This is a genomic window from Nostoc sp. (genome assembly GCF_036917155.1).
GTDB lineage: Bacteria > Cyanobacteriota > Cyanobacteriia > Cyanobacteriales > Nostocaceae > Nostoc.
This window is the reverse complement of sequence record NZ_JBALDZ010000168.1, coordinates 1-57,632: the sequence shown is the minus strand read 5'-3', so window position 1 is coordinate 57,632 and position 57,632 is coordinate 1. Positions and strand designations below refer to the sequence as shown.

52 protein-coding genes, 1 tRNA gene and 1 pseudogene are annotated in these 57,632 nt (G+C 42.0%); 33 read left to right on the top strand and 21 right to left on the bottom strand.

Annotated features, from left to right (window positions below; genetic code table 11):
* Positions 1-15: 15 nt before the first annotated feature.
* Positions 16-276 carry a hypothetical protein gene (locus tag V7K67_RS22590; protein WP_335168503.1) on the top strand — a complete coding sequence of 87 codons (261 nt, stop codon included), beginning with the start codon at positions 16-18 and terminating at the stop codon, positions 274-276.
* On the opposite strand, the gene V7K67_RS22585 is transcribed toward V7K67_RS22590, so the two are convergent.
* Entirely contained in the window at positions 273-1,451 is a 1,179-nt protein-coding gene (locus tag V7K67_RS22585) for an extracellular solute-binding protein (RefSeq protein WP_334729722.1), read from the bottom strand. The genes V7K67_RS22590 and V7K67_RS22585 overlap by 4 nt on opposite strands.
* 334 nt (positions 1,452-1,785) lie before the next feature.
* Here V7K67_RS22585 and V7K67_RS22580 point away from each other — a divergent pair, with 334 nt between their 5' ends.
* Positions 1,786-2,157 carry a hypothetical protein gene (locus V7K67_RS22580; RefSeq protein WP_179063921.1) on the top strand — a complete coding sequence of 124 codons (372 nt, stop codon included), beginning with the start codon at positions 1,786-1,788 and terminating at the stop codon, positions 2,155-2,157.
* A gap of 676 nt (positions 2,158-2,833) precedes the next feature.
* Positions 2,834-4,933 carry a di-heme oxidoredictase family protein gene (locus V7K67_RS22575; RefSeq protein ID WP_334729723.1) on the top strand — a complete coding sequence of 700 codons (2,100 nt, stop codon included), beginning with the start codon at positions 2,834-2,836 and terminating at the stop codon, positions 4,931-4,933.
* A gap of 208 nt (positions 4,934-5,141) precedes the next feature.
* On the opposite strand, the gene V7K67_RS22570 is transcribed toward V7K67_RS22575, so the two are convergent.
* From V7K67_RS22570 to V7K67_RS22560, 3 genes are all read right to left on the bottom strand, one after another.
* Positions 5,142-5,903 carry an RNA-guided endonuclease InsQ/TnpB family protein gene (locus V7K67_RS22570; RefSeq protein WP_335168501.1) on the bottom strand — a complete coding sequence of 254 codons (762 nt, stop codon included), beginning with the start codon at positions 5,901-5,903 and terminating at the stop codon, positions 5,142-5,144.
* Between the two features lie 481 nt (positions 5,904-6,384).
* On the bottom strand, positions 6,385-6,600 hold the full coding sequence (locus V7K67_RS22565) for a DUF2839 domain-containing protein (protein ID WP_334707675.1): 216 nt from the start codon (positions 6,598-6,600) through the stop codon (positions 6,385-6,387).
* 293 nt (positions 6,601-6,893) lie between these two features.
* Positions 6,894-8,462: an ATP-dependent DNA helicase gene (locus tag V7K67_RS22560; RefSeq protein ID WP_335168499.1), complete on the bottom strand. Its 1,569-nt coding sequence runs from the start codon at positions 8,460-8,462 to the stop codon at positions 6,894-6,896.
* A gap of 139 nt (positions 8,463-8,601) precedes the next feature.
* On the opposite strand from V7K67_RS22560, the gene V7K67_RS22555 reads away from it, so the two are divergent.
* Positions 8,602-9,564 carry a M48 family metallopeptidase gene (locus V7K67_RS22555; RefSeq protein ID WP_334729725.1) on the top strand — a complete coding sequence of 321 codons (963 nt, stop codon included), beginning with the start codon at positions 8,602-8,604 and terminating at the stop codon, positions 9,562-9,564.
* A gap of 70 nt (positions 9,565-9,634) precedes the next feature.
* Here the strand turns inward: V7K67_RS22555 and V7K67_RS22550 are convergent, their stop codons facing one another.
* Complete coding sequence (locus tag V7K67_RS22550) at positions 9,635-10,528, bottom strand: CPBP family intramembrane glutamic endopeptidase (RefSeq protein WP_334729726.1); 894 nt, start codon at positions 10,526-10,528, stop codon at positions 9,635-9,637.
* A 148-nt stretch (positions 10,529-10,676) separates the two neighbouring features.
* The gene (locus tag V7K67_RS22545) at positions 10,677-11,114 is read right to left on the bottom strand and encodes an AbrB family transcriptional regulator (RefSeq protein ID WP_094350106.1); all 438 of its coding nucleotides are present in this window, start codon (positions 11,112-11,114) and stop codon (positions 10,677-10,679) included.
* 1,469 nt (positions 11,115-12,583) lie between these two features.
* Between V7K67_RS22545 and V7K67_RS22540 the strand changes: the two genes are divergently transcribed.
* On the top strand, positions 12,584-13,588 hold the full coding sequence (locus V7K67_RS22540; protein ID WP_334729745.1) for a succinate dehydrogenase/fumarate reductase iron-sulfur subunit: 1,005 nt from the start codon (positions 12,584-12,586) through the stop codon (positions 13,586-13,588).
* A 100-nt stretch (positions 13,589-13,688) separates the two neighbouring features.
* On the opposite strand, the gene V7K67_RS22535 is transcribed toward V7K67_RS22540, so the two are convergent.
* The 4 genes from V7K67_RS22535 to psbX all read right to left on the bottom strand — a co-directional run bounded on the left by V7K67_RS22535 (position 13,689) and on the right by psbX (position 16,166).
* Positions 13,689-14,213 carry a TolB family protein gene (locus V7K67_RS22535; RefSeq protein WP_334729728.1) on the bottom strand — a complete coding sequence of 175 codons (525 nt, stop codon included), beginning with the start codon at positions 14,211-14,213 and terminating at the stop codon, positions 13,689-13,691.
* Between the two features lie 60 nt (positions 14,214-14,273).
* Positions 14,274-14,834 (bottom strand): TolB family protein, encoded by a 561-nt coding sequence (locus V7K67_RS22530; RefSeq protein WP_292719123.1) that lies wholly within the window; start codon positions 14,832-14,834, stop codon positions 14,274-14,276.
* A gap of 47 nt (positions 14,835-14,881) precedes the next feature.
* Positions 14,882-15,799 carry a Ycf66 family protein gene (locus tag V7K67_RS22525; RefSeq protein WP_334729729.1) on the bottom strand — a complete coding sequence of 306 codons (918 nt, stop codon included), beginning with the start codon at positions 15,797-15,799 and terminating at the stop codon, positions 14,882-14,884.
* Between the two features lie 247 nt (positions 15,800-16,046).
* Entirely contained in the window at positions 16,047-16,166 is a 120-nt protein-coding gene (psbX, locus tag V7K67_RS22520) for a photosystem II reaction center X protein (protein ID WP_334696052.1), read from the bottom strand.
* A gap of 288 nt (positions 16,167-16,454) precedes the next feature.
* Between psbX and V7K67_RS22515 the strand changes: the two genes are divergently transcribed.
* A complete protein-coding gene (locus V7K67_RS22515) occupies positions 16,455-16,748 on the top strand; it encodes a YggT family protein (RefSeq protein WP_334729730.1) in 294 nt (97 codons plus the stop codon).
* A 140-nt stretch (positions 16,749-16,888) separates the two neighbouring features.
* Here V7K67_RS22515 and accC read toward each other — a convergent pair whose 3' ends face one another.
* A complete protein-coding gene (gene accC, locus V7K67_RS22510) occupies positions 16,889-18,232 on the bottom strand; it encodes an acetyl-CoA carboxylase biotin carboxylase subunit (protein ID WP_335168496.1) in 1,344 nt (447 codons plus the stop codon).
* A gap of 433 nt (positions 18,233-18,665) precedes the next feature.
* On the opposite strand from accC, the gene V7K67_RS22505 reads away from it, so the two are divergent.
* The 7 genes from V7K67_RS22505 (at position 18,666) to V7K67_RS34520 (ending at position 24,285) form a co-directional block, all read left to right on the top strand.
* Positions 18,666-18,746: transfer RNA gene (locus tag V7K67_RS22505), tRNA-Leu, on the top strand.
* Positions 18,747-19,098: 352 nt separating this feature from the next.
* On the top strand, positions 19,099-19,728 hold the full coding sequence (locus tag V7K67_RS22500) for a chorismate lyase (RefSeq protein WP_335168494.1): 630 nt from the start codon (positions 19,099-19,101) through the stop codon (positions 19,726-19,728).
* A 654-nt stretch (positions 19,729-20,382) separates the two neighbouring features.
* Positions 20,383-22,113 (top strand): DUF3352 domain-containing protein, encoded by a 1,731-nt coding sequence (locus V7K67_RS22495; protein ID WP_334729733.1) that lies wholly within the window; start codon positions 20,383-20,385, stop codon positions 22,111-22,113.
* A gap of 18 nt (positions 22,114-22,131) precedes the next feature.
* Positions 22,132-22,338: a hypothetical protein gene (locus V7K67_RS22490; RefSeq protein WP_335168492.1), complete on the top strand. Its 207-nt coding sequence runs from the start codon at positions 22,132-22,134 to the stop codon at positions 22,336-22,338.
* Between the two features lie 23 nt (positions 22,339-22,361).
* Positions 22,362-23,459 carry a c-type cytochrome biogenesis protein CcsB gene (ccsB, locus tag V7K67_RS22485; RefSeq protein ID WP_334729735.1) on the top strand — a complete coding sequence of 366 codons (1,098 nt, stop codon included), beginning with the start codon at positions 22,362-22,364 and terminating at the stop codon, positions 23,457-23,459.
* 196 nt (positions 23,460-23,655) lie between these two features.
* Entirely contained in the window at positions 23,656-23,964 is a 309-nt protein-coding gene (locus V7K67_RS22480) for a KGK domain-containing protein (protein ID WP_179066929.1), read from the top strand.
* A 144-nt stretch (positions 23,965-24,108) separates the two neighbouring features.
* Positions 24,109-24,285, top strand: coding sequence for a GNAT family N-acetyltransferase (locus tag V7K67_RS34520; protein ID WP_442943898.1), 177 nt, complete (start codon positions 24,109-24,111; stop codon positions 24,283-24,285).
* A gap of 62 nt (positions 24,286-24,347) precedes the next feature.
* Here V7K67_RS34520 and V7K67_RS22475 read toward each other — a convergent pair whose 3' ends face one another.
* Positions 24,348-24,650: a virulence protein gene (locus V7K67_RS22475; RefSeq protein ID WP_229496655.1), complete on the bottom strand. Its 303-nt coding sequence runs from the start codon at positions 24,648-24,650 to the stop codon at positions 24,348-24,350.
* 664 nt (positions 24,651-25,314) lie between these two features.
* Here V7K67_RS22475 and V7K67_RS22470 point away from each other — a divergent pair.
* From V7K67_RS22470 to gshB, 13 genes are all read left to right on the top strand, one after another.
* Positions 25,315-25,797, top strand: coding sequence for a hypothetical protein (locus tag V7K67_RS22470; RefSeq protein ID WP_335168489.1), 483 nt, complete (start codon positions 25,315-25,317; stop codon positions 25,795-25,797).
* Between the two features lie 285 nt (positions 25,798-26,082).
* A complete protein-coding gene (locus V7K67_RS22465; protein WP_334729737.1) occupies positions 26,083-26,337 on the top strand; it encodes a SemiSWEET transporter in 255 nt (84 codons plus the stop codon).
* Between the two features lie 21 nt (positions 26,338-26,358).
* Positions 26,359-28,014 (top strand): B12-binding domain-containing radical SAM protein, encoded by a 1,656-nt coding sequence (locus tag V7K67_RS22460; RefSeq protein WP_335168487.1) that lies wholly within the window; start codon positions 26,359-26,361, stop codon positions 28,012-28,014.
* A 481-nt stretch (positions 28,015-28,495) separates the two neighbouring features.
* Entirely contained in the window at positions 28,496-28,684 is a 189-nt protein-coding gene (locus V7K67_RS22455; protein WP_012411100.1) for a CPXCG motif-containing cysteine-rich protein, read from the top strand.
* A gap of 19 nt (positions 28,685-28,703) precedes the next feature.
* Positions 28,704-29,153 carry an SRPBCC family protein gene (locus V7K67_RS22450; protein WP_335168485.1) on the top strand — a complete coding sequence of 150 codons (450 nt, stop codon included), beginning with the start codon at positions 28,704-28,706 and terminating at the stop codon, positions 29,151-29,153.
* A gap of 677 nt (positions 29,154-29,830) precedes the next feature.
* Complete coding sequence (gene crtW / locus V7K67_RS22445) at positions 29,831-30,592, top strand: beta-carotene ketolase CrtW (protein ID WP_335168483.1); 762 nt, start codon at positions 29,831-29,833, stop codon at positions 30,590-30,592.
* Between the two features lie 98 nt (positions 30,593-30,690).
* Complete coding sequence (gene cofG, locus V7K67_RS22440; protein WP_334729741.1) at positions 30,691-31,686, top strand: 7,8-didemethyl-8-hydroxy-5-deazariboflavin synthase subunit CofG; 996 nt, start codon at positions 30,691-30,693, stop codon at positions 31,684-31,686.
* Between the two features lie 247 nt (positions 31,687-31,933).
* Complete coding sequence (locus V7K67_RS22430) at positions 31,934-32,710, top strand: tetratricopeptide repeat protein (RefSeq protein ID WP_442943896.1); 777 nt, start codon at positions 31,934-31,936, stop codon at positions 32,708-32,710.
* A 26-nt stretch (positions 32,711-32,736) separates the two neighbouring features.
* Entirely contained in the window at positions 32,737-32,991 is a 255-nt protein-coding gene (locus V7K67_RS22425; RefSeq protein WP_229452616.1) for a UPF0175 family protein, read from the top strand.
* Positions 32,984-33,490 carry a DUF3368 domain-containing protein gene (locus V7K67_RS22420; protein WP_334730188.1) on the top strand — a complete coding sequence of 169 codons (507 nt, stop codon included), beginning with the start codon at positions 32,984-32,986 and terminating at the stop codon, positions 33,488-33,490. The genes V7K67_RS22425 and V7K67_RS22420 overlap by 8 nt, the downstream gene beginning before the upstream one ends.
* Positions 33,491-33,687: 197 nt before the next feature.
* Entirely contained in the window at positions 33,688-35,433 is a 1,746-nt protein-coding gene (hflX, locus tag V7K67_RS22415) for a GTPase HflX (RefSeq protein ID WP_334709319.1), read from the top strand.
* A gap of 235 nt (positions 35,434-35,668) precedes the next feature.
* Positions 35,669-35,941 (top strand): glutaredoxin 3, encoded by a 273-nt coding sequence (gene grxC / locus V7K67_RS22410; RefSeq protein ID WP_334709302.1) that lies wholly within the window; start codon positions 35,669-35,671, stop codon positions 35,939-35,941.
* Positions 35,942-36,146: 205 nt separating this feature from the next.
* Positions 36,147-37,121 carry a glutathione synthase gene (gshB, locus tag V7K67_RS22405; protein ID WP_334730189.1) on the top strand — a complete coding sequence of 325 codons (975 nt, stop codon included), beginning with the start codon at positions 36,147-36,149 and terminating at the stop codon, positions 37,119-37,121.
* Between the two features lie 268 nt (positions 37,122-37,389).
* Here the strand turns inward: gshB and ftsZ are convergent, their stop codons facing one another.
* From ftsZ to V7K67_RS22385, 4 genes are all read right to left on the bottom strand, one after another.
* On the bottom strand, positions 37,390-38,694 hold the full coding sequence (ftsZ, locus tag V7K67_RS22400; protein WP_334730190.1) for a cell division protein FtsZ: 1,305 nt from the start codon (positions 38,692-38,694) through the stop codon (positions 37,390-37,392).
* Positions 38,695-38,754: 60 nt separating this feature from the next.
* Positions 38,755-39,042, bottom strand: a complete 288-nt coding sequence (locus tag V7K67_RS22395) for a hypothetical protein (protein WP_334709305.1) — start codon at positions 39,040-39,042, stop codon at positions 38,755-38,757.
* A 322-nt stretch (positions 39,043-39,364) separates the two neighbouring features.
* Positions 39,365-39,571, bottom strand: coding sequence for a hypothetical protein (locus tag V7K67_RS22390; RefSeq protein WP_334730191.1), 207 nt, complete (start codon positions 39,569-39,571; stop codon positions 39,365-39,367).
* A 420-nt stretch (positions 39,572-39,991) separates the two neighbouring features.
* A complete protein-coding gene (locus tag V7K67_RS22385) occupies positions 39,992-40,825 on the bottom strand; it encodes a cell division protein FtsQ/DivIB (protein WP_334730192.1) in 834 nt (277 codons plus the stop codon).
* Positions 40,826-41,502: 677 nt separating this feature from the next.
* On the opposite strand from V7K67_RS22385, the gene V7K67_RS22380 reads away from it, so the two are divergent.
* Both V7K67_RS22380 and V7K67_RS22375 read left to right on the top strand, forming a co-directional pair.
* Positions 41,503-42,834 carry a P-loop NTPase fold protein gene (locus tag V7K67_RS22380; protein WP_334730193.1) on the top strand — a complete coding sequence of 444 codons (1,332 nt, stop codon included), beginning with the start codon at positions 41,503-41,505 and terminating at the stop codon, positions 42,832-42,834.
* 128 nt (positions 42,835-42,962) lie between these two features.
* Entirely contained in the window at positions 42,963-48,014 is a 5,052-nt protein-coding gene (locus tag V7K67_RS22375; protein WP_335168479.1) for an nSTAND1 domain-containing NTPase, read from the top strand.
* Positions 48,015-48,113: 99 nt separating this feature from the next.
* Here V7K67_RS22375 and V7K67_RS22370 read toward each other — a convergent pair whose 3' ends face one another.
* On the bottom strand, positions 48,114-48,461 hold the full coding sequence (locus V7K67_RS22370; protein WP_334730195.1) for a hypothetical protein: 348 nt from the start codon (positions 48,459-48,461) through the stop codon (positions 48,114-48,116).
* Between the two features lie 759 nt (positions 48,462-49,220).
* On the opposite strand from V7K67_RS22370, the gene V7K67_RS22365 reads away from it, so the two are divergent.
* From V7K67_RS22365 to V7K67_RS22350, 4 genes are all read left to right on the top strand, one after another.
* Positions 49,221-50,057, top strand: a complete 837-nt coding sequence (locus tag V7K67_RS22365; RefSeq protein WP_335168477.1) for a photosystem II manganese-stabilizing polypeptide — start codon at positions 49,221-49,223, stop codon at positions 50,055-50,057.
* 854 nt (positions 50,058-50,911) lie between these two features.
* Positions 50,912-51,688 (top strand): RNA polymerase sigma factor SigF, encoded by a 777-nt coding sequence (locus V7K67_RS22360; RefSeq protein ID WP_179066949.1) that lies wholly within the window; start codon positions 50,912-50,914, stop codon positions 51,686-51,688.
* A gap of 164 nt (positions 51,689-51,852) precedes the next feature.
* Positions 51,853-52,695 carry a hypothetical protein gene (locus V7K67_RS22355; protein WP_334730197.1) on the top strand — a complete coding sequence of 281 codons (843 nt, stop codon included), beginning with the start codon at positions 51,853-51,855 and terminating at the stop codon, positions 52,693-52,695.
* Between the two features lie 2 nt (positions 52,696-52,697).
* The gene (locus V7K67_RS22350; protein ID WP_334730198.1) at positions 52,698-52,949 is read left to right on the top strand and encodes a hypothetical protein; all 252 of its coding nucleotides are present in this window, start codon (positions 52,698-52,700) and stop codon (positions 52,947-52,949) included.
* A gap of 344 nt (positions 52,950-53,293) precedes the next feature.
* Here V7K67_RS22350 and V7K67_RS34515 read toward each other — a convergent pair.
* The 3 genes and pseudogenes from V7K67_RS34515 to V7K67_RS22340 all read right to left on the bottom strand — a co-directional run.
* Positions 53,294-53,401, bottom strand: a pseudogene (locus V7K67_RS34515) (DUF4351 domain-containing protein); the annotation flags it as partial.
* A gap of 2 nt (positions 53,402-53,403) precedes the next feature.
* On the bottom strand, positions 53,404-54,483 hold the full coding sequence (locus V7K67_RS22345; protein ID WP_334709320.1) for a tetratricopeptide repeat protein: 1,080 nt from the start codon (positions 54,481-54,483) through the stop codon (positions 53,404-53,406).
* A gap of 64 nt (positions 54,484-54,547) precedes the next feature.
* A complete protein-coding gene (locus V7K67_RS22340) occupies positions 54,548-55,255 on the bottom strand; it encodes a 16S rRNA (uracil(1498)-N(3))-methyltransferase (protein WP_334730199.1) in 708 nt (235 codons plus the stop codon).
* Positions 55,256-55,771: 516 nt separating this feature from the next.
* On the opposite strand from V7K67_RS22340, the gene V7K67_RS22335 reads away from it, so the two are divergent.
* Positions 55,772-55,990: a DUF4327 family protein gene (locus V7K67_RS22335; protein ID WP_012407469.1), complete on the top strand. Its 219-nt coding sequence runs from the start codon at positions 55,772-55,774 to the stop codon at positions 55,988-55,990.
* Between the two features lie 87 nt (positions 55,991-56,077).
* Here the strand turns inward: V7K67_RS22335 and V7K67_RS22330 are convergent, their stop codons facing one another.
* On the bottom strand, positions 56,078-57,361 hold the full coding sequence (locus V7K67_RS22330; protein ID WP_335168474.1) for a protein kinase domain-containing protein: 1,284 nt from the start codon (positions 57,359-57,361) through the stop codon (positions 56,078-56,080).
* Positions 57,362-57,632 lie beyond the last annotated feature (271 nt).

The following is a 57,632-nucleotide window of genomic DNA, read 5'->3' as shown; positions in this document are numbered from 1 at the left end:
AATTAGACATCCTGGATGTATCCTGTACCACTGAAGACGAATCAATTTTATACACACTTTTCTCTTTCGTCAGCGGTAAACTCTCTGGGGATTCTTTGTAGGGACTGGGGACTGGGGACTGGGGACTGGGGACTGGGGACTGGGGACTGGGGACTGGGGACTGGGGACTGGGGACTGGGGACTGGGGACTGGGGACTGGAGATGAAACGGACAAGGAGAATAACCATGCCCCATGCCCCATGCCCCATGCCCCATGCATGCCCCATGCCCAATTAAACTTTAATTTTGGCGAATAAAGACTCGTATTGTTTTATTGCTGATGGTGGTAAGGGAAGTAAAAATTCACTTTTATCGAAAACATTGCGTAGGCGTAGCCCATCGTAGACATCGCTCTCTAACAAACTCCATAATGGTTCTTGAATATCGGAAGCGGTAATATTTGTAGAAATTGGCGAATTACTTTTAGTCAGCACCGAAATTTGTTTAGCTGTGCTTGGTTGCCAACAAAAATCAATCCATTGATCTGATAAAGTACCTTTAGTAATCCCTGCGGGACGTACCCATAAATCTGCCCACATTGCTGTTCCTGACTGGGGGATCACAGCGGCAAGTTGCGGATAACGTCCTAAAACTGGCAACACATCGCTTGACCAACCAACCGCTAGCCAAGTGTCTTCCATAATTAGAGGTTCCAAGTAGTGATTGGAACTGTAGAACTTCACTTGTTGATTTAATGTCTGTAATTCCTTTTCCAAGTCTGGCACTTGGTCAAGATTGTCTGTATTATAAGATTTTCCGAGCTTCTTTAAGACCAAACCAATAACTTCTCGTGGTTGATTGAGTAGGGAAATGCGCTGCCGCATACCGTCTCGCCATAAATCACTCCAATCTTTGGGCGTCCATCCCAACTTTTGGAACTTGTCACGGTTATAAATAATCACCGTGTTACCCCACCTATAAGGCGCACCCCACACCTTCCCTTGAGTATCTAAATTACCTTGGTCGTTGCGCGTTACTAATTTCTTCCACTTTTCATCTAAACTAGACCACTGTTTTAATTGGTTTCCCTGTACTTCTTGGAGCGGTTGAATCAATTTCTGCTCAATAGCTGCTTTTAACCAGTAATCTCCTAATGTTACTAGGTCTGCCTCAGTTGTTTTTTGACCTTGCCTAAAGGGTATAAAGCGACTCCATCCCTGCTCATCACTAGCCTTTGGTTTTTGCTGCCAACTTTGTAATTGTTGAAATAAATCCTGTATCCGCTCAACTGGAGCAAACTTTAACTGCACCTGTTGCTGCAAACCTTTCTGGAACTGATTCACCACCTGACCAGGTATAGAACCTTTTAATAACTGTACTTTTAGTTGTGTCTGCTTGTTTCCACCACAGCCAAAAAGCAGTTGTGAAAGTGCCAATGTGCTTGTACCTAGTAAAAAAGACCGTCGATCCATTGATTTTGGATTTGAGATTTTTGATTATACCTAATATTAAGCAGAGATTCACCAGTCGCTAACTAGCTGAAAAAGTGGAGTTTGAAAATTATCGGTATTTTTTGTTTATAATACCGATAATTTTGCATATTTGACTTGAATTAGCTAGCTTTTTGGCAAAAAGCTACCTAAAAACTATTTTTTCACCATAAATTTCCTTAGTAGTACTTATGGTGAAACTTTACTTATATTTAGATTTCCATCAAAATTATCAATACTTAAATAATCCATAAGTATCGTTAAGGTTGGGAGTAAATTGAATAACATAGAGAAAATGTACGGATAAAGGTATTAAATGGAGCTATTAGAGCAGCAGATCCTGACTTTAAGCCAAAAGCTGGATGCCCTATGCCAAGTCATTGAGCAGCTTGATGGTAAAGTCACTCAAGCTTTTTCAGAGTGTTCTTTAGCGAATACACAAGCAAAGGATAATTATCAGGGAAATGGCGTAGCTGGGGGCTATCAGTTCAAAGGACGTAATAATTTAAATCCAGAAATGGAACACAAGGATGTATTGACAGATGGTATTTATCTAGACATGCATCGTCAAAGTGGAGATAACATCACACCAGAGATTCAAATACAACGACTGACAGCACAATTAACAGCAGCATACAATCGCATTGCGGCTTTAGAAGAACAATTACTTAGAGAGAGAATTCATTAAATTTAACCTGATTTCAATGGTTTAAAAGTAGACAAGGGAGGGAATATCGTAGGAAGTGCGCCTAATGGTGACATTACCTGTGCAATTTGTCATGTAACTCTTTCCAAGGAAGGTAAACGTCTTCCGGGAGTCCCGAATAATGAAATTGCCTTTCCCTTTCTTCTTGCCTTAGCACCAAATTCAGCAGCTGCGTTTGCACGGGCAGAATTTAATCCCCTAGATCCACAATACCAAGGTAATGGCAAAACTATCATTAACAGTAAAGGTGATAAGGTCTTGCGCCCCTACCGCGTGGTTTATTTAACTGAAAATTGTTGTAATACCAAGTCGTCTACTGATACATCTCAGATCATAGAAAGGCATCGTCAAAGTGGAGACAATATAACACCAGAAATTCAAATACAACGACTGACAGCGCAATTAATTACTGTCTTGGAAAACAGCTACTCAGAGAAAATTCATTAAATTTAACCTGATTTAAACTAATTAAAAAAAATGGCTGGAGTTTGGAAAGGTAAGGCTTTAAGTGCAATGTAGAGTGATGGCTTTATAAGTATATATTAAGTATCAGCAACTAATCTAGCTATCAAATTGATAAAAAACTTAAACACATTATTGTATATATCTACGTAATAGTGTGATATATCTACCTGTAATCTTTTAGTGAGTCCTCACTATGAAACCAAAAAAGAATAACCCTAAGACTGATGTTTTTAGGGTATTGTATGGTTCAAAAACCAAGATTTTCTTATTAATTTGCGTTTTTATCATTAGTGTTTTTGCCATCTTGTTATCAAATTGGTTGACGACAAGCCAAACAGCTTTCGCAAAAATTGATCTTTTGCAACCTGCTCCTACTCAACCGCTAGGCTATTATGACTATTTTGGCAAACTGCTGAGTCCTCAGGAAGCATCACAATTAGTTGTAAATAAACGACTCGACCCTAATGACCCTATTTCTTATCAACGGGTAGGGGCAGTTAAAATCACTAAGGAATTAATTGCAAAAGGTGAAGATATATTCTTCAACCGGAAGATTGGAGACACATTTGGTTTGCAAGGGGTATTTGGTTTTGGACTTGGTATTGCTAAAATTTTGCCAGAATTACAGACAGCAATAGTTAAGTTGCAAGGTCAGCCAACAACGAACTTACAAATTATTCTTCAGAAGGATATAGCGCTAGGTAGTCGAACTTTCCCTAAAGGAACTGTCGTCAATACAGGCTTAAAGATGGAAAAGGGAGGGACTTTTCCCATTGGGCTGGGAATCACACCTAACATTGATATTAGCTGCGCTGCCTGCCATGTATCCCTTTCAAATAAGGGTGAACGTCTTTTGGGAGTACCTAATGGCGAAATTGCCACGCCCCTGCTAGTTGCTTTAGCACCAAATTCTTCTGCGGCGTTTTCGCGCTTAAATTTTAATCCCCTAAGCCCACAATATCAAGGCAATGGGAAAATTATTCTAGACAGTAAAGGTCATAAAGTAAAATTACCCGATCCTGAAAAGTTTGAAAAAGCCTTTGACGATGCAGTACTGGATGTACCTTTTGGTAATTTCGAGAGTTCTTCAGATAGGATCAACGATACTACTCAAATCCCCAGTATTTTCACATTTAAGAATCATCCTTATTTCCTTGATGGACAGTTTGCTGTGGGGCCATTTGCGGGACTTAGCGCTGTCAGCAATGGTGTTCACTCTTCAGAAATCAATCTGTTGGCAGCCGCTCAACTCAGTGAAGATACTCTTGGTATTGACCCAGAAGTTTACATTGGTACATTTCTGCAAAATGCTGCCGTTCCCAGCCTACGTTTACCAGAAGGAGTAATAGTAAAACCCTCTGAATGGCTGCGGGGGGTAATTGCACCGAATCCTACACAAGCAGAATTAGAAGACCAAATTCCTGCCCCTGGTACAGGAACTTACCCAAACCTGCGTCCTAGTTTGTTTACTTACAACGGTTTGGTTTTCAGCCCAAATACTCAAAAGCCTGGAGATATTGCTAGCGGCACTTTCTTATTTGCTGAGAATGCTATGTCTGCTTTTCAAAATAGTTTAGTACCACCTGCTAACCAGACTCCAGAAAACTGGCAAGCACTAACAAATAATTCTGTGAAGCGTGGTGCAAAAGTTTTTGAGAAAGCCAATTGTGCAACTTGCCATATTCCACCATTCTTCACTGACAACAAAATTCATCCAATTGATGAAATCCGTACTAACCCCGCTCGTGCCCAATCTCGTCTGGGGCTAAGTAATTTGTTAGTACCACCCAAGCTATACACTTTTAATACTCCTGTTCCTATACCTGCTAAGGCTGAAGTACTGGATTTACCAACGCAGGGTATCTCTGATACTCCCACAACTCTACCCAAAGGAATATTACCAAGAGGCGGTTATAAAACTAGTGCATTACGTGGTCTTTATGCAAGCGCACCGTATTTGCACGATGGTGGTGCAGCAGTAAAGGCAGGAAGCTTAAAATTTGACTCAAATGGTTGTTTTACGGTTGTTAACAAGAGTGGCTTAGGGCTATCTGGCACTCTTAGCCAAGGTATACCTGCCGATCCTGCTAGTAGCTTGCGTGCATTAGTCGATCGCGATCTTCGCGCCTTAGTTATAAAAGCCAACAAAGCTAACCCTAGTTTAGGGCGTAGTAATCTTGATGGCACAGGTCATGACTTCTATGTAGATAGACAAGCTGGGTTTAATTCCAACCAGCAAGCAGACCTGATTAATTTCTTGCTGGCACTTGATGACAATCCTGGAAGCTTTTAATCAAGCTACGACTGATATCACGTTTTAATACCAAGTCCTCTAGTGATACATCATGAAGGCGACTTGATATTAGCACTCTTCATTGACACTCCCCAGCCATAAATGGCGGGGATTCCAGCGTCACTGACGTTCCTTGCTTTTACAGGTCTTGCGACCAATAGAAGTAGAGGAAACATCTCGACTGGCGTTACTTTGGATCTGCCCGACCCTAGAGAAGAGCACGACTTAAAATTACTTTGGCAGCATTTACATCGCGTTGCTCAATATGTCCGCAATGTGAACAAGAATGTGTCCGAGCGCTAAGAGATTTCTGGACTTTAGCACCGCAATTACTGCATTCTTGGCTAGTAAAATGGGGAGGAACCGCAATAATTTCTCTCCCAAATTTATCTCCAAAGTATTCGAGCCACTGACGGAAGTTGTACCAAGAAGCGTCCGTTATACTCTTGGCTAGTTTGTGGTTTCTGACCATGCCGGAAATATTTAAGTCTTCCAAGACGACCTTAGCGTTAGCCAGGGTTAAGTTACGTGCGAGTCTCTTCGCATGTTCATCCCTTTGTCTTGTTACTCTTAAATGCTTTCGAGCATAAACACCCCGCGCTTTTCTTCTACCAGATGACCCCTTTTTCTTTTTGTAAATATTACGTTGAACCCGTTTTATTTCTTTCTCAGCTTTGCGAAGATATCGTGGGTTCTCTTCATGATTACCGTTACTATCAGAGTAGAAATATTCCAATCCCACATCAATACCAATTTCTGATATGGTTATTGGTGCATCTTGTTGGTTGTCCACTTTGATGCCAAATTGAACATAGCAACCATCGGCTCTACGAATAATCCGAACTCGTTTAATTAATTCAACGGGGTATTGATGAATATCCCATTTACCTAATAGCTTGAGTTCGCCAATACCTTTTTTATCAGTGAAAGTTATTCGGCGTTTTATTGGGTGTAATTTCCAGCCAGACACTTTGTATTCAACTGAACGGCTATGAATCTGAACCTGGGATAGCCTTTCTTCCCTGGCTTTTTCTTCTTACAGTTATCGAAAAATCGATTAATAGCTCGTTCTACATTTTCTACTGATGCTTGACAAGCATGACTGTTTAAATCGTTAACAAATTTAAATTCGGCTCTTAGTTGAGTGTTGTACTGATACAGTTCTTTTTTGCCAACGCCGCGATTATCTATCCAATATCTTGCACGCCGCGACTTATTTGGTCACTTTTGCTATCAAGTCTCTTTTGCGGCTGCCAGTTAGTTTCTTGGCTGCATCTTTAAAGGTCGATTTGATGGTGTCGGTGAGCATGAAAACAGCAACTCTCATTCTAGAGATTTTGTCCAAGCGCTGGTAGATCCACGCTTCCTAATCTTCTAGAATTGCTAATACTTTATTTTTTCGCAAGTCCCTTAAATAATTTGTAATACTCGCCGGAGGCGAGTATTACAAATTAGTAGACTACTTGCCACCAACCGAAAGCTGGGCCGATAAAACGGATAGTTGCCCATCCTACAACCATAAGACCAATACCTATCCAAGCACCACGAGTAGTCCAAGTGACAAATTGTTCGCCTTGAGTTTTTGTGATGGGAACCCAAGGCAAGATGCGAGCCTCTTGACCGTATGTTTCCTTCTGTGTGGTTTTACGACGTTTTGCTTCACCCATAATCAGCAACTCAAATTCTACTTAGGTTCTAAATTTATTTTGCCAGGAATCATCGCTACAGAGAGGCGATGATTCACATCATCTTCTATAAGCTGATAATAATGCTTGCTTTGAAGCGATCGCATTTTGGTTGACAAAATTTAAATTGAGTATGGGGCATTGGGCATTGGGCATTGGGCAAAACAGTTCCGAGTTCCGTTAGCGGGGCGTTTAGCCCGTTCCGAGTGCTGAGTGGGGAATCTCACTTCTTTACTCAGCGCTCAGCACTCCTGAAGGGCATTGGTAACTGGACTTTAGGCGGAATCTTCCTCATCGGTATTAGAAAACAGACTGGGATCGAGATAGTTAATGCGTGCCAGAGGACTTAAAGCTGCGAGAATTTGAGCGCCGTAGCTGCGGTTAACTACACGACTATCAAGTAAAGCAACAATACCTTGACTTTCTCGTACTGGAGCGATCGCACGTTGTAATTCATTTAAAGCTGCTGGCAACAAGTATAAACGGAACCAATCTTGATGCGATCGCTTATAAAGAGCTACTCTACCAGCTACCAGGGGATTTTCCAAAGATGGTAAGGGTAAAGTCGCAATGATTAACAGATGAGGCGCTGGCAAGACTCGTTGATGTTCTCGCCAAAATTCCCAGCCGCTAATCAAAATACCATTTTCATCCAAACAAGTTTTTTCTACTTGCACCCGCGAACCAAACTCTGAGGCCAAAATTGTCGCAACTTGAGATTTTAGTGGTACATCCCCCACTAAGACAACCGTCAATCCTGGTACTGTCGCACTTAAACAAACCAGTGTGCGGACTTTGTGAATAAATGCCGCTTGAAACTCTGGTGTGTTGGGTAGAGGCAACTTATAAGGGACATAAAGTTGAATTGCTTCTGCTTGACTCTCCGAAGAGAACTTCAGGCAAGTTAAATCTTCCAAACCCAGGCGTTGCCGGAAAAGGGGAGCCTCTGTTTCCGGTTCGATGGCGCTACCAACTAAAACAACTGGTTGTCGCTGCCAAATTGGTGAGAGTATTTCGCCTAATTCCATTGGGGCGTAGTGCAAAGAAAATAAACCTTGTCGATGGGCAATAGTCGCCCAGAAGAGAGCAGGGGGGGCAGGGGGAGATGAGGGAGCAGGGGGGGAAAGATTTTCTTGAAATTGTTGCCAGAATTGTTTCCAAGGTTCTGGCAGTGCTTGTACTGACTCTAAAGCCAAATACAGACGACTCAAAATTTCTATTTCTGGCTGGGAAATTAGATAGCACTGATATGGATTAGCCGGATGCTGAAAAAGTTCGTGTGTTAGTTGTATCCGTGCTTCGCGAATTGCCTCAGCTTGGTTTGGGCAAGCCAGTATCAGTTGATCCCAATCATCGGGTTGAATATCTTGGGTAAGTTGATGACGCACCCAATCTTCGAGATCGTCTACCCCATCAATAATTGTGGGAATACCTTGGGGAAAGCGATCGCCACCAGCCAATTGTCCTCTTAACCAAGCTTCTGGGGAGGTCAACAGTAGCCCTTGAAACTGGGCATCAGGCCAAGCGTCACCTGTTCTAATCGATTTATTGGTTGGTAGCCACTGCTGTAGGCGGGGAATTTCCACCCGTAGCAGAAGTTGCTGCACCGCTTCTTGAGCAACAATAATGACAGGTCCATGCCACATTAGGGCTGATGCTACGAAACTAGTACGATACCGCCCTTGATAACCACAAACTGCTCCGACTTGAATTAGGGCACTACGTCCCAGGCGCAAGGCGCGTGCTACCAACCGTGCCATCGTCAAATGATGGGGCCAGGAAGGGAACCCCGCTTGCGATCGCAAAAAGTTATGTAGTGACAAATGAACTTCTGCCTCAATCACACGCTTTTAATTCCATACAAAGTGACTTTTACTGCCAATTGCCCCATTTCTATTATCTTGTCATTTGTCCTTTGCTAATGACCAATGACCAATGACCAATGACTAATGACTAATGACAAATCACCCAATACCCTGAATTATGCCAACTTACACAGGAATTTCCAGCGAAGCCTTCAGGCATCCACTAGATCGCCAAGCCGAGCAAGCTTTACGAAATTTACCAGGATTTGATTTAATCGCTCGTAAATTTGTGGAATTTATCTACGAACGCCCTCAATTAGTCTATCTAATGGGTAACACCATCCAAGTCGGGCCGCGTCAATATTCCACTATTTACCAGATGTTTCGCGAATGCGTCCGGGATTTAGATATTTACCCAGAACCAGCACTGTTTGTCTCGCAAAATCCCGAAGCCAATAGCTATGCGTTGGGGCAAGAGAATCCTTACATAGTTATAAATACAGGGTTATTAGACTTACTAGACGAAACCGAGATTCGGGCGGTGCTAGCCCATGAACTGGGGCATATTAAATGTGGTCATACTATTTTAATTCAAATGGCGATGTGGGCGATGAGTGCTGCTTCTGCCCTGGGAGAATTGACCTTTGGCCTCGGTAATCTTGTAACACAAGGCTTGATTTACGCCTTTTTTGAGTGGCGACGCAAAGCCGAGTTATCGTCAGATCGTGCTGCACTACTAGTGATAGATGACTTGAATCCGGTGATGTCAACGATGATGAAACTCTCTGGCGGTAGTCAAAAATATGCCAATGAGTGTAGTTTACAAGAGTTTATCAAGCAGTCAGAAAATTATCAGGCGTTGGATGAAGATGGACTGAATCAGATATATAAATTCTTGATCTACAATGGCGCTCAGGGTAGTATGTTGAGCCATCCTTTCCCTGTTGAACGCTTACATTACTTACGGGCGTGGGCAGTATCCGAAGAATACCAGCAAATTCGCCGAGGAAATTATCAGCGATCGCCTGCTTCTGGATCGGTAAATGTTTCAGCAGAATCTTCCGAAAATCAAACAGAAACTTTACGCCGTCAAATTGAAGAATTACAACGGGAAATCGACAGAATCAGAAGGAATGAGTAGTTTTTAGTACTAAAGATGAATTTAGATCCCCGACAAGTTTTACGAAGTCGGGGATCTGGGTAGCAACTTTTTACAGGAAATTAAAATCCTTAGAGAATAACCAGATAATTACTCCAGTTCCCAGTACACAAATAATTCCCGCCAAGCCAGCTAGGGGTTTTTTATTTTTACCAGTGAACCAGTCAGAGACAATACCAGTGTAAGTAATTAGTTCTGCTGTATCTATGGTAGCGATCGCCCATACCCATCCCGCGTGCAATCCCCAAGCTAAACCCAAATTACCATTTGCGGCAAAGCGTGCCAACACCAACACCATTCCCATCAGCCACAATCCAGGTAGTTGGGGTAAAGTTTCGCGTTGCTCCCAAACCAGATGTAACAAGGCAAAAATCAAGCCAGAAATTACTGCTGCTACCCAAACTGGGTAATCTTGCGCTAATTCCGTGAACAGGAAACCGCGAAAAATTAACTCTTCTATCCCACCGACTAATAACGCTATTAAGAAAATCGGTAGCAAGATAGGTAGTAGTAACTTGAAATTCGTCTTTTCAAAAGAACATAAACCTAACCCGAATTGTCCACCAAATACAATAGCTAGGCTCACGACTCCCAAAGCAAAACCTAGTGCTAAATAGCCAAGAGTTGAAAGATTGGCAACAAAGCCGTAATCTGAAAAAGATTTATTAGTCAGCAAAACAACTCCCCAGAGAATCAGAGGAGCTAATAGGTAAAGTGACACCAATAATGGCATCTTCTGCTCTGGCTGCAAAGGTTTAGGGGGTTGCCAATTGAGCAATATTGCTGATACTGTTGCTACTGGCAACCAGCAAACTATCCAGCAAACAAAAAATGCCACCACTATAACTGGTGCTGGTGCATTTTCTATAAATGCCAGTAAGGCGTTGACCGAAGGCTCAAAGAAAGTTATCAAAATAAATAAAAAAACACGATAGACTTCTTGCATTATAGATTTCTTGCTGATTAATCAAGACTCTACTAAATTTGGTGACTTCTGCAAGGGGTCTAATCGTATTTTTTACCTGGTTATCAGTTTGCTGTCGGGCTAGGGACAAGTTATCATCACCTGAAACTTATCCCTACCATCAGCAAATTTACTCTTCGTCTTCCAAATCTTCGTCTGATTCGTCAGAATCTATATCTTGTGAGGTTAGTTTTTTATCACTTTCACCTAGTTGAATCAGATGAATATGTTTGTATCCCAGTCTAATTTCAAACTCATCTCCAGCCTTTAAGCCCATTGCTTTGGTATATGTAGCACCAATTACAATCTGACCATTTTGATGGACACTAACCCGATATGTCGGTTCGCGGCCACGACCATCTTTCGGTGCTTCTGGACTTAGAGGAATTCCCCTAGCAGATAGCAAAGCGTCATAAAAATCGGTGAGATTGACACGAACCTGGTTATTCTTAGTAACAGTGTAATAGCCGCACTGTTTAGCTCTTTCTCGGCGTGGTAATGTGGAAAGTTCTTTTACTTTAGCAAGTAGTGCTTTTCCGGTTAATGGCGCGGTTGCAGTTTCAGTCATTATGCTCAAATTTTCCTTACTCTCTCCAAGCTGATAAACGATGTAGTCTTATGCCAGCATTTGACTTTTTAGCATTTGCATAGAGCTACTGAAGACCCTAGTGTAACGGGTGAATTCCTGCCGATAGGAGCCAAAAGCACTTCTATATATGGTTGTCCACAACCAACTAGAGGCCATAGTTGCCATAGACATTAATTTTGGTAATGTTACGGCACTTTTAACCATTATTCGCCATCAGAAAGAAAACTATTTTTTCCTTTGGCGCTACTGTAGCGGTGTAACTTTCAGCCACCTTTACAAATGGGGTAGGTTCTACTGCAAATAAGTCGTAGACCCAAAAAATTGCAGGTTTTTCACTTTCAGTGCTTGCCTTTCTTGCCAATGAGCAAGTAGAGTTTTCTCTACTCGTCCTCTCAAGCTTAGGACAGCATAGTATTTCAATAGAGTCCTACGGGCATACACCCTTTTGTCCTGCCAGTAGAGACGCGAATTCTCTTGTCTCTACATTACGAATCAACAAAGCAGTAGTAACCGCGCTGATACGGCTATTGATTCTGGTTTTGTCACTTCGTAATTTTATATTAAATACTAGCATGGACTAATAATAGCAAAATAGTTGTTTAATTTTGAATTAAAGTTGCTGGTAAATTTTTATTTAAATTCCTGGACTTGAAAGTTGAAAAAAGCAGTGACGATTTTCCTAACCCTCTATTGCAAGTGTGAGCATTGCCATCTAGATTTTATAAAAATTTATATAATTGAGACGAGCAGTTTTGACCAATGAGTTCAATCCAATATTTTCTTGATTGAGAGCAAGCCAAAAACCAAAAAGTCTCGCTCCTCCGGGTTTCGCGGTTCTCTAACTTTTCTTTGAAAGTGGTGAGGATTTTCCTTGGTTTATTATCTTCAGGTCAAAAGTGGTCAGAGGATTTTGCACGTCTGTCTATGGGAAGAACAAATCTCTTAACATCTGCCTAGTGCTTGATTGCCACTACTATATATTAAACATGGGCTTTCACACTTCTATATAATCAAAAAATTCTGCCTTCGCTACCGCTTGACAGAATTTTAGAGTCAGGACTGCTTGACTCTAGTTGACATCAAGACGTGTTGCTAACCTGACATGCATTTCATTTGGATATGCTCGCTAGGTCAAAAATTAACCTAAGTTCCTTTTTAAGCAAACCCTCTTTCCTTTATATTCCCAAATAGGTAAATTCAATGCACAGCGGCGATTACATTTTTGGCGTTTTAACTCAGAATTTGACAAAAATCTTGCTTAAAGAGCTGCTACAAGTAAAATTTTAATGGTTATCCTTAAACTAGAATCAGTTGCCCTTTAATCGTCAGCCTATTAACATCAGAGTTTGAATTAAGGGCAAAAAAGTATAGCTCACTTTTCGCAACTACCTGCTTGACTCATGATTTTTGAGGCTGGCAAAGCAATTTTAAAATTTTGGTTAGTGGTTATGGAAGTTATTTTTAAGGTCATTCGACAGCAACAAAATTCCTCCCCTGTTGTACAAACCTACCTGCTAGAGGCAGAACCAGGTAATACAATCTTGGATTGCCTGAATCAGATTAAGTGGGAGCAAGATGGAACTCTGGCATTTCGCAAAAATTGCCGCAATACCATTTGTGGTAGCTGTGCTATCCGAATTAATGGGCGTTCGGCTTTAGCTTGTAAGGAAAATGTTGGCAGTGAACTTGCCAGATTACAACAAATACCATCATCCCCAAGTAAAGTAAATGCGATTCCTGAAATCACGATCGCGCCTCTTGGCAATATGCCCGTGATTAAAGATTTGGTTGTAGATATGAGTAGTTTCTGGAATAATCTTGAGGCAGTTGCCCCTTATGTAAGTACAGCAGCACGACAAGTACCAGAAAGAGAGTTTTTGCAAACACCACAAGAGCGATCGCGCCTCGATCAAACTGGTAACTGTATTATGTGCGGTGCTTGTTATTCAGAATGCAACGCCCGTGAAGTGAATCCCGACTTTGTAGGGCCTCATGCCCTTGCCAAAGCTTACCGGATGGTAGCAGATTCCCGCGATAGCGATACCGAAAATCGTTTAGAAAGCTACAACGAAGGTACTAAAGGTGTGTGGGGTTGCACCCGTTGTTTGTACTGCGATTCAGTTTGTCCAATGGAAGTTGCACCATTAGAACAAATCACCAAAGTTAAACAAGAAATTCTCGCCCAGAAACAAAAGAGTGATAGTCGCTCAATTCGTCACCGAAAAGTATTGGTAGATTTAGTTAAAGAAGGTGGTTGGATTGATGAACGTCAATTTGGTTTACAAGTTGTCGGTAATTATTTTCAGGATTTAAAAGGATTACTCAGTCTTGCACCCCTCGGTTTGCGAATGATCCTTAGGGGTAAGTTTCCCCGATCATTTGAACCTTCAGAGGGGACAGAACAAGTGCGATCGCTCATTGAATCTGTGCAACAAGTAGAAAATAAAAGTTAGGAGTGAGGAGTTAGAAGTAAAAGTTAGGAGTGAGGAGTTATGAGTTATGAGTTAGGAATTTTTAACTCATAACTCCTCACTCCTAACTCCTAACTTTAGTTCAACGCGGCTCTTGAGGTATATTCAACGGCTGTCCATAACGGTCATATACTAAAATATCCCACTGCCCATTATTACTGGACTCAAAGGCAATCCTGCTACCATCAGCGCTAATTGTAGGGTTGCGGACTTCCGCTTGCAGGTTATTAGTCAAATTCCGCGATTGGCGTGTTTCCCGATCGTAGAGAAAAATAGCCGATCGCCCCTGACGGCTAGCACCAAAGACAATGTAACGACCATCTTGGGAAACACTAGGATGATTTGCGATCACATCAAAGGAGTTTAAACCTGGTAAATCAACCAAATCACGAGTTACCGTATCAAACATATAAACATCTTGGCTACCTCGTCGGTCACTAATAAAAACAATGTATCTCCCAGAGATTTGGGGGTTTAACTCCGACGATAAACTATTGAGACTCCGACCCCCCGGATCAAAGGGATAACTCAAAATCCGAGGGTAGCCAAAACACCCAGTCAATAAACTTAAGCATAAAAATACAGGTATAAAAAAAACACGTTTCATATAATTAGTTATTAGTCATTAGTCAATAGTCTCACAACTCCTAACTCCTAACTTTTTCCCCTACGGAGGTGAACCTACGGTTGCACCGTTGGGAATATCTAACTCAATATTTGGCCCCCGGTCTAAGACTTCAATATCCCACTGTCCACGGGTGGCGGTTTCAAAGACAACATAACGTCCATCTGGGCTGATATTTGGTTTTCTGACCCAGCCGCGATAAATTGGTGTGACAATTTGCGACTGTTGCGTAGCGCGATCGTAAAGCGCTACCACTGGTCTACCTTGGTCACTAGTAAGATAAGAAATATAACGCCCGGTGTAGCTCAAACTTGGACTTTCGGCAATTGTCTCCTGTCGGTTTATTCCCGGTGTGCTAATAAACAGTTGCCTCTCCAAATCGTATACCAAGAGTTGCTGATTACCGTTTCGATTAGATACAAACGCTAAAAAGCGCCCATTTCCACTCAAAGCAGGTTGCTCCTCAGTGTAGCGACTGTTGAGGGAAGTAGGCCCTATAGGGATATCATTAGAACCACAAGATACAAGTAAACTTGTTAAACCAAAAACCAGGCTCCAATGAATTGGTCTTTGGAGCCAAAATGTCGGCGTAAATTTTTCCACCTCAACTGTTTTCCGTCGCCTCTAAATCTACTTCCACACCAAATGTTTTAAACATCGTCATCAAAATCGGTCAAATTATCTGGCCGCTCATTTGGTTTTTCAATTGGATTGTATGGCACATAATCAGTTGGGATCGCATCATCATCTTCGCGTGGTCTTCGAGGAGTTGAGTCAGTGGACGGACGACGCCTTCTCGGTCTAGGAGAAACATCATCTTCACGACTTTCGGGACGCTGGGGCCCATTATTACTACGGCGAGAAGGTTTTCTGACTTCCCCACTCGAACTTTCCCAATCATCAACTTGCCTAGATGAAGAACCCCAATTTTCTTCTTCAGAGCTTTCAGAAGGGCGATTTACAGGACGACCAGAAGTCCGCCGACGCGTTCTATCCCCTGAAGCCTGTCTTTCACTACTGCTGCCGTTGCGGCGTTCTGTACGACGGGGGGGTTGCTCCGCGTAGTAGTCATCACGAGTTGAAATCTCATCCCTGCTACCCTGAATCCGGCGACGCGGGGGGCGTTCTTCCTCGTCTTCATAAGGTAATGGATCTAAGTCTGCATCCATTTCAGCTTGATAATTCTTGCGATTGCGGTTCATTGAATAATTGCCGCTTACCTCTCGCTCGTCCACAATCGGAGTGTTGCGCTTTGCTTGCTGGGTAGCTATACTCCGCAGGCGAATACTTTCAACTGCAAAAAATACAGTTGTGCCAACTAAAAGTAATTGACCAAATTGTAGAATTGGGTCTAGCCGCCATCCTTGAAACACGAGAATAAAGCCACAAAGCAAGCCGACTGCCGCAAAAAAGATATCTTGATCCCGTGACAATTCTGGACGCACAGTGCGGAGAAAATACAGTGCTGCCCCAGCCACAGCCAGGAAAATTCCTAGAATACTGGCTGAGTTTGCTCCAAAATTTACCTGAGCCAGAAAACTGGCTGAGTTCAGCCCAAAATTTATCATTGCTGTTTTCCCAATATCAAATCTATGTTAGCGAGTCACAATTAAAATCACTACTGTAATTAGTCACGAAATATTGAAGCTCCAAAGCCTCTGGCAAAGAAGCTCTGAAGCTATTCACCGAAAAGTAAAAACACATACTTCTGTCATCTACAACCGCCACCAGCCGCAGAAATTGCTGCTTTTAGTGCAATTAAGTAGATAGCTGACAGACAATCGATTATGAGAGTTAAATTAACTCTCATAAGCATTATGAACGCTGAATTTTATCCTTTTGGCTAACGAAAATTAGACCGACTGTAGCAGGTACTACCACAATTGCAGCACCCCAAGCCAGACTCCAAAGAAAATTTGCTAAAGAAGGCGTCATACTTCTAAACCTTTTTTTACACACTTCATCCTAATTTTAATAGTGTATTACTTTCTTGAGAAGCCTCTAACTCCGAACTGCTAAACTTGGTAACTGCTGTGAGAGAGTTTGCTTTTCTATTCGAGAAGAAAGTGGCAGCATTTGGTTAAAATGATGATGAGAGTGCTTTACAAAGCTTCAAACTTTTTTTGTGGCGATGTCTACGATGGGCTACGCCTACGCAAAGCGCGGCTTGCCATTGCCTAAGTTTTTTCTTTCTTTACAGATAAGAGATAGTAGCTGAAACCGATGACTGGTGTTAACCTGACTGCTTGGATTCTTGGCCCTGTGTTAGGGGTGATAACATTTTTATTTATATTTCGTATCATTCTCACTTGGTATCCGCAAGTGGATCTGAATCGTTTGCCTTTTAATTTAATATCTTGGCCCACTGAGCCATTTTTAATCCCACTGCGAAAGCTAGTGCAACCTATAGGTGGGGTAGACATTACACCTATTATTTGGGTTGGTATCTTCAGCCTGCTACGAGAAATCCTACTAGGTCAACAAGGATTGCTGACTATGCTATCTCGTGTGAATTAGGGATGGGGCATTGGGCATGGGGCGTACAAGTAAAAAGTAAAAAGAAAGATAAATTCAATATTTCTTTTAACTTTTAACTTTTAACTTGTTTCTCTCCCCCTGCCTCCCCTGCCTCCCCTACTCCCTCAGTCTCCAGTCCCCTAACCGTTCATTTCCTGCACAAAATTTGTATAGACTTTACCCTGCAAAAACTGTGGAGTTTCCATAATTTTTTGATGAAACCCGATGGTAGTGGGTAGTCCAGTGATGGCACATTCCCGCAGTGCGCGCTTCATCCGGTTAATAGCAGTGGGTCGGTCTGGGGCCCAAACAATTAACTTGCCAATCAAGGAATCATAGTAAGGCGGAATTTGGTAATCCGTGTAAACGTGAGAATCAATCCGAACACCAGGGCCACCGGGGGGAAGATAGCCGCTGATCCGTCCAGGAGAAGGGCGAAAGTCATGATCGGGGTCTTCAGCGTTGATTCGGCATTCGATCGCATGACCTCGTAATACTACTTGGTCTTGGGTGAGCTTGAGTCTTTCCCCTTGGGCAATGCGGATTTGTTCAGCAACTAAATCTATCCCCGTAATCATCTCTGTTACAGGGTGTTCTACTTGAATCCGGGTATTCATTTCCATAAAGTAGAATTTACCGGATCTATCCAAGAGAAACTCGATAGTACCAGCACCGCTGTAATTAATGAATTGGGCAGCTTTAACAGCAGCTTGTCCCATTTTCTCACGTAGGTCTTGGTCGAGAGCCGGACTAGGTGCTTCTTCTAGTAGCTTTTGATTCCGGCGCTGAATTGAGCAATCGCGTTCACCCAAGTGAATGACATTACCATAGTTATCCGCCAAAATTTGAAATTCGATGTGGCGGGGACGTTCAATAAATTTTTCGATGTAAACGCCAGAATTACCAAAAGCTGCTCCTGCTTCCCCTTGGGCTGCGAGGAAAAGTTTGACAAACTCATCTTCAGAACGCACTAGACGCATACCTCGTCCACCGCCACCGGCTGTAGCTTTAATCATCACTGGATAGCCGATATCCTTGGCAAATTCTAATCCTTCTTGCTCGGATTCTACCAATCCCTCACTACCTGGTACCGTCGGTACTCCAGCTTTTTGCATGGTTTCTTTGGCAGTGGATTTATCGCCCATCCGTCTCATAGCTTCTGGAGTTGGGCCGATAAAAGCAATATGATGGTCGGCACAGATTTCCGCAAACCGGGCATTTTCTGCTAAAAAGCCATAGCCTGGATGAATGGCAGTCGCATTGCGCGTCAGTGCAGCGGCAATGATATTGGGAATATTCAAATAACTTTTACTGCTAGCGGGTTCGCCAATGCAAACCGCTTCATCAGCAAGTTGGACGTGGAGAGCATTACGGTCAACAGTGGAGTGAACCGCAACTGTGGCAATCCCCATTTCTTCACAGGCGCGGAGAATGCGAAGGGCGATTTCTCCCCGATTGGCAATTAATATTTTGTCAAACTTCATTTTTTAGTTTCGATATCATTACCAGTAGATTGACATTTTCTCTGATCCAACTTGAAACAACGCTTCCGCATTATTTCAAATTATTGCAGGAGATTCGCCACCCTGATTTTAAGCAAACGTAAGATTGCAGGCTTGTTGCCTTTAAGGGTCTTACTACACTAACAACATTGCTGCTGTAAGTCTTGGCTAGACTACCAAGCTGGGCTTTTGCAATTGCTTACGGCGGGCGGGTACGCGATGGCTACGCCCGCCGCAGGCATCGCACCGCCCCGAACACAGTCGCTCTACCCTTTTTAATATCACTTGTGCCGCTGCTAGATTTCTGTCAGTCTGATACCGCCTTGAAAAAATTTATATTTTTGAGCAACTGAATTTAGATATCACCTTACTATAATTATTTTCTTATGCTATAGTCTATCTTTAGACAAACCATGCGGATGTGGCGGAATTGGTATACGCGCACGCTTGAGGTGCGTGTGGCTTTGCCTTGCGAGTTCGAGTCTCGCCATCCGCATTTTAGCTTGTCTAACCATAGGGTCAATAGTCAAGGATCAAAAAACCTCAGACTATTGACCCTTAAATATAAGTTTTAGTTAGCACTCTAGTGATTGTCTGAAGCACTGAAGTGTTACTAGATACTAGTTAAGTTTGCATTGTCAAAGTACTCGTTTTTTATAAGAAGAATTCTGTACGACTGGATAATGAATATTGGTTAAAAGCGAGTGGAATAGTGGGCAAAACTAGTATTAAATATACTCGCATTAAAACTCTATACCTTTATGGGTGGAGTATTCTGAATTCTGAGTTCTGTATTCTAACTCCTGATTTATGCTTTTATAGAGATACGTGAAGTTTTGTAAAAAGCATTGAGTATTTCTTTTACACCCACAAACAACCTAACAGTGCCACCAGCTTGGCATCGCCTCGCTCCGATTTGGCAAGGAGGGGAGGAAATAATTCAACAAAGTTTACCTCACACTCAGCTAGCACCAGCTTGGCAGCTAATGCTCTTGGGTGACGGCTCCCCAACACGTCACTTAGAATTGCTCACGGGTGAGCCTGTAGAAGTAGATGTTATTGATATGTCATTGATTGGTATGGACTTGGATGCTGCTCCTGAGTTAATCCAAGCTGTCCCAGGGCCTCGACTGCGACGACAAGTATGGCTACGTACTATTTCTGGTCAGCGATTAGCCTATGCTACTTCGTGGTGGGAAGCCAGTCATATCGATGAGTATTTGCAAAACCGTTCATTACCAATTTGGGCAAGTTTAGCTCGTCTTCGTACAGAGTTGTATCGGGATGTTCGAGGAATTTACTACGGTGACTCATCAGCACTACAGTCGGGTTTTGATGTAACTGGGCCTTTTTGGGGTCGCCACTACTTATTTTGGCATCATGGACAGCCATTGACTTTAATTTATGAAGTTTTTTCGCCTTATTTAACCAAATATTTGGGGCCTATGCAGTTGAGTGCTGTTAATGCTGAGGCATAGTATTATTTAAAAGTTTTTTATCCTTGGCAGTGTGCCCCAGAGCATGATAACTTTGCACCAATTTCAATAACACTATTGTTGTAGGGTAGGCACTGTCTACATTATTTAATTGATTTTTAATTTTTGATTTCTCAACAAATTACCAGTTGCTTCTCAGCAAAAATAACATCCATTCTGTATCATTTTGATGCAAATTCCCAAAAACGATCGTTTAACAACATATCTGACTTGGAAGATTGGTAATCGATGCGAAATCTCAGACACTGAATTGATCTTGGTTAGATAAAGTTAATACAACAGGTGGAAACTCTGTAAATAGAAGGTGGTGTGGGTTGTTGATAACTTGCAGCAATGCTCAAGTTAGTTATATCCTCAAAGTGCTTGAAATGACGGATGTGAACTTTTGGAGACTTGCCGATAGAGGCAACCGTTTAAAGGAGGTATCCTGCGAAATTCAATAAAGCGTGTTAAAAAAGGTAACTAACCACGAAAAAACTGCTTTTGAAACATTCGGGAAGGTTGATTACGGAAATATCATCAATTTTTAGGATGGAAAAATTTATGCAGTTAACTGCCCTAGATAACGAGAAATTTATTGGTTAATTTAACTAATCAAGTAAGTAATGAGTTTGCAAGTATGAGGTATAGGTTTCAATGGCACTACCTCTTGTGTCTGTTCGGATGAAAAAAAATAAGAAACCATCTCTGGTGCTGACGCTCTCGGCTGCTGGGTTATTGATTGGTGCAGGGAGTGCAGCATACTGGTTGTTAGCTCAGAGACGGCTATCTTCTAGCGACTTGCTAGTAGGTGCAAATATTATTCCTAGTGATGCCCTGTTTGCGGTTTCTTTAACGACAGATCCCCAGCAGTGGCAGAAATTGCGGCAGTTTGGGACAAGAGAAACCCAAGCAGAACTGGACAAAAATTTAGTCCAGTTACGCGATCGCTTTCTGACTAATAATGGTTACGACTTCCAGAAAGATATCGCTCCTTGGGTAGGCAATGACGTTACCATCGCAATCCTTGCCCCAGCAATCGGGAGTAAACCTACACCCAAGCCCGTTACTACCAATGAAGATGCTGCTAGCGATCAGCAGTCGATGGTAATGGTATTACCAGTGAAAAACCCAGAAATCGCCAAAAGCATTTTGGCACAACCCAAAACCCTTAAACAAGGCAAATGGATTGACCGTACTTATCAAGGGTTCGCCATCAAACAAAGTGAGGGACAAACAGGGGAAAACTTCTCAGCCGCATTACTAGATGGGCGTTTTTTAGTTATAACTGATAATCCTAAAGCTACAGAAAGAGCGATCGATGCCTACAAAAATAAAACATCCTTAGCGACAACAGGGGGCTTTGCTGAGAATTTCCCGAAAATTGCCGATTACCAACCCTTTGCCCAGTTTTATGTAAATGTGCCAACAGCAGCCAAAATAGCCGCAGCCTCTCCAAATCGCCCTTTACCTGCTCAAGTTTTGGCTCAACTGCAAAATAACCAAGGTTTAGCAGGGACAATTACCTTAGAGTCAGAAGGAATCCGCTTTAAGGGCGTTTCTTGGCTAAACCCAAATAGTCAAAGAGTGCTGGCGGTGGAAAATAAAGCTGGCAAAATGCAAAGCCGCCTACCAGCCGAAACCTTAATGATGCTTTCGGGGGGCAACTTACAGCAGTTGTGGGGAGACTATGTTTTAACATCCCAGGGAAATCCCCTCTCGCCGATCGCACCAGAACAGCTACGAGGTGGTGTAAAATCTCTTACCAATCTTGATTTAGATAAGGATTTACTCAGTTGGATGAAAGGTGAATTTTCTCTATCAGTGATTCCGACTACCCCAAAAGCAGGTTCACCAGATGATTTTCGTTCTGGCTTAGTGTTTATGGTAGAGGGAAGAAATCGCAACTCAGCTGAAGCATCCTTAAAACAGCTTGATGATGTGATGAGAAATCAATACCAATTCCAAGTTCAACCGGGGAAAGTCGCTGGACAACCTGTTGTGAACTGGATTTCACCTTATGGTACCTTAACTGCTACCCACGGTTGGTTAGATGGAGATGTCGCCTTCTTGGTAGTGGGCGCTCCGATTACGGATAAAATTGTTCCTAAACCCAACAACACACTAGCTAACACTCTTCCCTTCCAACAAACAGTTCCTACAGAACCAAATCCGACAAATGGTCAATTTTTTCTGGATGTGGAAAAAACTGTGAAAAATTTTCCATTACCAACTCTAATTCCCAATCAACAAACTTTGCTAGATGCAACGCGCTCAATTGGGATGACATCTGCTGTCAGCGACAGTCGCAGTAGCACCTACGATATTTTTGTCGCACTCAAAAAAGTTACTAATGCGACTGCTTTGCCTAGTCCAGAAACTAGATAGGGGACTGGGGACTGGGGATTGGGGACTGGGGATTGGGGATTGGGGACTGGGGACTGGGGACTGGGGACTGGGGATTGGGAAAGAAATTCTTTTAAGATTGGTTGGGATATGAATCCAGATACTTATCTTCGCCAGTCTCCAATGCCCAATGCCCAATGCCCAATGCCCCATTCTCTATTTCCCTTTAACCATATAGGATCAAAACAGTCAGAATCAATATTTTAAATTATCCACGGAGAGAAGACTTTATGAATCTGGTTGTACTCCAGAATTGGCTGGACAATGCCTCCTTTGCCATATTATTCCTGACAATGCTGGTGTATTGGGGAGGAGCGGCTTTTCCGAATCTGCCTTATCTAGCTCCTTTGGGGACAGCTGGGATGGCGATCGCAAATTTGTGTATAGCTACTCTATTGGGTGCAAGATGGATCGAAGCTGGTTACTTTCCCTTAAGTAATCTCTATGAATCTCTGTTTTTCTTAACTTGGGGAATTACCGCAGTCCATCTGATTGCCGAAAATAGTAGCCGTAGCCGCTTAGTAGGGGTTGCTACAGCTCCGGTGGCAATGGCGATCGCAGCTTTTGCTACCATGACACTACCATCCCAGATGCAAGCGTCAGAACCCCTAGTACCTGCCTTAAAGTCAAATTGGCTGATGATGCATGTCAGCGTCATGATGTTGAGTTATTCTGCTTTGATGGTGGGTTCATTATTAGCGATCGCTTTTTTAATTGTCACTCGCGGTCAAAACATCCAACTACAAGGCAGTTCTGTTGGTACTGGCGGCTATCGCAGCAATGGCTACCGCTTGCACAAAGTCACTGAACTAATTTCTCAACCATCAGCCCCCGCTGTCGAAAATAACGGCTTTGCTCGTTTTGAAAGTAGTAGCAACGGCAACGCGAACACCGCTGTTTTGGGTTTAGTCACAACAACCCCAATCCAAAATCCGCAAGACGCTCGAGGACTCGCTAACGCTTCGCTATCCGAAATTCAAAATTCTGAACCCCTTTCGCCCCAACGCCTTAGCCTTGCTGAAACCCTCGACAACATCAGCTATCGCATCATTGGACTAGGATTTCCTCTGCTGACAATTGGTATCATTGCCGGTGGTGTTTGGGCTAACGAAGCCTGGGGTTCTTACTGGAGTTGGGACCCGAAAGAAACTTGGGCATTAATCACCTGGTTAGTGTTCGCCGCCTACCTTCACGCCAGAATTACTCGCGGTTGGCAAGGGCGCAGCCCCGCAATTTTAGCCTCCACCGGCTTGCTTGTCGTTTGGGTTTGCTATCTCGGTGTGAATCTTTTGGGTAAAGGTTTGCATTCTTACGGTTGGTTTTTCTAATATAGCGCTTCCATACACTCTGACCTTTTTAGGAGAGAGACTTTGAATCTTCCCCCTTTCCCTTGTAAGGCAAGGGACTGGGGGTTAGGTCTGTATTTGACTAAACAGAAAACCGCCATAACCTTAAAATCATTATTTTATTTCGGATGAACTGTTATATCTCTGGAAAATATAGATTTAGTGACAGGAGATTTTTATGGAAGATGGATTTGAGAGACTAAATCATGATGAAGTTGTGTCTATAGAACCAGACACTTTTAATAAGTTAAATATTGCTAAAACTTTTAAAGTCCGTGATTTGATTACAGCAATTAAGGAATATATTGGAGCAGAAGAGACAGATGAAGTAAATTTGTATACCCAAGGATTAAATTGTGAAGTTTTGCAATTTAGCACTCAGGGATGGAAAAAAGGAAAAGTTAGACTTGCTTTAGAATTTTGTTCTGATGAATCTGAGTCACCACTTGATGAAATTTTTCAAAAACTCAAACAAGTGGAAAACTAATACTCAATGAGGATTCCTAAGTTCATTGATGAAACTAAGTTAACACGATATTAACTTCAGAAAATATTTATGCTTCGAGGGTGAGTGTCTTACTCGCCCTTTTTTACTGATACTGCGATAGTAGCGGATAACACATTTAACTAAGTGCGATCGCATCTACTATCAACATGGCTAAAGAGTCAGAAAAAGGGTTACGGCAAAAAATTACTTAATAAAATACTCTCTGAATGCAAAGCACCATACTGTCTAGCAGTTTATGAAGAAAACAGAAATGCTTATCGTTTTTATGAAAATTTTGGTTTGAAGGTAGCACCTTATTAAATCCCCTAAATTTATTTATGGGGATTATCTTTTTACTTTTTACTTTTTACTTTTTAACGTCGTCAGTTTTCACTGGGTAAGTTTACTTGAACTGCGGGTAATAGGTCGTTATTTTCTTCAATCCTTAGCATTCTGATATCTCTTACTGCTACAGGAAACCATACTAATTGTTTAGCTAAATCTTGAACTGCTAGCACACAAGTAACAGCATTTACATTTTCATTTCCAAAGTAAACGCTACCTTGCTGTCTAGTAAAACCGTGTGAAGTCAGTACTTTTTTAATCTCACCATAAGCATTGTTATATGGATCGCCATAGGACTGTCGTAGCAGTTCAATATCCATATCAAAGGCAATTGCGTACACTCTGGTATTCCTATCTGGGAAATTGTTATTGCTTATTGTAGGGTATGAACTGACGTTTAATTTACTGTTCTTACCTACTAAATTACGTGTTGTTTTTGTGTACATATTTTTACTGTAAATACTGTTTAACTCAATTCTACCGAGATAATTCCATAAATGACAATTCCCCACAGCGATCGCTACAGGGAATCAAAGGGTTATGCGGTTTGTGGTCGTTATGGTGGGCTAAGTCGCTAGTACCGCAAGGCGGAATTCAAAATTCAAAATTCAAAATTAATACAGCGTAAGCGTTTCATTGATTTTGAATGGTGAGGCAGTCCGGTCTTGGGGGTTTCCCCCATGAGGAACTGCCGAACCCGAAGGGGTGGTTTATTTACGCCGTGTTGTACTAGTCTTGATCCTCACAATTATTCATCTATCAGGATTTGGTGCTAACCCAAAAGATGACTCAATACGGTTCGGTTAAGGCAAGAGACGCGATAAATCGCCGTCTCTACAATAGACATCTCCGAAAAACAATGTAGAGACGTAGCACTGCTACGTCTCTACAAGGGTTATGGGTAAAGCATATTTAATTTCTGGAGATGTCTAATAATCAGGCTTGTCATCAAAAAACCTTATCCGAACCGTATTGAAAGATGACTACCTGCCTGGAATACACTTCATGCCACAATATCTACGTACAACTATAGTAGCAATCCATCAGTTGCCTTCTATCCGAGAAACCTTATGGCTGAGAATCATTGGTAGGGGAAACGTTCAAAAGCAAGCAATTGACGAACTAGAAGCACTTACTCCTGATAATCCTTTCCGAAAAGCAGCGTTAGAATTGCTGTACAACTTGCAACAAAACTTACAAGTCACTCAAAATCAAGACGAGGAAGATAGGGAATTACTTATGCGATTAGCACCACTTTACCAACAAGACCGAGAACAGGCGATACAAGAAGGAGAACAACGGGGACTCCAAACAGGAATTCAGCAGGGAGAACGCTTGGTGGTGGAAAACTTGCTCAAAGTTCGCTTTGGTGAAATAGATAATGAGCTTCAAGCAATTATTGAACCTTTCTTATCGTTACCGCCAGAAGAGTTTACGCCTTTACTGTTGCAGTTGTCTCGTGAAGAATTAATTCATCGGTTTTGCTAGTGTTTATCACATATCCTTGAATGAGTTTTATTTTGTCATGCTAATTGCATTTATAATCGGTCTTTTTTGGTGGTTAATATACATAAATTACAATTTTTACCGATTATTCTTGCTAAGATCGTGAGCCATTTTTAGATTTCCGACTTATTTAATCAGTCGGAAATCTTGTTGTTAATCTGTTGTAGCGATCGCTCAACAGTGTAAAATGTCTCGTATAGCGTTGCATTAAGCAGAGAAGGGCGATCGGTGATGTATGATATGGCAACTTAATATAAATAATTAAACATGGATTTTCTGACAATTATAGGATTAGCTGCCGCCACAATAACCACAATCTCTTTTTTGCCACAGATGTTTAAAACTTGGCAAACAAAATCAGCAAAAGATGTTTCTTTGGTGACGCTGATGACATTCATAACTGGTGTTTTTTTGTGGCTAATATATGGAATTTATTTACAATCTTTACCAATTATTCTTGCTAACGCCATAACATTAGTTTTTAACTTAATTATTCTATGGCTTAAAATTAAATATAGATAAACTTGCATCTAACAAACACCTGTGACATCATCTGTATTTGACTCTGAACGCCTTCTATTTAACCCCACTACCCCAGATACCAACGCAATTCCCATAATCTTCGCCTTTCCCAACGAGTACAGCGTAGGTATAACTAGTCTCGGCTATCAGGTAGTGTGGGCAACTTTGGCAATGCGTAATGATGTGCAGGTGAGTCGCCTGTTTACCGATATTCACGAACAACTCCCCAGAACGCCGGAAATTGTGGGATTTTCGATTTCGTGGGAACTGGATTATGTGAATATTTTAAATTTGCTGGAATCTTTAGAAATTCCCATTCGAGGAACCTCTCGTGATGATTCTCATCCGATAATCTTTGGTGGTGGCCCCGTTCTCACTGCTAACCCCGAACCTTTTGCAGATTTTTTTGATGTCGTTTTACTGGGGGATGGCGAAACCCTGTTAGGGAATTTTATTGAGGCTTACAAAGAAGTCAGAAATGCCTCAAGACAAACTCAACTAAAAAGACTTGCACAAATACCAGGAATTTATGTACCCAGTTTATATGAGGTGGAATATCACACCAGAGATGGTGAAGTAAAATCAATTAAACCAATTTCTCCCGAAATTCCCGCAGTGGTGCAAAAGCAAACCTATCGGGGAAATACGCTATCAGCTTCTACTGTAGTCACCGAAAAAGCAGCATGGGAAAATATTTACATGGTGGAAGTGGTGAGAAGTTGTCCAGAAATGTGCCGCTTTTGTTTGGCGAGTTATCTCACACTGCCTTTTAGAACAGCGAGTCTGGAAGATTCATTAATTCCAGCGATCGCCAAAGGTTTAGAAGTCACAAATCGGTTAGGATTATTGGGGGCTTCTGTAACTCAACATCCAGAGTTTGAGGCGTTGCTAGATTATATTAGTCAGCCAAAATATGATGATGTCCGTCTCAGTATTGCCTCAGTGCGAACCAATACCGTAACAGTCCAGTTAGCCGAAACTTTGACGAAACGAGACGCGCGATCGCTTACCATTGCTGTAGAGAGTGGTTCTGAGAAAATCCGCCAAATCGTCAACAAAAAGCTGCATAACGATGAAATTATCCAAGCGGCGATAAACGCCAAAGCTGGCGGATTAAAAAGCTTGAAACTCTACGGAATGGCAGGAATTCCTGGTGAAGAAGCAGAAGATTTAGAGCAAACTGTAACGATGATGCGTAATATCAAAAAAGCTGCGCCGGGATTGCGCTTAACATTTGGATGCAGCACCTTTGTACCCAAAGCACACACACCCTTTCAATGGTTTGGGGTGAATCGTCAAGCCGAAAAGCGGTTACAGTTTTTGCAAAAGCACCTAAAACCGCAGGGAATAGAATTTCGCCCAGAAAGCTATAATTGGTCAATTATACAGGCTTTATTGTCGAGAGGCGATCGCAGAGTGTCCCAACTTCTCGAACTTACTCGTGACTTTGGCGATTCCTTGGGTAGCTACAAACGTGCTTTCAAGCAACTCAAAGGACAAATCCCCGACTTAGATTTCTACGTCCATGCCGAATGGCCAACAGAACAAGTATTACCCTGGAGCCACTTGCAAGGGCCTCTGCCACAGTCTACACTACTAAAGCATTTGGCTGATGCTAAGAGTTATATCAATCCATCTCCAAAAGAATTACAGCCAGTATTGGTGACTAGGGACTAGGGACTGGGAAATAGAAACTAGTACAAGAAGGCAAAAGTAAAAAGGCAAAAGTAAAAAGAAATAATGCTTATTTTGTAAACTTTCTGGCTATTTTAAATGGGTAGTTTATTTACGCCGTGTTGTACTAGGAATTAAAACAGGGTAAGCGCATCTCAAACCCTATTGACACGGTAGTTTTGGGGTTCAACCAAAGCACAAATAAGTTCAAAATTACTACACTGAGCCAAGGGGTGGGATTGACATTTTCGTATTTATGTGGCTGAAAATATAAAAAGCTATTTGACCCATGTTTTTTCAATCATTTACGACAAATCGTCCTATTTTGAACGAAAAATTGATATTTAGATAGAGTTTAAAGCTTTTTGTCTGTATCAAGGGCTACAAAATTAGATGCGCTTACCCTGGGAATTAAAAGTTAATACCCAATACCCAATACCCAGTACCCAATACCCAATACCCAGTACCCAGTACCTATGAATTGATGCAAAACACAGCTGAGTATTACTGCGCCTATTGCGGCGAACCGAACTTAACTTTTATTGATTTGAGTGCTGGAGGACAGCAATCTTACGTTGAAGATTGTCAAGTTTGTTGTAACCCAAATATTTTGTATGTGCGGGTTGACGAAGATACCCTAGATATCGAAATTGATACCGAATCCGAAAGTTGAATTTTAGGTTTTTCTTTCCATGCTGCACTTTAAACATTCCTCAGTAATTAATGCCTTACCAGAAGTAGTTTGGAAATTTCACGAAAGGCCAGATATTTTACAACTGTTAAATCCACCTTGGCAGCCACTCCAAATAATTCGTCGTGAGGGGGGGCTGAATGTGGGCGCTATCACCGAATTTCGCTTGTTTCTCGGCCCATTACCCTTAACTTGGTTAGCGCGTCATACTGAATGTGAAAAATATCGTCTGTTTACCGACGAACAAATATCTGGCCCTTTCGAGTATTGGGTACATCGACATGAATTTGAACTGGAAAATGGCAAAACTAGACTAACTGATGCTATCTCCTTCTCTATGCCTGGTGGAGGAACAGTTGAATTTATCAGTGGTTGGCTAGTACAAGCGCAATTAGAAGCGATGTTTCGCTATCGCCACTATGTAACTAAACGAGAATGCGAGTCATTATGAGCTAATCGTCATTCATTTTTCCAGTATGATCCTCTTGTAGTAAGTGGCTCCAGCCCATTAGCTTATTAGGAGCGATACTATAAGTTTGAAAAATACTATTATTTGCTCTTTTTTAGTTTGGGCAATAACACTCAGGAGATATTCTAACTTTCGTTAGATTTTTTTTGACATTTGAAATACCATTTTGCCAATTTCAAAGTATTTTCTTAAAATCTTGAAAATCTCATCCTTTAGAGGTTGTTTGAAAAGTCTAATTTATTACTCATCAAGCGACTGGAAGTCGCGGCTATACAAACAAAACCCACCTCCGTGGGTTAAAAACCCTTGATTTTCTCTTAGTCCACGTTCGCGTAGCGTTCCGCAGGAAAGGTGGACTACCCTGCGGGAAGCCGCAAAGCGTCTATGCTTGTGTAGTAGCGAATTCTATTCGCCTAATACTTTTCAAATATTCTCTTAGACTTATATAATCCAACCTCTAAACCAAAAACAGTTGTTGGTATGGCGGTTGTATGTGTAATAATAGTTAAAGTATCTTAATATTTCTAAATATCTTAAGGTGTTGGCACTATCCAATGCAAAACATTGACCACTAATAGAGTTTTCTGGCTGGTGGTTAGTGCTTTTTGTGGTGACTATATTTTAGGAATTTTTACCTGAATACTAGGCGGAGTAACAGCGTGATTCAATTAGAACAACCACCCAGTCATCAAACAAAACTGACTCCAGTATTGAAAAGTAAATCTCAGTTTAAAGGACTTTTCATTGCTATTTTCATTGTGAGTGTATGGGTTATTAGCTTGAGTTTATTACTTCCCCTTGACATCTCCAAGTTAAAACTTTGGATGCTATTGCCTAGCATAGCTTGGCAAACATTTTTATATACGGGATTATTTATTACATCTCATGATGCTATGCATGGGGTAGTGTTTCCCCAAAGCAGCAAAATTAATCATCTTATTGGGACATTAACCCTATCTCTTTATGGTCTTCTACCATATAAAAAATTATTAAAAAAGCATTGGTTACACCACCACAATCCAGCAACTCAACAAGACCCAGATTTTCATAATGGTAAACACAAAAACTTCCTTGCTTGGTATTTGCATTTTATGAAAGGTTACTGGAGTTGGGGACAAATAATTGCCCTCATCATTATTTATAATTTTGCTAAATATATACTCCATATCCCCACCGATAATCTAAATTATTTTTGGGTGTTTCCTTCACTTTTAAGTTCATTTCAATTATTTTATTTTGGTACTTTCCTCCCACATAGCGAACCAAGAGGAGGCTATATTCAGCCTCATTGTGCCCAAACGATTAGCCGTCCAATTTGGTGGTCATTTATCACGTGCTATCATTTCGGCTATCACGAGGAACATCACGAGTATCCCCATGTTCCTTGGTGGCAGTTACCAGAAATTTATAAAGCAAAATAGTTCTTGTTTCTCTAATAAGTAAGTTGGCGTGAATAATTAAAGTTTCAGCCCTTAAAATAAGTCTGTGGCTGCTTACTAAGAGCAAATTTACTCTGCTTATGCCAATTAATAATTCTCGTCTTGTCACCTATAGCCCTGCTTATACAATCGTTCCTACTTACGAATGCTTTAATCGGTGTAGCTACTGCAACTTTCGCAGTGAACCGGGTAAAAGTCCCTGGATGAGTCTTTCAGATGCAGAAAGTATTTTAAAACCACTTCAAAGTGAAAAAGTCTGTGAAATTCTCATACTTAGCGGTGAAGTACATCCACATTCACCAAAGCGTCATGCATGGTTTGGGCGGATTTATGATTTGTGTGAATTAGCGCTTTCAATGGGGTTTTTACCACACACAAATGTGGGGCCATTGAGTCTTGAGGAAATGCAAAAGCTCAAGCGTGTAAATGTTTCAATGGGGCTGATGTTGGAACAGTTAACGCCAACATTGTTAAATAGTGTACATCGGCACGCACCGAGTAAATTACCAGAACTTCGTTTACAGCAATTGCAATGGGCGGGAGAGTCGCAGATTCCCTTTACAACGGGGTTGCTGTTGGGAATCGGGGAAACTGTAGATGATTGGTGGGAAACATTAACAGCTATATCTCAACTGCATCAACGTTATCACCATATTCAAGAAGTTATCTTACAACCTCATAGTCCAGGATATCAGCAAACCTTTGATGCACCACCTTTTGACCCTCATCAGTTACCAGAAGTAATTGCTAAAGCACGTCAGATTTTAACGCCAGATATTACCATTCAAATTCCGCCAAATTTAATTCAAGATGACCGATGGTTACTCGCTTGTATCGAAGCTGGTGCGAGAGATTTAGGTGGAATTGGACCAAAAGATGAGGTGAATCCCGATTATCCTCATGTTCAGGAACAGGCATTAAGAGAAATTTTACAACCTGCGGGGTGGGAATTGATGCCGCGTTTACCAGTTTATCCGCAATTTGATAGCTGGTTGTCGGGGGAGTTACAAATAGTGGTGAAGCACTGGCGCAATACTCTAAGAGGATGTTTTAAAAGTATTGGGCGAATAGAATGAGACTGTTGATCAATTCATGGTGGGTTTGACCCCTCACCCCTAAAACATTGGTTTGGCGTTGCTTTCCCACCCTGAAATAAATTTCGGGCTAAGAGCTACTGTCCGTTGAAACGGACCCAAATCAGAGTAATTTTGAACTGGATGAATCCACCTCTGAACTCCGTTAATGAGTATTTGAACTGGATGAATCCACCTTAATTCTCTATAATCTCGATTATTATGAGCATCATTGCTATATTTTTTACCTATGGTTAATAGTACTGACTTACTCGCAAACCTCTACAATGCCTTCAACCCCTTTGAACCCTTACCCGCAGGCGATCCCAAATATGTAGATTGTCAAGATGTCCGAGGAGATGCAGATATTTTGCAAGAGTTGGGAAATCGAATGCGACTAGCAGATACAAATACTTGCCAATTGTATTCTGGTCATCGGGGTGCGGGGAAGTCTACAGAATTACTCAGGTTAAAGAAGTATTTAGAAAATCGGCAATTTCAACCAGATAAATACGAAGCTTGGTACAATCGGGGCATTGCGCTAGATGATTTAGAACGCAATGAAGAAGCGATCGCATCCTACGACCAAGCACTGAAATTTCAACCAGATAAAGACGAAGCTTGGTACAATCGGGGCATTGCGCTACGCAAATTAGGACGCTTTGAAGAAGCGATCGCATCCTACGACCAAGCACTGAAATTTCAACCAGATAAAGACGAAGCTTGGTACAATCGGGGCATTGCGCTACGCAAATTAGGACGCTTTGAAGAAGCGATCGCATCCTACCAAGAAATTGCTAGCCTATCTTTAGCAGAACGTCACAAAATACTAAAACCTTTTATCACCGCCACAGCCGAAGATTTTTTGAACGACCCGGAATTAACAGAATTCTCAGTTTTAGATGGTGAAGATTGGGAAACTGAGAATGACAACATAATTGATGTGGAAGAACTCGAAAGCACCCGTAGCCATGATGGATTTTTGAAGGGCTACGCACCAGAAGACGAAGGACTTTATGACGACTGAAAATTAAAAACGATCATCCTGATAAAATCATGTCACAACTTAAAATTGACTATCCAGAAACTTTACCAGATGCCTTACAGCAAACGCGAGAACAGTTTGAACAAGAAGCAAAAATGGCGATGGCAGTTAAACTATTTGAAATGAAACGCATTTCTTCTGGTTTAGCTGCACAATTAGCAGGTATAGATAGGGTAACTTTTTTACTTAACTTACACCGTTATGGTGTGGCGATGATTGATTTAACAGAAGAGGAACTTATATCTGATTTAGCGAATGCTTGAAACTAATATAATTGTTATCAACACAGCACCACTTATTTCTATAATAGCGGCAACAGGAGATTTAAGAATACTTCAATCTTTGTATACTGAGGTTTTGGTTCCCTTTGAAGTTTGTCAAGAAATACTTGCTGGAGGTACAAGCGGATTTGCGGTAAGTGAATTTGAGGATGCAGATTGGCTAGAAAAATCGCAAACACCTTTAAATAATATTTCTCCATTCTTACTTAATTCTTTAGATTTAGGAGAAGCTTCTGTTATCCAACTTGCACTCAATGAAAATATCCAGACTGTTTGCATTGATGAATCTGCTGGTAGACGAGTTGCCAGGTTAAGCGGTCTTTCGATTACAGGTACTATCGGTATTTTGTTGCGTGGACAGCGAGAAGGATACCCTATTGATATTAAACAAGCAATTGACAGAATGGTTGCTCGCGGAATTAGGCTAAGTGAAACTATTATCAATTTTGCACTTCAACAAACTGGTGAAACAGATCCTTAAATTTTATTTTGAGGCGGTGCGTGTTATTACCATTGCTGGATGGATGGAGACAAGCACCAGCAAAATAGCCTCAAATAAATACCCACCGCGAACTAATTCTTAACGCATCCCTCAAAGGAGATAGATAGGAGCCTAAACCCTGTTGTAAAATAGACATATAAGGATTCGGGGGGCCATTTAACTGGTCAAAAACGCCTATAGAAACTATTTTTGGAAATCTCCAAGGTCTGAAGTCCAGCCAGCTAAAGCAACTACAGCGGTTGTACCACCAGCGCATACCAGGCGATCGCATCACCACGCCTGACTTTTCCCAGCGTTTAGCAGCAATTAGCACAGAAGTCAATCAGCCTGTGTGTGCCTACATCAACCGTCGCGGACAAGTGATTCGCGTCGGGGTAGGCACGCCGCGTCAAACGCAAATACCACCGATGGAATTGCCCCGTTACGGTGCAGAACGACTCAGTGGTATTCGTTGTATTGCCACCCATCTCAAGCCTGAACCGCCCAATGAAGCGGCACTCACGGCGATGGCACTACAACGCTTAGATGCCCTAGTTGTTCTTAATATTACCGGAACCGGATTTACACGGCGGGGAGGCGGTGCAACTGGGTATGTCAAAGAAGCTTATTTAGCTCATCTGACACCCCAAGAGTCTCGCACCCTGATTACTAGTCCTGCTGCATCCAAGGTAGGGGAAAGCCAAATTCAATCCCCAAGTTGGAATATATCGCCACCTCTGGACTTGGACGATCTGGCAGACCAGGATTTAGTAGACTTGGTAGAAAATCTGGAAGCAGAATTCCAGCGGGAATTTATCGCCCAGGAAGTAGATGCTGACCACGATCGCGTGCTAATTGTCGGGCTGATGACCAGTGAGATGACTCCCCTACAATTCCAGGACAACCTATTGGAATTGGCACGTTTAGTTGATACTGCTGGCGGAGATGTATTACAGACAATACAACAAAAGCGATCGCGTATTCATCCCCAAACCGTAGTTGGCGAAGGTAAAGTCCAAGAAATTGCCCTAACTGCCCAAACACTAGGGGTTAATCTCGTTGTCTTTGACCGCGACCTTTCACCCTCCCAAGTCCGCAACTTAGAAATGCAAATTGGTATTCGGGTCGTTGACCGTACCGAAGTTATTTTGGATATCTTTGCCCAACGCGCCCAGTCTCGTGCCGGTAAATTGCAAGTAGAACTAGCACAGTTAGAATATATGCAGCCGCGACTGGCTGGTAGAGGTCGTACCATGTCCCGATTGGGTGGTGGTATTGGGACTCGTGGCCCTGGTGAAACCAAACTGGAAACTGAACGCCGCGCCATTGGCCAGCGTATCTCCCGACTGCAAAAAGAAGTAACCCAGTTGCAAGCCCATCGTTCGCGGTTACGGCAGCGACGGCAGCATCGAGAAGTTCCCTCAGTAGCTTTGGTTGGATATACTAACGCTGGTAAATCTACTTTGCTGAATGCTCTCACTAACGCAGAAGTTTATACAGCCGACCAGCTATTTGCCACTCTCGATCCTACTACCCGCCGCCTGGTAATTCCTCATGGCGAAACAGATGAACATCAGGAAATTCTCATTACAGATACAGTAGGGTTCATACACGAACTGCCTGCATCGTTAATGGATGCCTTCCGCGCCACCTTGGAGGAAGTCACAGAAGCCGATGCCCTACTACATTTAGTAGATTTGTCTCACCCCGCTTGGTTGCGTCATATTCGCTCAGTTAGGGAAATCCTGGCACAAATGCCAATAACTCCTGGCCCCGCGCTGGTTGTTTTTAACAAGATCGATCAAGCCGATAGTGAGACACTAGCTTTAGCTAGAGAAGAGTTTCCCCTTGCGGTGTTTATTTCTGCGAGTCAGCGTTTGGGATTAGAAACTCTACGCCACCGCCTTGCTCAACTAATTGAATACGCCGTTGACAGCAGGTAAATACTGAACTAGAAATATCTTAAATTTTTAACATAAGGGAAGGCGATCGCCTTCCCTTATTTTTTATAGCGGTTCTCGTTCACATGAGGTACACCCATAGGGGCAATTCATGAATCATTGGTGTCAACTTAACGTCAACCCTTGTCACTTCTAATTTGCTCAAAAAGCAATATAGCAACTACAGCCAGCAGTAAAGTTCTAAAATTAAGAAGTATTAAATCAACTTGAGGACATCATGGCTGCAAAAGTAGAAATTTACACCTGGAGGACTTGCCCGTTTTGCATTCGTGCCAAAAATTTGCTGAAAAACAAGGGCGTTGAATTTACCGAATACAGTATTGATGGAGATGAAGTAGCCAGAAATAAAATGGCTCAAAGAGCAAATGGACGTCGTTCTCTACCGCAAATTTTCATCAATGATGACCATATTGGTGGTTGTGATGATATCCACGCTTTAGATAGTCAAGGTAAGCTGGATGAGCTACTAACTTCTAGCAATAGTGTTTAGATTCAGAAGGTACTGTGCTAGCGATAAGCCGCTACAACTCTGAAAAAACAACGTGCTGCTTTGTCTACTGACTTTTATCCCCATCTGTCTACAAGACTTTACCTCCAGCTTCTACTCAGCAGTACAGATGTACGTCAATTCCTAAGATCATCAAGAGATAATAATTGAATAACTATTTAATTTCTTGGTGATTGAGGTACAAAGGGTGAAACTGGCTTTTATCATTGATCCCATCCATTTGCTTGATCCGTGTCATGATACCAGTGTTGCACTGATGGAAGCAGCGCAAATCCTGGGACACGAAGTTTGGATAACTCAAGCAAATCTGCTGAGTGTAGTGGAGGGCAAAGCTTGGGCTGTCCTACAGCGAGTCGAACTTGTACCAGTGCAATTGGTGGACAGCCGGTGGGTAGCGGCGAATCCTTGGTATAAGTTGAGCGATTCCTGCTTAACTTCTTTAGAGACAATGGACGCCGTATTTATGCGGACAGATCCACCAGTCAATGATTCCTACCTCTATGCCACCTATATTCTCGATTACATTGACCAAAATAAAACCCTGTTGATTAACAGTCCCAGTGGCATCCGAGGGGCAAATGAAAAAATGTACGCCCTCCAGTTTACTAAAACCATTCCAGAGACGATTGTCAGTGCCGATAAGCAATTTATCCGCCAATTTGTGGAAGCAAAGGGGGCAGCAGTTCTCAAACCACTGGGTAATAAAGCTGGGGAAGGAATTTTGTTTTTGCAATCAGGCGATCGCAATTTTAACTCCATTGTTGAACTCAGTACCCTCCAAGGTCGAGTACCAGTAATGGTACAAACCTATCTACCAGAGGCAAAAGAGGGAGATAAGCGAATTATCTTGCTCAATGGCGAACCCATTGGTGCGCTCAATCGCCTCTCTAGCGGAACTGATTTTCGCAATAATATGGCGACTGGTGGTACTGTCGCTCAAACTAAAATTACCCCAAGAGAATATGAAATCTGTACCCAATTAGCCGAACGCTTACGCCAAGACGGCTTAATTTTTGTGGGTATTGATGTTATCGGTGGCTACCTAACTGAGGTTAACGTCACTAGTCCTACCGGAATTCGTGAGATTGACCGACTAGATGGCACTCACCTTGGTGATCAGGTTATTCAATGGATTGAACAAACACTAGAAATCAAACTGTAGCTGGGCAGGTTTTCCTGTTTTTGTAAAAAAAGCATAGCCGGAGATGCAAGCCAGTAGATTCCTGCCCAAGTTCATTTTATAAAGTAGCGTTGAGAGTTTTTCCAATTAGTAAAATTGGGGATGGCAATATATTGCTTACCCCCACCCTTGGTAAACCCCTGGTGGAACTAGCAGATTTTATACAGCGTTCAGCCTGAACTGAGACTGCTAAGTTAATCTAAAATCCTTCGACTGAGCGCTCACGACGAAGTATTAAATTCAAAATCTTTTAATTCTTTGGTGTACGTCGGTTTCTCAGAAAATCAGGTATATCCAATCCCGGTTTTTCTTTTGGTTCTGGAGTTGGAGTTGGAGTCGGAGTTGGAGTTGGGGAGTTAACTGTGGGTTGCGGTGTTATTGTTCGCTTCGATGTATTAGGTGCTACCCGAACGTTAGCTACGCTTTGTTGTACGGCAGCTTGCACTTCACCTGTGAACCCGGTGGCAATTACAGTAATTCTCACCTCACCTTGGAGTCTGTCATCAATTACAGCCCCAAAAATAATATTGGCGTTGGGATCAACTACTTCATAGATTGCTTCTGCGGCAGCATTTACTTCATGCAAGGTAAGATCAGTACCACCAGTAATATTAAAGACAACCCCTCTGGCCCCTTCAATAGAACATTCTAGTAGTGGTGAAGAAATAGCCGCGATCGCAGCTTCTCTGGCTCTAGATTTTCCAGAACTCACGCCAATTCCCATCAATGCCGATCCCGCATCTGCCATCACAGCTCGGACATCAGCAAAGTCAACGTTTACCAAACCAGGGATCGTGATGATATCAGAAATGCCTTGTACCCCTTGACGGAGTACATCATCTGCATAGCGAAAAGCTTCTTGCACAGGCGTTTGTTCGGGGATCACTTCCAGCAATTTATTGTTAGGGATAATGATCAGTGTATCTACTCTACTTTTTAGTCCTTCAATACCTTGTTCTGCTTGGCTGGTGCGACGGCGGCCCTCAAAAACAAATGGACGTGTGACTACACCAACAGTCAGGGCGCCCATTTCTTTTGCTACTTCTGCCACAATCGGGGCTGCACCCGTCCCAGTACCACCGCCCATACCAGCGGTGATAAATACTAGGTCTGCACCCTCCAAAGCCGTAGCAATTTCGTCCCGCGATTCTTCAGCTGCCTTTTGACCAATGGCAGGATTACCACCCGCTCCTAAACCCCGCGTTAGCTTCTGTCCAATTTGCAATCGACTGGGAGCGCCAGCTAAGGTCAGAGCTTGAGCATCAGTGTTAATTGACCAAAATTCTACCCCAGAGACATCAGACTCGATCATGCGGTTAACAGCATTGCCACCACCACCACCGACACCAATCACTTTAATGTTGGCGACCCGACCAGGAACAATCTCGCCAATTCGGCTATTTTCCGTAAAAATCTTCTTATTGTCGTGATTTTGTCCGAAGTTCATCCCAGAATTATTAAAGGGGTTAGTTGAGTTAACTGCCAGAGAGAACCCCGGCTGTCCCGTAGATTGGGAATTTTTATAGTTAAGTCCTTGGTTATTATCAAGTGTCATTGGATTTGTGAAAGGGTAGATAAACGACTTTTTCAGGTGTTATTCACCTCAGGGTCAACTTTAGTTTGACAGTGCCACAATACTATGGCATTGTTCTTTATTGTTTTCACTACTGCCAAGCCTAACAGAACTGGCAGTGCGAAAATTTGCTATGGGATAAGCTTTTAAGGCAGCCGATCGCACAGCCAATTCTAGAGAAGTATACCTATATTTATCTAAAAGTGACCTGTATAACTTCAACCAGACATTAATCTCTTCATTATTCTCAGCGGAGGGCATAACTTGTAAAGACACACTACAGGGTATTTTCTCTGCCTCAATAATAATATTGTTAATAGGTTTCACCATTGGGTATGATTGCAACTTTAGACACAAAATTTACATTCTACTTACTTATTTTTAAGCCTAAACTAAGCAAGAATTTACTTGTCAGACTATACCTGATTAACTTGTTGTTTGGGGGGTCTTAATGGACACTTTGTTGGAGCAATAGTATATCTGACGATAACCCTCACTAGTGCAGTCAAACAATTTTAGATTTTAGATTTTGGATTTTGGATTTCAGGGTCAATCCAAAATCCAAAATCCAAAATTGGCACGGTCAACAAATCAAGATTTTCTAAGAGGTTTCGTTACCCAATTAAGAATTACGGCACAGATTAGTCCAAACTTATTGCCCAGAAGCAATGCTTACGCAATTTTGGGCGGCATTTTTAGTGACAGATTCAAAGGGATTGGGTACTGAGGATTGGGTATTAAGAAAACTTTTCTCTAGTCCCCAATCCCTAGTACCCAGTACCCAGTCCCCAGTCCTCAATCCCTTTGAATCAGTGCCCTCTGAAAAGCGAGTCTGAATCTTAATGAAAAACTCAAGCATTTTTCTCTTTTCCGCACTGGGTTTGGTCAAAGAGTGTATGGGTAGAAGGCGTTTTGTACGCCATAAATAGGTAGGCGGGAATAAACCAAACTATATTACGAAACGTAAATATGGCTGAAATCCTTACCAATGACCAATGAAAAATGACAAATGACGTCCCCCACCAGTTAACTTTATTTACGCCCATCTACTTAGACCATCATTAGATTGTCTGACATCTTGTACCGTACTATTTAGATATTAGGGTAACGATTGAGGGTCTTTTACTCGCAATGGAGATTTTCTGATTGATCTTCTCATTTTAATTAGAAGTTAATGCCGATTTTCGTGCGGTTTACTGGAAAACTGAAAATAATAAATATATTTATCAGCATAAAGCTTCTTAATTTACTAGGAGTTATCAATACAACATTAAACACGTTAGATGTTTTTAGGGATTTTGGGAGTTAATTTCTGGACTTTTTGGTTCATCTGTACTAATGGAGATTCGGGATTTTTCAGATCAATATACTCTATTTGACCGGAATTGAATTTTGTTGCTAGAGGGCGCATTTGGGCGAGTAACTTAATTTGTTCAGACAATTGGGGGCCTGGAACGCCGAGATGTACATTTCCTAGTTCTGTTTTCAAAATTAAATTCGTTGGATTTTGGCAATCAATTTCCATCACTTTTATGGGGCTATGAATCACAGCTTCATGGAGTTGAGTCCAGTAGGAGCAGTATTGTTTTGGCGAGCCAATGACTCTGAGATTGGGTAATTTCTTAGTGGGATTGAGTGATGTGTATTTTTCTAAAGGCATCCAGGCTCCACTGGCATCTAGTAAGCCGATTGTTACTTTGTTGTTGCCACGTGTTTGAGTCACCGCGACAGGCACTCGTTCTTGAATTTCGATGATTAATCCAGGAGGAAAGAGGCGGCGTCTGACGATCGCTTGGGCAATGGTTGGTTGTTTCTTCAAAGAGTTAGCGATCGCTGACGGTTCAATCCGCCACAAAGACTGGGGGTAAGACAGCACCAACAATGACTGAGTTGTTTGATCCGACAGTAATTTATTGCCTGATTTCATCACTATTTGTTTGGGAGCCTTGAGCATCCACACTGGTTGGATTGCCACCCACAGCAATCCACCCGCCAAACCAGTAATGGCAAAAGTTCGCCAAATAGCCTGAATAATTTTCATTTGCCGCTGCCGACGCAATTTTTGACGACGCTGGGCTAGATCCGTGCGGGAAACTGATATTATGCCAGCCATTCACACCCCTTTTTGGTTGCAATCTAAATTCCTTGACACGCTCGTATCATTATTAATTTCAGTAAACACTGTTGGCATCTGTTAGCCGCTCTCCTCAAGACTTTTTTTATTTTTAGTAACACTTTACAGTAACTACACAAGGATTATGGCGCTAGTTATTATTCCGATTAAAGTTTCCGGTGTCCATTTTTAACTGACTGTAGTCTTTTTGACAAGTTATTTTTGAAGATTTTTCCCTAAAGATTACAAAATATTAATTGAGATGTATGGGATTTTGTTTCCTTGACAAATAGAATGTGAAGTGATATATAAGTATTCCTGGATCTCTGTGTACCTTGCTATAATTCATACCAGTTATCCCCGTCAGCTATCCAAACTGAGAACCATGAATTTTTGTAGCTTTTTTTACTTCTTCCCTAAACGATACAATTTTGTGTCAGGCCAAACAGAAGCTAGAGATTGTCAAAACCTCAATAGCAGGTGTAAAAAGGACAGATATGCTTAAGGCTATCAGGGTCAAGTAAATCTCTACCATATTACTGACAGTAATCCTGCACCAAGTGCTGTCCTTTGCAAGACACTACCAACTTGCGAGTTAATCCTATGCCTACATCCCGGATAGGATTAATTGTATAAAAAATACAATCTAAACTGCATCTACATACACCTCTACATACATGAAAACGACGTTAAATTTGTCACGTTTTTATAAAGCATGTAACCCCAGCTACACGCTAAATATAAGTAACGTGCTAGATCGGCAGTATTACATAGATTTTGCTGATGTACGTGGTTGCAAGATTGTCGAAGAATTGCAACGGACTATCGTTCGGATTTCCCCTGATGAGCCAACCTGCCAGTTATTTACAGGTCATATTGGCTGCGGTAAGTCAACAGAATTGCAGCGCCTCAAGACAGAACTAGAATTGGCGGGATTTCATGTGGTTTATTTTGAATCCAGTCAAGACTTAGACATGGCAGATATTGATATCAGCGATATTCTGCTGAGTGTAGCCCGTCAAGTCAGTGCCAGTTTAGAAGGGATTAGCATCAAACTTAAACCTGGTTACTTTACCAATTTATTTAAAGAAGTAGGCGATTTTTTGCAAAGCCCCATAGAGCTTTCTGGACAAGCGGAGTTGTCTTTGGGTATTGCCAAAATTACCGCCAAAACCAAAGATAGCACCCAGATGCGGAATCAACTGAGGCAATATCTGGAACCACGTACCAATAGTATTTTGCAAGCGATTAACGAAGAAATTTTAGAAAAGGCTGTTGAACAGCTAAAACTAAGGGGCCAAAAAGGATTAGTAGTAATTGTAGATAATTTGGATCGAGTGGATATGCGGCCTCTAGCATCCGGGCGATCGCAACCAGAATATCTCTTTATCGACCGAGGCGAACAGCTACGCCGACTTAAATGCCACCTAGTTTATACAATTCCCCTAACGTTAATCTTCTCCAATGAGTACGAGACACTGAAAAATCGCCTGGGGGGAGGGATTGCGCCAAAAGTCCTACCGATGGTATTAGTGCGGCAAAGAGATGGCAGTGACTACGAACCAGGGATGTCACTAGTGCGCCAGTTAGTTCTAGCAAGAGCTTTTCCAGAAGTTCCTTTGAATGAAAGGTTTCTATTAGTTACAGAATTATTCGATCACTCCCAAACTTTAGATCGTATATGTCGCGTTAGCGGTGGTCACATTCGTAACTTATTGGGTTTACTTTATAGTTGCCTGCAACGACAAGATCCGCCTTTTTCTAGGGAATGCCTAGAAACCGTAATTAAGGACTACCGCGACGATCTGCTATTAGCTATTGATGAATCCCAGTGGGAATTATTGTTTGAAGTAGTGCAGCAGCAGAGAGTTAAAGGTGAGTCTGACTATCAAAGCTTACTAAGAAGCATGTATCTGTTTGAATATCGTGACCCGGTAGGGCGCTGGTTTGGCATCAGTCCAGCCTTGGCAGAAACAGAAAAAGTTTTGGCTTGGCAACAAAACAAGTAATAGTCATTAGTCATTAGTCATTAGTCATTAGTCATTAGTCATTAGTTATTTCCCAATGCCCCATTCCCCATGCCCAATGCCCCATTCCCTATGTCCAATACCCAATACCCAATGCCCCACCATATCCAATGACTAATGACAAACAGCTACACGTCTACACCAAAGAAAATCAGCATACTTTGCAAAGACTGATTAGAGCGATCGCACTTTCCGAAGGTCAATTTGCCCTGATTTTGGTTCGATGTAACTATGGGCGATTACGTGAGCAAATGTTAGAGAATATTCGCTCCACCAGCCAGGACATTAATATCAGAGAAATTTTTCTCAATCCATCAACTACTTCTTTACACAGCACAATAGTCTCAGAACTATTTTTAGATAATCCTGCCGTCCTTACAGATTCTTTGCCTTCGGCTGTGATGGTTTTTGGTATTGAGTCAACTACCGATCTGGAAAACTTACTTACAGGTATCAACCAAGCACGAGATATCTATGCTGCAACTTTTCCATTTCCAGTGGTGTTGTGGCTACAAGATGAAGTGGCATCATTGCTTTCAAGATTAGCTCCTGATTTTAAAAGCTGGGCTGCAACCACTATTAAATTTGAAATGGCCAAAGCAGATTTAATTGCTTTGATTCACCATGAAGCAGAATCTCTCTTTGCCAAAGTCCTAGAAGCCGGTGCTGAAACATTTTTATCTAATGCCTTCCTAGATTTAGATCCCAAATCCCAACATCGCCATGAAATAGAATCAGCCCGTAATGATTTGCTACGCCTGTATGGCGTTCAATTAACACCAGGATTGGAAGCAAGTTTAGAATTTGTGTTGGGGCGAGATAAATACGCCAACGATCAAATTAATGGTGCTTTAGCCAATTATCAAAGAAGCCTCGCATTATGGCAGCAAGAAGCGAGGAGAGTTGCAGAGTGGGAGAGTAATTCTTCTTTGCCCCTTTCATCAGCTTACCCTATCCCTGCCTCGTCTTTACTTAAGCAAGCAATCGTGCTATTCCACCTGGGGCTTTGTTATCACCGAATGGCAGACTTATACCAGAATACTAGTAGCTATTGCGAACATGCTCTGTCGTGGTTTAAACAATGCTTAGACCTATTGGAGGAGGTACAAAGAGAAGACTTAGTTGCTAAATTTATTTTGCCTGCTTGTGAAATGCTGGAACGCTTAGAAGCCTGGGATGAGTTAAAAGAATTAGCTCAAAAATCATTACACCTACATAAAACTTATGGAACTCCCGCACAAGTTGCTCAAAATTATGGTTTTTTGGCAAATGTGGCGGCTTCTGAGTCCAATTGGGTACTGGCTCATGAATTAGCGAATACAGCACTTTCTATCTCGGAAGAAGCAACACAAGTTTCTCTGCGAGACGCTTTGCGAAGACGACGACAAGAAAGTTGGTATCTTCTCTTGCTAGCACGTACACAACGGCATCTGGGCGAGTCTGAGGAAGCTATTAATAACTTGGAATGGGCGAAGGTCGTTTGTGAACTACAACATCAGCCATTACTTTACTTAGAGATTTTAGAGGAACTGCGATCGCTTTACTTTTTTGAGCGTCATAACTACACAGAAGCCTTTAAGCTAAAGCAAGAAAAAATTAAAATAGAACATCAGTATGGCTTTCGGGCCTTCATTGGGGCAAGTCAATTACAGCCGCAACGCCCCAGAATTAACCCAGTACTGGAACCTCACAAAATACCATTTATTCCTGAAGAAATTGCTCAAGAAATATCTGCTTCTGGACGGCAACAAGATGTCAATCGCTTAATTGAAAGAATTGCCCGTGCTGACTACAAACTCACAGTCATTTATGGCCCATCAGGTGTAGGAAAAAGTTCAATTCTCAAAGCTGGTTTAGTCCCAGCACTCAAAGGAAAAGTTATTGGTGAACGCATTCCTATCCCGATTGTTTTGTCTGTTTATACTGATTGGATCACAATCTTAATCAGCAGTATCAACCAAGCCCTAGCATATACAGAAATATCGGTTAGTCTTAACTCTACACCCACCATAATACTAGAAAAAATTCGGTTAGCATCTGAGCGCAATTATACTATAGTTATCATATTAGATCAGTTTGAAGAATTTTTCTTTGTTAGTAATCCTCCCACGCAAAGAATAGAATTTTATAAATTCTTTAGTGAATGTTTAAATATTTCATTTGTAAAAATTATTCTTTCATTAAGAGAAGATTATTTACATCATTTATTAGAATTTGAACGTTTGAGCCATAAAAATAGTACTGGATTATATGATTTAGGCATAATTAATAAAAATATTCTCGATAAAGACATTCGCTACTATTTAGGAAAATTTTCTAGCCAAGATGCCAAATCCATAATTCACAGTCTTACTCAGCGTTCACATTATGAACTGAGTGAAGAATTAATTAACCGATTAGTGCAGGATTTGACAGGAGAATTAGACGAAGTACATCCAATTGAATTACAAATAGTCGGCGCTCAACTACAAATAGAAAACATCACCACACTCGGACAATATAAGCTTTGTGGTGGATCGACAAAATTAGTAGAACGCTGGCTTGGGGAAGTTATCAAAGACTGTGGTCAAGAGAACGAAGAGTTAAGTTGGAAATTATTATTTGAGTTAACTGATGAAAAGGGGACACGACCGTTAAAAACTAAAGCTGATTTGGCAGCTGCATTAGTTAATAATCAGGATATAGATACAATATCAAGCTTTGACAAAGTTGGGGAACTGATTTTAGAAATATTGGTGGGTTCCGGCTTGGTGTTGCGAGTCAGAGAAGAATTAGGCGATCGCTACCAATTGGTTCACGATTATTTAGTTGAACCAATTCGCCAAAAGAACAACTATGGTATGCTCGCCGAATTAGAAAAAATCAAACTTGAAAAAACTCGAGCGGAAGTAGCTCAAAAACTTAGTCAAGAGCAACTTAATTTAGTATTGCAACGGCGACTGCGAGAAGCACGGATAGCAGGCGCAATCCTAGCAATCATGGGCGGAACAATCGCAGCATTATGGTGGCAAGCCGACTTACAGAAAAGAGCCGCAGTCCACGAAACTCTACGAGCAGAACGCAGTGAAACCAACTTGAACATTAGTGCAATCACTGCTGCTAGCGAAGCTTTGTTTGCCTCTAATAAAGAATTTGATGCCCTATTAGAAAGTTTGCGGGCTTGGCGAGGACTTAAACAGGCGGATGGAGTGCAACCAGATACCCGAATGCGGGTGGTGACAGCCTTACAACAGGCAGTTTATGGAGTAACGGAGGCTAACCGCCTGGAAGGGCACACTGATATTGTCTGGGGAGTAACTTTCAGCCCAGATGGTCAGTTGCTAGCATCAGGTAGCCGAGATCAAACGGTGAAAATTTGGCATCCTGATGGTACTTTACTCCAAACCCTCAAAGGTCACACTGATGCTGTTACCTGTGTAAGTTTCAGCCCTGACGGTCAAACTCTAGCATCTGCCAGCCTCGACAAAACAGTGCAAATCTGGCGTAAAAACCCGGTTACAGGTGAATTTGACCCCAAACCATATAAAACCCTCAAAGGAAATGAAGATTGGGTTTATAGCGTTGATTTCAGTCCTGATGGCGAATTATTAGCTACTGGCAGTAAGGATAAAACCGTAAAACTCTGGCGCAAAGACGGTAGCTTAGTAAAAATACTGAGGGGACATCAGGGGTGGGTTAACTGGGTAAACTTCAGTCCCGATGGTCAATTTATCGCCTCGACCAGCGACGACAAGACAGTGAAAATCTGGCGACGGGATGGTAGCCTCGTAACAACTTTGCAGGGACATAAGCAAGGTGTGATCGTAGCTGTTTTCAGTCCAGACGGTAGAGTGTTGGCGTCAGCAGGTCGAGATAAGACAATAAAACTTTGGCAACGGGAAAATAATAGCTCTACTAAAGATGGTTTTGACTTTCGTCCTTACAAAACTTTACGACAGCATAGCAGCACAGTATGGAGTTTGAGCTTTAGTTCTGATAGTAAAAAGTTAGCTTCCGCAAGCGAAGATAATACCATAAACCTCTGGAGTATCACTGGTACTTTACTCAAAACCTTCAAAGGACACAGCGATGCTGTTGTTAGCATTGCTTTCAGTCCAAATAACAAATTCCTGGCTTCAGGAAGTTATGACAAAAGCGTAAAATTATGGAGTTTAGAGGCTCCAACACCGTCTATTCTTCATGGGCATCAAAAGCGAGTTTTAAGCGTTGCTTGGAGTCCTGATGGTCAGATGCTAGCTTCTGGTAGTAGCGATCGCACTGTCAAACTTTGGCAACGATACACCAGTAATGGCGAGGTCAAAACCCGACTTTACAAAACTTTGGTAGGGCACACAAATAAAGTTCCCAGTGTCAGTTTTGACCCTAAAGGTAAAATGTTGGCTTCAGGAAGTTATGACAAAACTGTGAAACTTTGGCGGCTTGACGGTACTTTAATCATGACTCTCCACGGACATACTGATAGTGTAATGAGCGTCAGTTTCAGCCCAGATGGTCAGCTTTTGGCATCAGCTAGCAAAGATAAAACAGTGAAACTTTGGAACCGTGAGGGCAAGTTGCTCAAAACCTTAGTGGGGCATCGGGGTTGGGTAAATAGCGTCAATTTCAGCCCTGATAGTCAAGTTTTAGCCTCTGCCAGTGACGATCAAACTGTGAAACTTTGGCAGCGCGATGGTACTTTGCTGAAAACTTTCTTGCCCCATGACAGTTGGGTATTGGGTGTCAGCTTTAGTCCCACTGATGAGTTGCTGGCTTCTGCTAGCTGGGATAACACCGTGAAACTGTGGCAACGGGATGGCACGTTGTTAAAAACCTTATTAAAGGGGTACAGCGATAGCGTCAATGCCGTAACTTTTAGCCCCAATGGTGAATTCCTCGCCGCCGCTAGTTGGGATAGTACGGTGAAACTTTGGAGCCGTGATGGCAAATTAATTAAAAGTCTCAATGGGCATCACGCTCCGGTGTTAAGTGTTAGCTTTAGCCCAGATGGTCAAACATTAGCATCAGCTAGTGATGACAACACAATAATTCTGTGGAATTTACACCTTGACGATCTGCTGGTTCGTGGTTGCAACTGGGTGGGTGATTACCTCAAACACAACCGCAATCTTGAGGAGCGCGATCGCCTTCTTTGTGATGGCATAACCCGTACAAACCCTTTTTAATATATCGCGGAAGTCCCCACCCTCAACTCGTGAGTTCGGTGGGGATTGTGAGCGGGGGGTGAGTTATTAATTCAGAGCTAGAAATAATTTTCGAGCTAATTAGCTAAAGGAGCGATCGCTCTCTAAAACTTCGTGGCTTTTTTCTTCGGGAGTCTCTTGTGGCAAATTCGCTAAAAAGGCTTGTAGTCTCATGCGCTCAATGTAAGGCCAGCCGCCCTCAGACTCAATATCTTTCAGCAACGAGTAGAGTTGCCGACGGTTAACAGGTAAACTCTCTTGAAAAATTCCATCCCGAATTTCTCGGTGTAATTGCTCTAATTGGCGCAGCAAAGCCAAAAGAGCTACAGTATCACCTTGGCAATCTTGAACGGCATCATATACCACAGTTGCGATCGCTTGCACTTTACCGGACAACTTCTCTGATTCAATATTTTTGTGAGCGTTCATGCCACCCTTTCCGTATAAATGAGGTCAACTCAAATTTACCGGAGATTTTTAATTTTCCCTAGTTTGTCCCCTCACTTGCCCGACTCAGGGGTGAATATAACTAGATTTGTATCTTTATTAGAAGCAATTGCGATCGCTCCTAAAAGAGCGTAATCACCTTTAGTATAGGCTCCACAGGAGCTAGATGCGATCGGAACGAGACTTTCTTGGATTTTGAGAACTTTGATTTTGAGTTAAAAAAAATCGTATGATCTGGCTGATTTACCCATCACACAATGGGCTGTATGTAGTGGCGTCACATACATGATACAAAAAGACTTGGGCGACGCCGCTTTTGCTTATGGCAAAAGCAAAGTGCGAAGCAGACACCCCTGTTCGCACTCTTCGAGGCAAGCATTTATGCTGCTCTGTGTGAGGCTTACTCATCCACCCGCCCAACTCTAACAAATGCCACCAACAGTAAAACTGCTGGTTTTTTGCTCCCCTAGTAACACACATCCAAAATAGATGCAGTGTGCTTAGTCTGGGGTTTACACCCCAAGCTCAAGAGAGCGACACGTTTAACTACGTTTAGCAGAGAAAAGTTTGAGCAGCGGTTGACAACCTAAACACTCGGACACTTGCTTCAACTCTCTTAATCAGAGCAAAGCCGTGTCCGAACAAAGGTAGCTTTTCGCAGAGTAGCGGCTTCTCATCAGAGATCAAAGCTTCGATGCAGTTTTACAACTTAGATATTAATTTTTGAGATTGAGGTTGACCATGAGGTATCGCGCTTTAATTGTTGCATTCTTGGCTTTGTGCCTGGGACTAATAACTGCTTGTAGTGATGCTCCTGCTAGTAGTAGTGGTAGAGATGTACTCACTTACGATCAAATTCGTGGCACTGGCTTGGCTAACAAATGCCCCCAACTAGCAGAAACAAGCCGTGGTTCCATTCCCATTGATTCTAGCCAGTCTTACGGCATCAAAGAACTTTGCTTGGAACCAACTAGCTTCTTCATCAAAGAAGAACCTGCTAACAAACGCCAAGAAGCAGAATTTGTTGCTGGCAAATTGTTGACCAGATACACTTCCACCATTGACCAGGTGCAAGGTAATTTAAAAATCAACACAGATAATAGTCTGACCTTTACCGAAACAGATGGTCTTGACTTCCAAGCCATCACTGTGCAGCTTCCCGGTGGTGAGCGAGTACCTTTCCTTTTCACCATCAAAGACTTGGTTGCTCAAACCCAACCCAGTTTGACCAGTATTAACACCTCCACGGACTTTGAAGGCAGCTTCAAAGTTCCTTCCTATCGTGGTGCTGCCTTCCTAGATCCCAAAGGTCGTGGTGTCGTTACTGGCTACGATAATGCCGTAGCTCTGCCTGCTCAAGCAGATAATGAAGAACTTACCCGCACTAATGTCAAGCGTGCAGAAAATCTCAATGGCAAGATTTCTCTGCAAATCGCGAAAATAGACAGTTCTAGCGGTGAAATTGCCGGTACTTTCGAGAGCGAACAGCCATCTGATACAGATTTAGGTGCTGGCGAACCTAAAGAAGTCAAGATTCGCGGTCTATTTTATGGACGAGTTGAACCGACTCGTAGCTAAACCCTTGAAAGTCAGGCAACTAACTGGCACTCAGAACGAAAATTCTGTAAGTATCAGACTTGATCGCAAAAGTTAACTTATTTATCCTCTATTTTCAGGCTACTGTGTACACACAAGTCGAATTACCCCCCTTAATCCCCCCGATGTATTGGGGGGAAAAAGAAATCTAGTTCCCTCCCCAATACATACAGGCAGGGCTAGGGTGGGGTAAAACCTTGGGTTTTTCAGCTATTTCAGACTTGTGTATATACCGTAGCTATTTTCAGGAGGGTAGATAGGTTTTTTACTCTGTCTGCAGAATCTCAATGTCTTTAGACCTGAAAGTGTCAATATAAAGACTATAGACTTAAGTACAAAAAAGGGTGATATGCCCTTTTTTTTTATTGGCTTCCGTAAATATACATAGGATTTTTTTAATTATTAGTAGTTTTTAATTATTGGATAAATCTCAGTTAAATAGGCACGTAATTTTACTGTAAATCTTACTTTTGCTTATCAAACAAAAGTCCAAATTCTGTTGTTTTCTTTCTCTAAATTAACTTCATCATTAATTAATTCAAGTTAAGTACAATCTCGGTTTGATATTTAGTGATTAATTTTATATTTTATTCCTATGTAGTTCTAAAAAAACTACAGGTCACACCAAAGATAAATAACCAACTAAATAGCGATTTCGCCCATTTAAATTTTGCTCGATTGTCAAGTAAACTATGGAATTTTGATAGAAAGTCTTTATTATATACCATAGTATTTGCTAGCAAACATAGTGCGATATCGTCTTTGATATCGTGCGATCGCAGCTAAATTTAAAAGTGAATAATTAGATTCTTTATTTGCTCAATAAACCCGGTGCTATGCCTACCACAGTCACCAATGAACTAAAGCACGAAATTTGGCAGTTGTTGCGAGAATATCAGCAATCTCCGTCAGAAAATGTTCGCAATCAACTGGTAAAACTCAATTTTGGACTTGTGAGAAAAGAAGCTCACTACTGGACAAATCAATGTCATGAAACCTACGATGATTTGCTCCAGGTTGGATGTTTAGGTTTAATCAGGGCTATTGAAAGATTTGAAATTTCTAAGGGACATGCCTTCAGTTCCTATGCTCTTCCATATATTCGGGGTGAAATTCAACACTATCTCCGAGATAAAGGTGTCACCGTGCGAATTCCTCGGAGATGGTTAGCACTACAACAGCAAGCAATAGGAGTATCACGTTCTTGGCGTGAAAAACACAATCGTCAACCAAGCGACTCGGAATTAGCAGCAGCATTAGAAATTTCTCCAAATGAATGGCAAGAAATTAAATTAGCATGGATCAATCGCGCTCCATTGAGTCTTGATGTGCCAATCCAAGATGGAGAAGAAGGTTCTACCTGCTTAGGAGAATTGGTTCCAGATCCTCACTATCGCAGCTTTCAACTGGCACAAGAAGACCAACTGCGTTTACAACAAGCATTGGTTCAGCTAGAAAAACGCACCCGCGATGTGTTGGAATGTGTGTTTTTGCAAGATTTGACACAAAAACAAGTTGCAGAACATTTGGGGATCAGTGTAGTTACGGTTTCCCGTAGAGTCAAGAAAGGACTGGATTTGATGAAAGAGCTTATGGGTGTAGCAGAGGATTAACTATAAATAAAGTTAGCCGCAGTTACTCTGGGTAGGCAGTGCTAAAAATAACCCTTGAAATGTAAAAAATTAGGTTATAAAGGGAAGATACTTTGCCTTGGATATAAATTTAAGGCATGTTGATTTCCAGTTTTAAATTTTCCAATGGCTTTTGAGAACAGCTCATGGGCAGAACTTCAAAAATTACAATTGCAGCTATTCTAACTTTGGCGATCGCTGGATGTGCTTCTGAAGATACACAACAACAAGCCATCAATCCTGCGCCAATTCCCAAAATAGCAAAAAAGTCGCCACCAGCGGCTCAATCCTTTAAGAATCCAGTGATACCTGCCAAGCAGGTTTCACAAGTTAATTCTGCATCTGCTAGCTTAATTCAATCCACTAATGCTACAGAGAGGGCACGAGAACTTGTGGTATCAAAAGATCGGAGCGATCCTTTTGCACAACTTTTCGGGCAGACGACTCCCGGAATGTCTAAAACATCTGGCAGACCAGTTCCCGTGTTGCCTAAGCTACCTACTGCATTAGTAGTAAAACCAAAACTTCCAACACCCAAAATAGCTTTAAATCCACAGAAATCTGTACCAAAAAAAGTCAATCCTATCTTGACTTCAGTCTTACCTAAGGTTTTGCCTCAAGTTGTTGCCAACCCTACTTTAGTCTCTGTATTGCCACCGCCAGCACAACCTGAGTTAGCAAGGGCAGTGGTTGTGACTGGTGTAGTTCTAATTAGTAAGGAACCACAGGCAATTATCAAAGTACCCGATGAGCCAACAAGTCGCTATGTACAGGCGGGACAGCGATTAGCAAATGGCGTACTGATTAAACGTATTGAAATGAATCAGGGCTACAACCCTATCGTGATTTTGGAACAATTTGGTATTGAAGTTGCCAAAATGGTAGGGGAAGGGGCCGTAAACTCAACGCCGTCAGCTACATCTGCTACTGGCAATCCTGTTTCAGTGACACCACCCCCCCCAAATTCTTTTAAAGTGGGAGCTTCATAAAGATGGGAATTAAGGAAAAAATTGAATTCGCTGGTTTGCCTTTAGCTGTCTATAGAGAAATAGCAGCGCATTTACGTCAAGTCGAAGGGGTGGAAGTGGATTTAATTCCCCAGTCATCCCAGCAGTTTGATTACAATCAAAGTCAAATTGGTGGTTTGAGCCTCTCGTGGACCGCAAATTCTGGTTTAGAAAGTCGGCAACGAGTTAACCAGATTTTGGCTTACTATCAAAGTCGCTATATTAACCCTATTTGATTTTTTGATTTGTGAGAATTGCAAACCGCAGATCCCCGACTTCTTAAAGAAGTCGGGGATATTGTTATGTTCAAATACATGAAAACTGCTGTAAGTTGACACCAATGATCCCTATTTGGCAATAAGACGAAAGAAATGTAAAAATATTCGCGATTATACCTTAACACCTCTATCAAAGAAAAAGAACAATGGTCAAATGGTCACAAGCCCCTAAATTTATTTATGGAACGAAATAAAAACATTTATTTCGAGACGCATAGCGCGTTCGTCTTTGGCGTTTCGTAGAGAGAAATAATACGTCATTATCAAATCCCCTCAATTTATTTATGAGGATTATTTTTTTACTTCTTAATCTCCCCTGAAACTTTTTCTGATGGCTTGACTTCTCCATAATCTTTTAGTAATTCTTCCAGATAGTCTTTGGCAAATTTGTCATGTATAAAGCGCGTCATTTCTATTGATCTACAAATGATTTAACAAACACCAGTCCACTATATAAATGAAAAGCTGAATCCCAATTACTCTGCTCCCGGCGAAACAGATTAATGTGAGACTTGATATGACTCAGCATTTCTGTTTGATCTAATGTTGTATCTGCAAAAGACGTGAAATCTGACCAGATTTTGACTTGAGGTAGTTGCTGGTTAATCCAACTAGATAAATTATTCCAATTAATTCTGATTGTATTTTGGCTAGCTTGGGGAATGATTTCTAAACCTTGCTGGAATTCATAGCCGTTATCATAAAATCGGAGAATGCAACGTCTACCAGGTATGTGTAAATCACAAAACTGAGCATAATCTTGTGTTTGAGTTTTCCATTCGAGTTTATGGTAGGGATCAACATCTACAACTTGTTCAAAAATAGGCAACAGTCCTACTACTCTTGCTGTGACTTCTGACCAGTCAAAGGTGAGAGAACCGAGTTGGTTTGTGTCATTACGGCAAACAATAGTAGCTTGTGGGCTAGATTCTTGGAAATGTTTGACTTGATAAACTTGAATTTGCTGAATTTGAGCTATTGTTGCCCAAAAGCAAGGAATGCCAGCCTGCTGTAACTGTTTTCCATAAAATTTTAGTTCTCCCACTTGACCAGTGCGGTACAACCTCCAGCCACGACTTGGCATTAATAGCCGTGCAGTGTAGGGGTCTAGCTGCATAATCTGGGCAAATTTCCGAGACGCTTCTGTTTTCAGTTCATTACTAAGTGGCTCTAAGACTAGTACGCCAAGTTCGGTGTTATTCGGTTCAGATTTTGCTTGAGAAATGGCTCTTTGTCTTTCTTCTAGTTCCATTTCTTGTATTCGTTGCAAACCTTGACGTGCTAGCGCCACTATTTTGGTATTTGTCGTATCTCGCAGCAGTTGCCGATAAATTTTTTCTGCATTCTGACGCTTTCCAGATACTTCATGCAGCCGACCAAGATAAAATTGGACCCAAGGATTGTCTGGTGATTCTTTTTGCAGCTGTTTGAGTAATTTAGCCGCTGTTTGATAGTCTTTATGCTCAAAGGCGATCGCAACTTGCTCAATCATCACTTTAAATACACGCTGGAGTGATGTCTCACCCAAAATTACTTTTGCGTGAGCTATAAATCATTTATACTTCACAAGCTGCGGAAATCAAGGATAATGCTACTACTGGGGCTGTAACTGCTCTCAAGATGCGACGACCAAGGGAAACAGGTTTAAATCCAGCTGACTCCGCATTCTCAATTTCTTGTATTGTCCATCCCCCTTCTGGCCCAGTAGCAATAACAATCTCGCTAGAGATGTTACTCAGCACTTTGTTTAAATGGGGATACTCACCACGAGCCTCACAAATGTAACGGTGACTTGTCTGATTGGCGGTGATAGCAGTATTAAAAGCAACAGGCTCTAAAATTGTCGGCACGAATGAGCGTTCTGATTGTTCAGCGGCTTCCGCAGCGATGCGCCGCCAGCGTTCGAGCTTTTGAGGACTAGGATGAAGTAAAGTGCGATCGCTCAATACTGGTGCAATACAAGTTACTCCCAACTCTGTACAACACCGCACCACTTCATCAAATCCATTGCCTTTGGGCAACGCCACCATCAGCGTAATTGATATAGGTAATTCTGTTTCTACTACAAGCAGTTCTAAAACCTGTGCTTGTTCCCCTGCTAGCTGCGCTAACCACCATTTCCCCATACCATCCATTGCAATAAAGCGATCGCCTTCACGCAAGCGCAACACACGCCCTAAATAATGCTGTTGTTCTTTTGTAAGTAAAATTTCCCCTTGCTGGAGTTGGGAGGGTGTGATCGCAATTCTTTGCAGTTGAGACATTTTTCTTAATAAATTATTGCCCTGCTGTAGACATCTGCTGTCTAACCCAGGTACGGAAAGCACGAGTTGCTGCTATTTGTCCAATTTTCTTGCCTTCTTTATAAATCGAGGAATCTCCGTTACCAGCATAGGCGCAAAAGTTGGACTGCGATCGCTTTGCGAGTATTGTTTACTTCGACTTGTCTGTACACCGTAGCCTTATAAAGGAGAGGGTTAGGGTGGGGTGCAATGACTGTGGGAATAATAACAAATTATCTGGACATGATATTGCTCCTAAACCTTTGCCTAGCTTCTGCAAAAAGTTTAAGGACTACTTGGTGAAATTGGAGTTTTGTGGTGGTAATTACCGTACAAAACCGAATTTACCAGTAACTTAGTGGAGTTTGTTATGGTATAGTTAGAAAGTTAAGACTAGCTTTGCCAAAATTACACCACTCTACGGGCCAGCAATAATTGCAGAATGGGAAGCAGTTTTAATTAAGCATTTACCAACAAAATCAGAATTGAATCGAGGTTATGACTCAGCAAGTGATTCACCCAATGGTGAAATTGCAGCGCAACGTGCAATCACTCATAGAATCGAATATTATCAAGCCAAGCGATAGCATCTGGAAAATCGCTTTGCTATATGGTAATGAATGGCAGCACTGGAAACAGGAACTGCTTGACTTTGGCTTTAGTATGCAAGACCCAGTTAGCGAATTGCTAGCTGTAGAAACTTGGGATGAGGAATAGAAATTGAGGGTGAGGGGGATGAGGGAGAGAGAAAAATAAAAAATACTTCTCGCTTGCTCCCTCATCTCCCGCTACTCCCTCATCTCCTTATGATTGGCAAGTAGCTAAAGCCGCAGCTAATTCCTTTGCAGTTTGATAGCGATCGCGTGGCAATGGTTCTGTAACGCGATCGATCACATCTCTTAATTGGGAACTAATGGTGGGAACTTTTGCCACATCAAACCTGAAGTTTCGTCCTCGTTGGCGATAATACTTAAACGGGTTTTCGCCTGTGAGCAGAAAAATCAGCGTTGGCCCAACTGCATACAAATCAGATTGAGTTAAAGGTTGTCCTCGTTCTTGTTCAGGAGCGCAGTAACCTTCTGCACCAATTCGAGTACCGGGCGCTGTACCAATTTCCTTAACTGCGCCAAAATCTAGTACCACCATGCGATTTACCGAACCTCGCACCATTAAGTTGGCGGGTTTAATGTCGCGGTGAATCAGTGGAGGCTCTTGGCTATGAAGATAGTCTAAAATATCGCAGGTTTGGATCATCCAGGCGATCGCTTGGTTTGGTGTTACTGGGCCAGTGGTATAGACACGTTTCTCTAAATCTTGTCCGTGGATTAGTTCCATTGCCAAGTATTTTTTTCCGTCTTCTACAAAGAAATCGTAATACTTGGGAATTCCCGGATGGTTAAGGGATTTGAGAGTGTACGCTTCCCGCTCAAATAACTCTTGAGCTTTGGCAATTCTGGCCATATCAGCATTCATTTGCTTCAACACCAGCAGTTTTGGTGTACCTGCAATCAGACCAGCCGCATCCCAAGCCAGATAGGTAGTACCCATCCCTCCTTGTCCGAGAGTTTGCAACACCTGATAATGGCGAATCTTCTGTTGCACTGAGAGAGGTTGACCGCAGTGGATACAGAATAAATTATTTGGTGAGTTGCCTTCGTGCGTGCAAGTGTAGGATAAATTTGCCGGATTTTTTGCTGAGTAAAGTGTCTCGGCGGCATTTTCTTCTGTTGCTGGTATTTGTTGTGATCGCACACCAGTTTCCAGTACTGTGACATCCTGAATTTGGAATTGCAGTATTGGGCCTCCCTGTGCCAGTTGCAAAAGGGAATTATCTGGTAATGGACTTTGAATTACAAGGACACCGTTGAGAAAAGTCCCATTTGTACCTTGACTAATCAGCTGCCAAGTACCGCCATTGCTAGGGGAACCGACTTGTCTAAGTTCTAGATGATGCCGCGAAACTAAACTATCAGTTAAAACAACGTGATTATCTGCCGCTCGACCAATCCGAATTATGGAGGAGTTCTCAAAGCACCACTGCTGGAGGGGCGTTTTCTGTTGCGGTTCTAACAGGGTCAGACTAACCACAATACAACCTACAAGGTAAATGGATTAGGGATTGGGGATGGGGCATTGGGCATGGCTAATGGCTAATTGCTAATTGCTAATTGCTAATTGCTAATTGCTAATTGCTAATTGCTAATTGCTAATTGCTAATTGGGAATTGGGTATGGGTTCTTCTCATTGTCTCCCTCATCCTGCCTATTAGCCATTAGCCATTAGCCATTAGCCATTAGCCATTAGCCATTAGCCATTAGCCATTAGCCATTAGCCATTAGCCATTAGCCATTAGCCATTA

Coding starts and splice junctions, on each gene's coding strand:
- V7K67_RS22420 (WP_334730188.1), top strand. CDS start 32,984: ATGCTTGAAACTAATATAATTGTTATCAACACAGCACCACTTATTTCT.
- cofG (WP_334729741.1), top strand. CDS start 30,691: ATGCCAATTAATAATTCTCGTCTTGTCACCTATAGCCCTGCTTATACA.
- ccsB (WP_334729735.1), top strand. CDS start 22,362: ATGAATCTGGTTGTACTCCAGAATTGGCTGGACAATGCCTCCTTTGCC.
- accC (WP_335168496.1), bottom strand. CDS start 18,232: ATGAAGTTTGACAAAATATTAATTGCCAATCGGGGAGAAATCGCCCTT.
- ftsZ (WP_334730190.1), bottom strand. CDS start 38,694: ATGACACTTGATAATAACCAAGGACTTAACTATAAAAATTCCCAATCT.
- V7K67_RS22550 (WP_334729726.1), bottom strand. CDS start 10,528: ATGCAAGAAGTCTATCGTGTTTTTTTATTTATTTTGATAACTTTCTTT.
- V7K67_RS22495 (WP_334729733.1), top strand. CDS start 20,383: ATGGCACTACCTCTTGTGTCTGTTCGGATGAAAAAAAATAAGAAACCA.
- V7K67_RS22590 (WP_335168503.1), top strand. CDS start 16: ATGTATCCTGTACCACTGAAGACGAATCAATTTTATACACACTTTTCT.
- V7K67_RS22340 (WP_334730199.1), bottom strand. CDS start 55,255: ATGTCTCAACTGCAAAGAATTGCGATCACACCCTCCCAACTCCAGCAA.
- psbX (WP_334696052.1), bottom strand. CDS start 16,166: ATGACGCCTTCTTTAGCAAATTTTCTTTGGAGTCTGGCTTGGGGTGCT.
- V7K67_RS22580 (WP_179063921.1), top strand. CDS start 1,786: ATGGAGCTATTAGAGCAGCAGATCCTGACTTTAAGCCAAAAGCTGGAT.
- V7K67_RS22375 (WP_335168479.1), top strand. CDS start 42,963: ATGACTAATGACAAACAGCTACACGTCTACACCAAAGAAAATCAGCAT.
- V7K67_RS22525 (WP_334729729.1), bottom strand. CDS start 15,799: ATGATAAATTTTGGGCTGAACTCAGCCAGTTTTCTGGCTCAGGTAAAT.
- grxC (WP_334709302.1), top strand. CDS start 35,669: ATGGCTGCAAAAGTAGAAATTTACACCTGGAGGACTTGCCCGTTTTGC.
- V7K67_RS22355 (WP_334730197.1), top strand. CDS start 51,853: ATGGGCAGAACTTCAAAAATTACAATTGCAGCTATTCTAACTTTGGCG.
- V7K67_RS22365 (WP_335168477.1), top strand. CDS start 49,221: ATGAGGTATCGCGCTTTAATTGTTGCATTCTTGGCTTTGTGCCTGGGA.
- V7K67_RS22465 (WP_334729737.1), top strand. CDS start 26,083: ATGGATTTTCTGACAATTATAGGATTAGCTGCCGCCACAATAACCACA.
- V7K67_RS22360 (WP_179066949.1), top strand. CDS start 50,912: ATGCCTACCACAGTCACCAATGAACTAAAGCACGAAATTTGGCAGTTG.
- V7K67_RS22450 (WP_335168485.1), top strand. CDS start 28,704: ATGCTGCACTTTAAACATTCCTCAGTAATTAATGCCTTACCAGAAGTA.
- V7K67_RS22385 (WP_334730192.1), bottom strand. CDS start 40,825: ATGGCTGGCATAATATCAGTTTCCCGCACGGATCTAGCCCAGCGTCGT.
- V7K67_RS22480 (WP_179066929.1), top strand. CDS start 23,656: ATGGAAGATGGATTTGAGAGACTAAATCATGATGAAGTTGTGTCTATA.
- V7K67_RS22390 (WP_334730191.1), bottom strand. CDS start 39,571: ATGCTTGAGTTTTTCATTAAGATTCAGACTCGCTTTTCAGAGGGCACT.
- V7K67_RS22545 (WP_094350106.1), bottom strand. CDS start 11,114: ATGACTGAAACTGCAACCGCGCCATTAACCGGAAAAGCACTACTTGCT.
- V7K67_RS22395 (WP_334709305.1), bottom strand. CDS start 39,042: ATGGTGAAACCTATTAACAATATTATTATTGAGGCAGAGAAAATACCC.
- V7K67_RS22345 (WP_334709320.1), bottom strand. CDS start 54,483: ATGATTGAGCAAGTTGCGATCGCCTTTGAGCATAAAGACTATCAAACA.
- V7K67_RS22515 (WP_334729730.1), top strand. CDS start 16,455: ATGACTGGTGTTAACCTGACTGCTTGGATTCTTGGCCCTGTGTTAGGG.
- V7K67_RS22565 (WP_334707675.1), bottom strand. CDS start 6,600: ATGGGTGAAGCAAAACGTCGTAAAACCACACAGAAGGAAACATACGGT.
- V7K67_RS22430 (WP_442943896.1), top strand. CDS start 31,934: ATGGTTAATAGTACTGACTTACTCGCAAACCTCTACAATGCCTTCAAC.
- V7K67_RS22370 (WP_334730195.1), bottom strand. CDS start 48,461: ATGAACGCTCACAAAAATATTGAATCAGAGAAGTTGTCCGGTAAAGTG.
- V7K67_RS22555 (WP_334729725.1), top strand. CDS start 8,602: ATGCCAACTTACACAGGAATTTCCAGCGAAGCCTTCAGGCATCCACTA.
- V7K67_RS22585 (WP_334729722.1), bottom strand. CDS start 1,451: ATGGATCGACGGTCTTTTTTACTAGGTACAAGCACATTGGCACTTTCA.
- V7K67_RS22455 (WP_012411100.1), top strand. CDS start 28,496: ATGCAAAACACAGCTGAGTATTACTGCGCCTATTGCGGCGAACCGAAC.
- V7K67_RS22470 (WP_335168489.1), top strand. CDS start 25,315: ATGCCACAATATCTACGTACAACTATAGTAGCAATCCATCAGTTGCCT.
- V7K67_RS22350 (WP_334730198.1), top strand. CDS start 52,698: ATGGGAATTAAGGAAAAAATTGAATTCGCTGGTTTGCCTTTAGCTGTC.
- V7K67_RS22380 (WP_334730193.1), top strand. CDS start 41,503: ATGAAAACGACGTTAAATTTGTCACGTTTTTATAAAGCATGTAACCCC.
- V7K67_RS22540 (WP_334729745.1), top strand. CDS start 12,584: ATGGAAGTTATTTTTAAGGTCATTCGACAGCAACAAAATTCCTCCCCT.
- V7K67_RS22535 (WP_334729728.1), bottom strand. CDS start 14,213: ATGAAACGTGTTTTTTTTATACCTGTATTTTTATGCTTAAGTTTATTG.
- V7K67_RS22335 (WP_012407469.1), top strand. CDS start 55,772: ATGACTCAGCAAGTGATTCACCCAATGGTGAAATTGCAGCGCAACGTG.
- V7K67_RS22575 (WP_334729723.1), top strand. CDS start 2,834: ATGAAACCAAAAAAGAATAACCCTAAGACTGATGTTTTTAGGGTATTG.